Source organism: Pedobacter frigidisoli (assembly GCF_032678525.1).
Classification (GTDB): domain Bacteria; phylum Bacteroidota; class Bacteroidia; order Sphingobacteriales; family Sphingobacteriaceae; genus Pedobacter; species Pedobacter frigidisoli_A.
Map to the genome: position 1 here is coordinate 1 of NZ_JAVTSE010000009.1, position 57671 is coordinate 57671.

The 57671-nt window shown below is 42.9% G+C and carries 39 protein-coding genes (1 of these 39 running past the window's edge); 16 read left to right on the forward strand and 23 right to left on the reverse strand.

The window, feature by feature from the left end:
- Positions 1-120: 120 nt before the first annotated feature.
- Positions 121-699 carry a hypothetical protein gene (locus tag R2Q80_RS19600; RefSeq protein WP_316801231.1) on the forward strand — a complete coding sequence of 193 codons (579 nt, stop codon included), beginning with the start codon at positions 121-123 and terminating at the stop codon, positions 697-699.
- Positions 700-845: 146 nt separating this feature from the next.
- A complete protein-coding gene (locus tag R2Q80_RS19605; protein WP_316801232.1) occupies positions 846-1961 on the forward strand; it encodes an AI-2E family transporter in 1116 nt (371 codons plus the stop codon).
- Positions 1962-2111: 150 nt separating this feature from the next.
- Here the strand turns inward: R2Q80_RS19605 and R2Q80_RS19610 are convergent, their stop codons facing one another.
- Positions 2112-4316, reverse strand: a complete 2205-nt coding sequence (locus R2Q80_RS19610) for a TonB-dependent receptor (protein WP_316801233.1) — start codon at positions 4314-4316, stop codon at positions 2112-2114.
- Positions 4317-4438: 122 nt separating this feature from the next.
- Here R2Q80_RS19610 and R2Q80_RS19615 point away from each other — a divergent pair, with 122 nt between their 5' ends.
- Positions 4439-5371, forward strand: a complete 933-nt coding sequence (locus R2Q80_RS19615; RefSeq protein ID WP_316801234.1) for a polysaccharide lyase — start codon at positions 4439-4441, stop codon at positions 5369-5371.
- A gap of 146 nt (positions 5372-5517) precedes the next feature.
- Here the strand turns inward: R2Q80_RS19615 and R2Q80_RS19620 are convergent, their stop codons facing one another.
- From R2Q80_RS19620 to R2Q80_RS19645, 6 genes are all read right to left on the reverse strand, one after another.
- Positions 5518-6954, reverse strand: coding sequence for an efflux transporter outer membrane subunit (locus R2Q80_RS19620; RefSeq protein ID WP_316801235.1), 1437 nt, complete (start codon positions 6952-6954; stop codon positions 5518-5520).
- A 4-nt stretch (positions 6955-6958) separates the two neighbouring features.
- Positions 6959-10099 carry an efflux RND transporter permease subunit gene (locus R2Q80_RS19625; protein ID WP_316801236.1) on the reverse strand — a complete coding sequence of 1047 codons (3141 nt, stop codon included), beginning with the start codon at positions 10097-10099 and terminating at the stop codon, positions 6959-6961.
- 70 nt (positions 10100-10169) lie between these two features.
- Entirely contained in the window at positions 10170-11288 is a 1119-nt protein-coding gene (locus tag R2Q80_RS19630; protein WP_316801237.1) for an efflux RND transporter periplasmic adaptor subunit, read from the reverse strand.
- A gap of 108 nt (positions 11289-11396) precedes the next feature.
- Positions 11397-11789 (reverse strand): hypothetical protein, encoded by a 393-nt coding sequence (locus R2Q80_RS19635; RefSeq protein ID WP_316801238.1) that lies wholly within the window; start codon positions 11787-11789, stop codon positions 11397-11399.
- 131 nt (positions 11790-11920) lie between these two features.
- Complete coding sequence (gene nhaA / locus R2Q80_RS19640; protein WP_316801239.1) at positions 11921-13261, reverse strand: Na+/H+ antiporter NhaA; 1341 nt, start codon at positions 13259-13261, stop codon at positions 11921-11923.
- A gap of 90 nt (positions 13262-13351) precedes the next feature.
- Complete coding sequence (locus tag R2Q80_RS19645; RefSeq protein WP_316801240.1) at positions 13352-14437, reverse strand: glycoside hydrolase family 5 protein; 1086 nt, start codon at positions 14435-14437, stop codon at positions 13352-13354.
- A 46-nt stretch (positions 14438-14483) separates the two neighbouring features.
- Here R2Q80_RS19645 and R2Q80_RS19650 point away from each other — a divergent pair, with 46 nt between their 5' ends.
- From R2Q80_RS19650 to R2Q80_RS19680, 7 genes are all read left to right on the forward strand, one after another.
- Positions 14484-15851, forward strand: coding sequence for a hypothetical protein (locus R2Q80_RS19650; protein ID WP_316801241.1), 1368 nt, complete (start codon positions 14484-14486; stop codon positions 15849-15851).
- Between the two features lie 16 nt (positions 15852-15867).
- Positions 15868-17856, forward strand: coding sequence for a cellulose biosynthesis cyclic di-GMP-binding regulatory protein BcsB (locus R2Q80_RS19655; protein WP_316801242.1), 1989 nt, complete (start codon positions 15868-15870; stop codon positions 17854-17856).
- 10 nt (positions 17857-17866) lie between these two features.
- On the forward strand, positions 17867-18700 hold the full coding sequence (locus tag R2Q80_RS19660) for a hypothetical protein (RefSeq protein WP_316801243.1): 834 nt from the start codon (positions 17867-17869) through the stop codon (positions 18698-18700).
- A 1-nt stretch (position 18701) separates the two neighbouring features.
- The gene (locus tag R2Q80_RS19665) at positions 18702-20564 is read left to right on the forward strand and encodes a glycosyltransferase family 2 protein (RefSeq protein WP_316801244.1); all 1863 of its coding nucleotides are present in this window, start codon (positions 18702-18704) and stop codon (positions 20562-20564) included.
- Complete coding sequence (locus R2Q80_RS19670) at positions 20561-22165, forward strand: hypothetical protein (RefSeq protein WP_316801245.1); 1605 nt, start codon at positions 20561-20563, stop codon at positions 22163-22165. The genes R2Q80_RS19665 and R2Q80_RS19670 overlap by 4 nt, the downstream gene beginning before the upstream one ends.
- A gap of 208 nt (positions 22166-22373) precedes the next feature.
- The gene (locus R2Q80_RS19675) at positions 22374-23216 is read left to right on the forward strand and encodes an SDR family oxidoreductase (protein WP_316801246.1); all 843 of its coding nucleotides are present in this window, start codon (positions 22374-22376) and stop codon (positions 23214-23216) included.
- Positions 23217-23344: 128 nt separating this feature from the next.
- Positions 23345-24349, forward strand: a complete 1005-nt coding sequence (locus R2Q80_RS19680) for an SDR family oxidoreductase (protein WP_316801247.1) — start codon at positions 23345-23347, stop codon at positions 24347-24349.
- A 91-nt stretch (positions 24350-24440) separates the two neighbouring features.
- Here R2Q80_RS19680 and R2Q80_RS19685 read toward each other — a convergent pair whose 3' ends face one another.
- The 11 genes from R2Q80_RS19685 to R2Q80_RS19735 form a co-directional block, all read right to left on the reverse strand.
- Positions 24441-25592, reverse strand: coding sequence for a PAS domain S-box protein (locus R2Q80_RS19685; RefSeq protein WP_316801248.1), 1152 nt, complete (start codon positions 25590-25592; stop codon positions 24441-24443).
- A gap of 79 nt (positions 25593-25671) precedes the next feature.
- Entirely contained in the window at positions 25672-26319 is a 648-nt protein-coding gene (locus R2Q80_RS19690) for a hypothetical protein (RefSeq protein WP_316801249.1), read from the reverse strand.
- The gene (locus R2Q80_RS19695) at positions 26316-27146 is read right to left on the reverse strand and encodes an ABC transporter permease (protein ID WP_316801250.1); all 831 of its coding nucleotides are present in this window, start codon (positions 27144-27146) and stop codon (positions 26316-26318) included. The genes R2Q80_RS19690 and R2Q80_RS19695 overlap by 4 nt, the downstream gene beginning before the upstream one ends.
- Entirely contained in the window at positions 27130-27996 is an 867-nt protein-coding gene (locus R2Q80_RS19700) for an ABC transporter ATP-binding protein (protein ID WP_316801251.1), read from the reverse strand. Before R2Q80_RS19700 ends, R2Q80_RS19695 begins: the two co-directional genes overlap by 17 nt.
- Positions 27975-28601 carry a hypothetical protein gene (locus tag R2Q80_RS19705; RefSeq protein WP_316801252.1) on the reverse strand — a complete coding sequence of 209 codons (627 nt, stop codon included), beginning with the start codon at positions 28599-28601 and terminating at the stop codon, positions 27975-27977. The genes R2Q80_RS19700 and R2Q80_RS19705 overlap by 22 nt, the downstream gene beginning before the upstream one ends.
- 365 nt (positions 28602-28966) lie before the next feature.
- Positions 28967-30820, reverse strand: a complete 1854-nt coding sequence (locus R2Q80_RS19710) for a sugar-binding domain-containing protein (RefSeq protein WP_316801253.1) — start codon at positions 30818-30820, stop codon at positions 28967-28969.
- 65 nt (positions 30821-30885) lie between these two features.
- Positions 30886-31965, reverse strand: a complete 1080-nt coding sequence (locus R2Q80_RS19715) for a glycoside hydrolase family 2 TIM barrel-domain containing protein (protein ID WP_316801254.1) — start codon at positions 31963-31965, stop codon at positions 30886-30888.
- Between the two features lies 1 nt (position 31966).
- Positions 31967-33004 carry a glycoside hydrolase family 43 protein gene (locus R2Q80_RS19720; protein WP_316801255.1) on the reverse strand — a complete coding sequence of 346 codons (1038 nt, stop codon included), beginning with the start codon at positions 33002-33004 and terminating at the stop codon, positions 31967-31969.
- A 56-nt stretch (positions 33005-33060) separates the two neighbouring features.
- Positions 33061-33765, reverse strand: coding sequence for a DUF3823 domain-containing protein (locus R2Q80_RS19725; protein WP_316801256.1), 705 nt, complete (start codon positions 33763-33765; stop codon positions 33061-33063).
- A 13-nt stretch (positions 33766-33778) separates the two neighbouring features.
- The gene (locus R2Q80_RS19730) at positions 33779-35674 is read right to left on the reverse strand and encodes a RagB/SusD family nutrient uptake outer membrane protein (protein WP_316801257.1); all 1896 of its coding nucleotides are present in this window, start codon (positions 35672-35674) and stop codon (positions 33779-33781) included.
- A gap of 15 nt (positions 35675-35689) precedes the next feature.
- Entirely contained in the window at positions 35690-38896 is a 3207-nt protein-coding gene (locus tag R2Q80_RS19735; protein ID WP_316801258.1) for a TonB-dependent receptor, read from the reverse strand.
- A gap of 232 nt (positions 38897-39128) precedes the next feature.
- Between R2Q80_RS19735 and R2Q80_RS19740 the strand changes: the two genes are divergently transcribed.
- A complete protein-coding gene (locus R2Q80_RS19740; protein ID WP_316801259.1) occupies positions 39129-42302 on the forward strand; it encodes a two-component regulator propeller domain-containing protein in 3174 nt (1057 codons plus the stop codon).
- Positions 42287-43111 carry a response regulator gene (locus R2Q80_RS19745; RefSeq protein ID WP_316801260.1) on the forward strand — a complete coding sequence of 275 codons (825 nt, stop codon included), beginning with the start codon at positions 42287-42289 and terminating at the stop codon, positions 43109-43111. The genes R2Q80_RS19740 and R2Q80_RS19745 overlap by 16 nt, the downstream gene beginning before the upstream one ends.
- Positions 43112-43160: 49 nt before the next feature.
- On the opposite strand, the gene R2Q80_RS19750 is transcribed toward R2Q80_RS19745, so the two are convergent.
- From R2Q80_RS19750 to R2Q80_RS19770, 5 genes are all read right to left on the reverse strand, one after another.
- A complete protein-coding gene (locus R2Q80_RS19750) occupies positions 43161-45014 on the reverse strand; it encodes an alkaline phosphatase (protein ID WP_316801261.1) in 1854 nt (617 codons plus the stop codon).
- The gene (locus R2Q80_RS19755; RefSeq protein ID WP_316801262.1) at positions 45008-46531 is read right to left on the reverse strand and encodes a RagB/SusD family nutrient uptake outer membrane protein; all 1524 of its coding nucleotides are present in this window, start codon (positions 46529-46531) and stop codon (positions 45008-45010) included. The genes R2Q80_RS19750 and R2Q80_RS19755 overlap by 7 nt, the downstream gene beginning before the upstream one ends.
- A 14-nt stretch (positions 46532-46545) precedes the next feature.
- Positions 46546-49893, reverse strand: a complete 3348-nt coding sequence (locus R2Q80_RS19760; protein WP_316801263.1) for a TonB-dependent receptor — start codon at positions 49891-49893, stop codon at positions 46546-46548.
- Between the two features lie 61 nt (positions 49894-49954).
- Positions 49955-50890, reverse strand: a complete 936-nt coding sequence (locus R2Q80_RS19765) for a FecR family protein (RefSeq protein WP_316801264.1) — start codon at positions 50888-50890, stop codon at positions 49955-49957.
- A 68-nt stretch (positions 50891-50958) separates the two neighbouring features.
- The gene (locus R2Q80_RS19770; RefSeq protein ID WP_316801265.1) at positions 50959-51519 is read right to left on the reverse strand and encodes an RNA polymerase sigma-70 factor; all 561 of its coding nucleotides are present in this window, start codon (positions 51517-51519) and stop codon (positions 50959-50961) included.
- Between the two features lie 383 nt (positions 51520-51902).
- Here R2Q80_RS19770 and R2Q80_RS19775 point away from each other — a divergent pair, with 383 nt between their 5' ends.
- The 4 genes from R2Q80_RS19775 to R2Q80_RS19790 form a co-directional block, all read left to right on the forward strand.
- Positions 51903-52448 carry a sigma-70 family RNA polymerase sigma factor gene (locus R2Q80_RS19775; protein WP_316801266.1) on the forward strand — a complete coding sequence of 182 codons (546 nt, stop codon included), beginning with the start codon at positions 51903-51905 and terminating at the stop codon, positions 52446-52448.
- A gap of 76 nt (positions 52449-52524) precedes the next feature.
- On the forward strand, positions 52525-53517 hold the full coding sequence (locus R2Q80_RS19780) for a FecR family protein (RefSeq protein ID WP_316801267.1): 993 nt from the start codon (positions 52525-52527) through the stop codon (positions 53515-53517).
- Positions 53518-53630: 113 nt separating this feature from the next.
- On the forward strand, positions 53631-56690 hold the full coding sequence (locus R2Q80_RS19785) for a TonB-dependent receptor (RefSeq protein WP_316801268.1): 3060 nt from the start codon (positions 53631-53633) through the stop codon (positions 56688-56690).
- Between the two features lie 7 nt (positions 56691-56697).
- Positions 56698-57671 carry the 5' portion of a metallophosphoesterase family protein gene (locus R2Q80_RS19790; RefSeq protein ID WP_316801269.1) on the forward strand. Its footprint extends 304 nt past the window's final position, so only the first 974 of its 1278 coding nucleotides appear in the window; the start codon lies at positions 56698-56700; its stop codon lies beyond the right edge, outside the window.

The following is a 57671-nucleotide window of genomic DNA, read 5'->3' on the forward strand; positions in this document are numbered from 1 at the left end:
AAGAATTGAAGCTACAGGTTACGGACCTGATCAGCCAATTGCAACAAATAAAACTGCAGCCGGTCGCCAGGAAAACCGTCGTGTAGAATTTACTTTATACTAATTTAAATACATCAAATCATGAAAAAACTTTTAGCAACAGTAATTATTTCAGCAACCACGGTGCTTGCTGCAAACGCACAAATCCAGAAAGGTAATGTATTAGTAGGCGGAAACCTAACTAACATCAACCTTGGATTAGATGACCCTAAAATCTTCAGTGTGGATATCACACCAAAAGCTGCCTGGTTTATACAAGACAATGTAGCTGTGGGTGCTTATGTAAACTTTGGTTTGGAAACAGCGAAAAATTCAAATACCACAACCAGCTATGGCGTTGGGGCATTAGGACGTTACTATACAGGAAAAGATACCGAGGTACTTCGTCACGGGCGCTTCTTCGCTGAAGCAACAGCAGGCATAGGTGGGGTAAATGTGAGTAAAGGCGGTGGTAATACCAACGGTCTTAATTTAAGTGTGGGTCCTGGATTCGCCTATTTCGTTACGCCAAATATAGGTTTGGAAACCTTGTTAAAGTATAACGGCCTGGTAGGTTTCGGAAGTGCTACAACACAAAGCAACCTTAACCTATCTTTCGGCTTTCAGATCTATTTACCAGGTCAGCGAACTGCCAGCAAAGTTAAAGGCGATATTAAATAATAGGTTAGAAATTAAAATGCTGTTACTTTAAAGTAACAGCATTTTTCTTATCAGATCAGAATTACCACTGGCCAAATGGTTTAAAGCTTACCTGTTTCGCTTAGCATCAACAGCCACAAGTATCATTAATATAAAACGTCAAAAAAATGGATATTAAATTTGCGCAAAAACCATTCTACGTAAAAACCATGTGCGTACTGGTCAGTCTGATTGCTGTTGGGTATCTGGTTATTATAGCAAAAGAGATTCTATCACCCCTGATATTCTCCTGCTTGTTTTCCATCCTGCTGTTACCCATGGCATCGTTCTTCGAATATCGGTTAAAACTACCCAGGAGTGCTGCCTCGATGCTATCGGTTATCCTGATGCTGGGTGCAATAGGAATTGTGCTCTATATCATCGGCTCGCAGCTTACCGATCTGGCAAACGACTGGCCGCAATTCCGCGCCCAACTCAATCTTACCGGTCAAAATCTGCAAAAATGGATTGATAATCGTTTTCATATTGATGCGGCGAAACAGCTTAACTATGTGCATTCAGCAACCAGCAAAGCGCTGGCATCCAGCACCACGGTAGTGGGCGCAACTGTATTATCACTTTCTTCCATATTGCTGTTTCTGGTATTTACCTTCATTTATACTTTTTTCTTCCTGCTCTACCGCACGCTGATCATGAAATTTCTCGTATCTGTTTTTTTAGAGGAAAATAAGAAAATGGTGTATGACATCATTGAACAGGTGCAATACATTATCCGGAAATATATTATCGGATTGCTTATTGAAATGGCTATCGTAGCAGCAGTGGTGAGTATTGTATTCTGGTTTTTGGGAATTAAGTATGCCATATTGCTAGGGCTCATTACAGGTATACTCAACATCATACCCTATATCGGGATCTTCGTAGCACTTATACTGAGCACGCTTATAACTTTTGCTACGGCCACTATACTTACAAAAGTAATACTGGTAATCGTAACTCTGGTGATTGTCCATTTAATCGACAGCAATGTCATATTGCCACTGGTAGTAGGCTCAAAGGTTAGAATTAATGCACTTATCACAGTTTTGGGTGTAATTATTGGCGAGATGATCTGGGGGATATCCGGAATGTTTTTGTCTATTCCGGTAATTGCCGTGCTGAAAATAATCTTTGATCGTGTAGAAAGCATGAAGCCCTGGGGTATTATTCTAGGGGATGAGGAAAAGAAGCAGAACAGACTAGCCAAGAAACTTAACCCCAGGAAAAAACTAGTCACGGAATAAACTGAAACTAAGTATCAGCCCGACGCAATTCATATTGATCTATCATCAAAATATCCCGAAGCCGTTTACAACAATCTAAACGGCTTCGTTTGTTTATTCATCCCTTCAAAATATTAGGAACATTGATCAGGCATTGCATTAGTCCTTCAACTAAAACCTCACCGATACGGTAGCCCTGATATTGAAGGGCGTTCCAGGAGTGAAATGAATTTCTTCCACCGGCAATGCTTCATTTTGTAATCTCGATTCGGTCGCAAACTGCGTTTCGTTCCAGGCCCTGTTAAAAATGTTCTCGGTAATAAGCCCGAAGGTGAGACGTTTCCAGGTATAGTTTACATTGGCATCAGTAATAAAATAGCCTTTCGCCACAATTGAATTATCTTCATTTGCCGGCCGGGATGCCAGATAACGTGCCTTGATGCTTCCCGAAAAACCCTTCAAATCCTTCATACTTAAGCCACCGGCGAAGGTGAACGGAGGCGCAAGCGGAATATAATTCGCTCCTTCCGGCTCATCCAATGCCCGGCCATGGTTATAAGTTACATCTCCATTTAAAAACAACCAATTGTTGAGTTGGTAACGCAGTCCGAAGTCCATTCCCTTTCTGGCAGTTCTGCCCCCTGGCTCAATTACACCTTCATCACCCACGTATACAAATTCCTGCTGCAAATAAAGGTACCAAAGTGCCGCATTCAGAATCAGGCGTGGGGCAGGTTTCCAGGTAGTACCCAAATCTGCACCGTATGCTGCAGGAAGTATCTGTTGCGTAGTTTTTGCAATCACCACCCTTGAATCATTGCTATGAGAACCTTTGCCCATTTTCAGGAAGAACTGGAGGTCCTTACTTTGGTTATAAAGAAAATTTAGCTTTGGGCTTAGAGTACCTCTACCCGTACCTGAAACGATATTATTGTTTAAATGATCAGTATATTTAAAATCAAAATAATCAAGGCGTAGCGCCGGATTAATCAGCAGTTTTCCTAAGTCAATCTCTATATTCAAAAAAGCATAGGCATTAAGCTCAGCCACATTCCCAAACTGGATTTGCTCCAGTTCGATAGTACGGTTCAACGTATGTGAAAGTTCAATATCTTTTATTTCATCTGCCCTTAATCCTGCACTAAGCTGGAAGCCAAGATCGGCTCCTGAAGCACTGTATTTTTTGTTCAACACAGATTGAAGACCGAAAATATTTCTGCCCTCTTTTTGTTTGATCTGATCGCCATTTACAGGATCATTCAGAAAAAAAGTAAAGTTGCTGTAAAGCTCAAAATCATAGCGGCTGTAAAAAGCGCTTGACTTGAGCGAGGTGCTTTCATTGATGTATTTATCGTATTGCAGATTTAGGTTGGTACGACTGGTTTTGCCGCCCTCATTGGCATCGATGGCGCCGAATCGTGAAATTAGCCCTTCATCAACAGCGCGCTGGGGAATCTGTCCGGAAGCCAGCCAGGAGCTGCTAAAGTGCATGGCCGAGAAAGAAAACTTATCGAGATTATTGAACGACCGGTTGTACTTTCCCATCAGGTTCAATCGCTTGAAATCCTGACTTGACTCAAAAGGACCATCAGTTTTAATATAGCTACCGGCTAAATAAGCAGACTGTTTGGCATCATTAACCAGATTGATCATTCCGAGCCCCTTGAAGGTATTAAACCTTCCGCCTTCCAGGGTAAGTAAGTTACCCTCCAACCGATCTCTGGTCTGCAAGGCTACATAACCTGCCGTTGCCATATTCCCCTTATTAGCATGATAGGGTCCTTTGTCGAAATCAATCTTCTCCACCAGTTCCGGAATCAGGAAGTGCAGGTCGGCATAACCCTGCCCGTGTGCATGGCTCACCATGTTTACCGGCATGCCGTCCACAGATATATTGATGTCGGTTCCGTGATCAAGATCAAAACCGCGAAGAAACAACTGCTCAGCTTTTCCGCCACCCGCATGCTGCCCGATAAAAAGTCCGGGGACTTTTCTTAGAAGTTCCTGAGATGAGTTTACCGGTGTGGTTGCGATATCTACTGCCGCAACCGACGACAGGTGATTTACTCCTTCAGAAACAACCACGTCATCGAGCTGGAAATTTGAAGGCGATAAAATAATATTCATTTCTGTCCCTTTCACTACCATAACCGCAGGTTGATAGCCCAACAAGCTCACCCTTATCGTATCTCCTCTGTCCACCTTTTTCATCAGAAAAAAACCAGACTCATTGGTGTGAGCATGTTTTTTTGTACGCTGGTTCTGTAGGTAAACACCATCCAATGGGAGATTACCGGTTGATACGACCCCTTTTAAAGATTGGGCAAACAGACTTGTAGAAAAAAGACTTAGTAAGATGATGTAAAATATCTTCATGACGCGAAACTACAAAATGTTATAGGTAACTCTTACCGAAATTTCACCCTAAACACTTGGAATTTTCACCCATACAAACGTGGTCAGTTAGTTAATTTCAATTGAACATTAAAAAACTAATCATGAAAAAAACAACCCTAATTCTGTTAGTGGCAACGCTGGCAGCCGCATGCAAAAACGACGTAGAAAAATCCAGTTTCAATCAGGCAATCCCGCTCGAAGTTTCCGCAAAAGATAATGCAGTATCTGCTGCTGCCGCCGAAACCGTATATGATACCCGAACGATTGATTTTACACGACCGAATGGAGGATATCCGCTTAGTTACTGGACTGCAGATTTCGGAAATGACAATGCAGCCAATAGTGGATCATCATCCCTAAGCACTGCAGAGATCGGCAGGCTGTATACAGAATCCAATACACTGCGCGTAAAATTGCTTGCAGATAAAATTGGAGATGATGGAGGAATGTGGTCTAACGCCACCATTGGGCGAAGCACTACAAAAAAGGTATTACAATATGATGTAAAGTTCGGTTATGTGACGGTTCCATTTGTATGGAGCTGGGGTGGAAAAATTCCGGGTTTAGGTGGTGGAGCTACTTATACGGGTTGTGTAATTACAACAGATGGCAATGGGTGGACATCAAGAGTGATGTGGAAAACAGACGATGCCGGCAAACCCTATTTAATGCCCTATGTATATTATGTTGACAAGCCAAATACCTGTGGCGATGATTTTGGGGCAAAGTATTACGGAGGAGACGGGACAGGATTAAAGCCTGGAAAATGGTATCGGGTAAGAATGGAAGTTACGATAAATACTGCTACAAATACCAATGGCATTTTAAAAATTACCATTAGTGAGAACAATAGCGGTACATGGTCTACACCACAAACCTTGATTAATAAAACCAATATCCGTTATGCCACTACCACCGCAGGGCGTGAAATTGATGAGCTCATCACAGGCGTTTACCGTGGTGGATCAACAACAGATTGGGCGGCGCCTGTGGATGATTTTGTCTTTTTAGATAATATTTTACTGAGCAATTAATTTGAGTAACGAACTCTCAGGAATCTTCGCTATATAGCGAATGAGTAAGAAACTAGCTTTCATGGCAATCCTATGGAAGCTAGTTTCTTTTACAACTTTATTAATTATCATTCAAAATCTCATGTAAACTACCTATTCAACTTCGCTTATCCTCCCAACGCCCGGTACAGCCCAATCAAAGCAGCGTAGGAAGCCTGTTTAAGATCTACCTGCTCCATTTCCACGTTTAATACGCTACCTTGAGCCACGATAACATCAAGGTAACTGGCATAACCCGCCAGATATAAATCATTGGCAGTGGAAACCGCGTTTTTAAGTTCAGCAACCTCCGAGGTTTTATAGTCATATGCCTGTTTGTAATTCTCTAGGGCAGATAATTGCATGGTGACCTCCTGATATCCATTGATTAAACTTTGCTGATATTGGTAAAATGCATTCAGCTGGTGGGCATTGGCAACCAGATTAGCATTTTTCAAACCCGCCCGGTTTAAAACCGGAGCGGTTAAGCCACCCAAAAACCCAGCTGCTAATGAACCCGGCGAAAATAACAATGTAAGTTTAAATGCATTATAACCTGCATAGGCATCCAGAGTGAGGCTGGGTAAAAAGGCTTTTCTTGCTGCAGCAACATCGGCTTTTGCCGCTTTCAATTCTTCTTCTGCCTGCTGTACATCGGGCCGGTTTAACAAAATACCCGATGGCAAACCAGCGTAAACCTTTTTTGGAAGGGGTAAATTTATCGCTGAAGTATCCCGACGAATTTTTGCAGGATAACGGCCAAGCAACAAATTAAGTTGGTTTTCAACCCGGGTAATGGCCTGCCTGATCTCAAACTGCTTTCCTTGAGTGGCTGTACGTTGGGCCTTAAACTGACTAACCGCTAATGCAGTAGCACGTCCTCCGGTCATTTGTGCTTCTACAACTTCAAGCCCCTTATTCTGCAAGCTAATATTTTCTTTCAAAATCTTTAACCTTTTATCCAGCGCAACAAGCTCATAGTACAGAGAAGCCACCTGACAGGTTAGCTGCGTTTGATACCACTTCAGCCCTTTGGTACTGGAAAGATATCGATGGTAGGCCGCTTCTTTCCGCTTAGACAGTTTACCCCAGATATCAATTTCCCATGAACTTCTGAATCCGGCAAAATAGTCGGGCGTAGGGCCGGGAATCTTTTGATCGGCATTTATATTTTCCGAAAAGTTGGTATCATAATTACCAACGCCGTTCATCGTATACTTTCCAAACTGATCTAAACCTCCAGATACACTTGCCCGGAGTGCAGGGAAAAGTGCAGCCTTACTCAGTTTAAGATTTGCGCCCGCAATCAATACGCGTTGTATTCCCGATTTCATATCCAGGTTGTTTTTCAAAGCACCGGAGATAAGCGTATCAAGTTCTTTTTGAGTAAATATTGATTTCCAGCGCAGGGCTTCTTCCGGAACGGGAACCATTGTGTTGAATTTTTCCGGCAGTTTAACGGTTTCTGGTAGTGTAACCCGTTTTACCGGATTACAGGCCGCGAGCAATAGCAAAGCTGCAGAAAATAGATAATAATATATATTTTTAATTTGATTTAGTTTCATGAGATTAGTGATTTTCAGATGCAACATCAGCTTGAATTTGTTCACTTTTTTTAGGAGCAAGCAAAGCATATAAACCTGGGATGATTAAAACGCCGAAAAGCGTTCCGATAAGCATACCACCTACCGCGGTCATACCAATAGACCGGTTACCTATAGCGCCTGCACCGGAAGCAATACATAAAGGAATCAAACCGGCAACGAAGGCGAATGAAGTCATCAGGATTGGGCGCAGTCTCGATACGGCACCGATCTTCGCAGCCTCGATTACGTTTGCGCCTGCTTTTCTTTGCTGTTCAGCGAATTCTATGATCAGGATGGCATTTTTACCTAAAAGACCAATTAACATCACTAATGCCACCTGAGCATAAATATTATTCTCCAATCCGGCGAGTTTCAGGGTAAAAAATGCACCTGCAATTCCCGCCGGCAGCGATAAAAGCACTGGTAAAGGAAGCAGGAAACTTTCGTATTGCGCCGCGAGCAACAGATACACAAATATTAAACAGATGATAAAAATGTAGATGGCCTGGTTACCAGATAAAATCTGTTCACGCGTCATTCCCGACCATTCGATGGTATAGCCTCTGGGTAGCTTTTCTTTCGCCGTGGCTTCTACCCTGGCAATGGCTTCACTGCTGCTGTGCCCGGTAGCCGCTTCACCGGTAATCATCGCCGAAGGATACATATTATAGCGGTTGATCTGCTCAGGCCCATATACCCGTTCCAGGGAAATAAATGTGGAGTAGGGTACCATTTCTTCCCGGTCGTTTTTCACATAGAGCTTCAGCAAATCTTCAGGCTTACCGCGGTATTGCGGATAAGCCTGCACCATTACTTTATACATCTGCCCGAAACGAATAAAATTGGTGGCATAATAACTTCCAATAAGGGTTTGTAAGGTGTTCATGGCGTTATCAATGGTTACCCCTTTCTGAGCGGCCATATCCTGATCTACATGAATAAGATATTGCGGAAAATTAGGATCAAAACTGGTGAAGGCACCTGAAATACTTTCGCTCTCATTAAGTTCCTTCAAAAATGCCTGTGTAACCGATGCTGTTCTACCCATGTCTTCACCCTTGTTCTTATCGAGCATACGCAATTCAAATCCGCTGGCATTTCCAAAACCAGGCACAGTTGGAGGAGAGAAAAACTCAATCGATGCATCGGAGATATGCCGGGTTTTGGCCTTCAGTTGCGCAATCAGTTCATCTACACTTTCTGTTCTTTTATCCCAGGGAGAAAGATTAATCATGCCCATGCCGTATGAAGCACCTGTTATCTCACTCATCAGACTGTAACCCGCTAATGTGCTCACATTTTCAACCGCACCAAATGATTTAGTAACTTCCTGAACCTGATCCAACACCTTTTCAGTTCGCTCTACAGTAGACCCTGGAGGTGTAGTAACATTGATATAAATCATTCCCTGGTCTTCAGTTGGAATAAATCCTGATGGCAAAATACTGATGCCTAGCCAGGTAGCAAAAATAAAAAACACAAGCATGATCAGGGTTACAGGCTTTTTAGCAGTAATCCGACTGATTAAACGGCCAAATTTATGCTCGGTTTTATCATAGCCCTTATTAAACACGTTGAAAAATTTTTGCAAGGGATTTTTCTTTTTCTGGTGCTCGGGGTTGTGTTTCAACATAATAGCACACAGCGCCGGAGTAAGCGTGAGGGCGTTAATACCCGAGATCACAATGGATATGGCCAGCGTTAAAGAAAACTGTCTGTAAAATACCCCAACAGGGCCGGAGAGAAAGGCAACCGGTATAAATACCGCCGACATCACCATTGTAATTGCAACGATGGCACCACTGATTTCTTTCATGGCTGCAATAGTAGCATCCATAGGCGACAGATGCGCTTCAGACATCTTCACATGCACTGCCTCAACCACCACAATTGCATTATCGACCACAATTCCAATAGCAAGCACCAGTGCAAAAAGTGTCAGAATATTAATCGAGAAGCCCATGACCTGCAAAAAGGCTAAAGTGCTGATTAAGGCTACCGGAACGGCCAGAGCGGGTATTAACGTGCTGCGAAAATGCTGCAGGAAAATAAATACCACAATGAATACCAATACAAAAGCTTCAATAAGGGTTCGCAAAACCTCATGAATACTGGCATCCAGAAACCTTGAAACATCGTAAGCATAATTATATTGCATGCCAGGAGGAAAACTGGTTTCCTTCAGTTCCGCCATCTTTGCCTTGATGTTATCAATAACCTCACTGGCGTTTGAGCCAGGCCGCTGTTTAATCATGATCGATGCCGATGGGCTTCCGTCGGTTTTCGAAACCATGTCGTAACTAACTGTTCCAAACTCCAGATCGGCTACATCTTTCAGGCGAATCAATGCGCCGTTAGGCTCGGCCTTGATCACCATTCGTTCATAATCTTCCTTGCTGTTAAATTTGCCCCCGTACTTCAGCACATATTGTTTAACCTCACGCCCTGTACCCGAATTTTCACCTGCAACTCCCGGTGCAGCCTCAATATTTTGTTTGCGCATCATGCCTACAATATCATCAACCGATAAATTGTATGATTTCATCCGGTCAGGCTTGAGCCATACCCGCATGGAATAATCGCGGGCACCCATAATCTCCACGAAACCCACTCCATCGATACGCTTCAACTCCTGCAACACATTAATGTCTGCGAAGTTGTAAATGAATTCTTCATTCATTTCCTTATCCGTACTGGTTACATTCAGATAAAGCAGCATGCTGTTTACCTCTTTTTCGGTTGTTACACCAGCTTTAATCACCTCTTCAGGCAACTCATCCAAAACCGTGGTTACCCGGTTTTGAACATTAACCGCAGCCTGGTCGGGATCTGTACCTACATTAAAGAAAACTTGCACCAGCGTAACACCATTGTTGCTGCTAACCGAGTTCATATAAGTCATGCCTGGAACGCCGTTTATTGCCCGTTCCAAAGGGGTGGCTACTGCCTTGGCGCAAACCTCGGCATTGGCGCCATTATAACTCGCGGTTACCACCACGGAGGGTGGTACGATATCTGGAAACTGTGTAATGGGAAGCTTGAAAAGCGCAAGCACCCCCAACAGGATTAAAACGAGGGAAATGACCAGTGAAAGCACTGGCCGTCTGATAAATGTTTCTACCATTTGTTTTTATATTGCAATGCATTCGCCAGGCGCAAAGCACCGGCGGCATTCATCATGAAATATTGATTGATTATTTGCTGGCTAAAAGTTTTTTCATGGAGGTGTAAACCGGTTTTATAACCTTTCCGTCACGAAGTTCCTGTACACCTTCGTAAACAATTATCTCGCCGGGTTTTAAACCTGATCCTACGACATAATAGCCTGACAAGCTAAGCTTTGGAACAAAGCTCCTCATCTTAACAGTATTATTTTGATCAAGCACAAAAACATAACTCTTATCCTGAATTTCAAAAACCGATTTTTGAGGAACGAGAACACTGCCTCTCAATTGCGAATTTAAGCGGATCTTTCCTGAAACACCATGTTTAAGAATATGATTGGGATTATTGAACATGGCCCGGAAAGCAATGGATCCCGTATGATCAGAAAAAGAATTTTCATGGGTCTGAATTTTTCCTTTCACCGGATAAATGCTCCCATCTGATAGGATGAGTGTAGTCTCCTTATCATGATCAAAACGACCTTTACCGTTGCGCACAAACTGAAGGTATTCGTTTTCAGAAACATCAAAATAGGCATACATCTGCCTGGTATCCGAAACGGTAGTGAGCAGTGCCCCTTCTTCTACTAAACTACCGGCTTTTAATGGTAACAGATCTATCCTGCCCGAAAATGGCGCCCTAACCCTCGCATAAGTCAGCTTCTGGTTAGCATCATCGATCATCGCCTTGGCAGTTTTTATGCGCGATTCTGCTTCCGATAATTTGGCTTCCCCCAAAGATAATTCTGAAGGAGAAATTACCTTTTTATCTACCAGTGTTCTAATGCGCTCCAGCTCCACCCCGGCAATACTGGCCGAAGATAGTGCACTGGCCAGATTTGCCTTTGCCTTATTCAGCGCTATGGCATATTCCCGGTTGTTCAACTGAAATAAAAGCTGTCCCTGCTTTACCTCCTCCCCTTCATCTACTAAAACACGATCAATGAATCCACGCATCCTTGAACGCACTTCCACATTTTTTACCGCTTGTATATCGGCAACATAATCGTTCGTTAATGAAGTGTCCTGTGCTTCTAATTTAAGTACAGGTATTTCTACTATATCATTTGTTTTATTATTGGTATTGCCATTTTTGCAGGCTTGAAAAGCCAATACAAGCATAGGAATTACCATCCATCTTAGTTTCATTGTTGAATGTTATTTCTAAAAAAGAAGCATAGCAAAGCCGCTTCATCTGAAAATTATTTAAAGCACATGGTTACCTGCGAATGCAGGTGAAAAGAACAAAATAATACTTTAGAAATAGGTCAAACGGTAAAGAAACCCGTGTTGTGCACAAGAAATGTGTGGCTGCTGATAGCCCGTTAATGAATAAGGAACGGTATAATTTTGAGTAAGCCTTTTACCAAAAGGCTGTAAATCAAGACCGGAATCATTAAGATGTTTGTACTTCTTACGGTACTGGCTCGCCTTGGCCTTAACAAAGCTAAAATGGTTGTCAATCTGGTAATGATCCAAACCAACGAAATCACTAACCTGTTCGCCAAAATCTTCGAGATGAGAACCAACCTTCTCGCCTACACCAGGAAATGTAGAATTTAAAAGCCCAAATAACACGAACAAAAGCATCAATGCTGTGCAACGCAAAGCCTTTATAATACCGGACGTAGACGTGTGGTTTCTTGACATTTTCAAATTAGGGAACTGCACAAAGTTATAAAAACCAATAAAAAACAGTAAAGAATTAGTGTAACAGAGTTGAAACTAAGGTGATTTACGATATTTTGATCAGAGTAATTATTACTCTTCTTGCCCTTTTATTACTCCCTAAATTCAGTTTGTTTAGGTGCAGTTCCCCTTAACACCAGGGTACCCAGTATGCCCGCCAGAACCGAAGCAATCAGGATTCCATATTTGGCTTGTTCCACATATTCCGGACGCGAAAAGGCCAGTCCGCTGATAAAAAGCGACATGGTAAAGCCTATCCCTGCAAGCAGCGCAACCCCGGTCATGTGTTTCCAGGTTCCGCCCTCAGGCAGTTTGGCAATCCCCAGTTTCACCATAATAAAACAAAACAACAATATGCCGGTGAACTTGCCCAGTACCAAACCTGCTGTTACGCCAATGGAAACCGGGTTAACTATTGCTGAAAAGAAATCGGCACCGATCATGATGCCCGAATTGGCCAATGCAAAAAGGGGCATAATCAGAAAGGCCACATAGGGATGTAGCGCATGCTCAATTTTTTGGAGCGGCGTTTCCGCAGCCAGGCTAAGGTGCTTCACCTCCTGTATGGTGCGGTGCTGGTCGGGTGTGGTCAGGGTACTGTTACTGGGAATTTCGCGGTCGAAATCATCAGTCAGTTTACGAAGGCTATCGGAATATACCTGCTCATCAATTCTTGTCCTCGCCGGAATGGTAAAAGCCACCAGCACCCCCGCAAGCGTAGCATGAACACCTGATAACAGGAACCCAATCCAAACCGCAATACCTAAAATGAGATAAAAGGCACTGCTTCTGATGCCCATTGCGCTTCCGATAATCAGCACTAGTAAAAAAATCCCGGCAATGCCAAGCGCTACAAAGTTAACCTGTCCGGTGTAAAAGAAGGCAATTACCAATACGGCACCAAGGTCATCCGCCACGGCTAATGCCGATAGAAAAACCTTGATGCTACCCGGAATGTGCTTGCCTGCCATGGAAAGCAACGCCAGCGCGAAGGCAATATCGGTGGCCATTGGAATCCCCCAGCCATGCGAAGCACCTGTGCCGCGGTTAATCAAAAAGTAAATCCCCGCCGGAACAAGCATTCCTCCCAGCGCTGCTGTCATCGGTAGCAAGGCTTTCGAAAATGTGGAGAGTTCACCCTCCATAAATTCTCGTTTGAGCTCCAGGCCAATCACAAAAAAGAAAAGTGCCATTAGTCCGTCGTTGATCCAGATGTGCAGGGGCTTATCAAGCAGGTGCTCACCCAAGCCCACTTTAAAATGCGTATCCCACAAATGGTGATAAGATTCAGCAAGGCTGGAATTTGCCCATACTATTGCCACCAAAACACTGATCAGCAAAACAATACCACTGGTATATTCCAGATGAACAAAACGGTTCACCGGCGCAATAATTTTTTCTATTGGTGTTTTGGGTATATTTTTAATCATCATGTATGGCCGGGGCTAACGATCTCTTTCCCGATAATTGCAAATTAGGAAAAAGCCATTATTATTTTCACTATTTTAAAAAATGAAATCAGCTCAGGGAATATACCCAATAGCCTTCCTCATTCGTGGAGAAAGGTTATTAATATCGGCAGATTGCTTAAATATCGAAAAATCCTGATTGTAGTCCCAAATGATGCCTGGAATTTTGAGAACATCCAATTCACTTCTTACTGCTAACAGGTAATTCGCAAGATCATCATCGGTAATGTATTTTCGGTACGCTCCATATTCTCCGCAAAGTAAGGGTACATGGTTTTTCAATGCCCAGCCTGCCACAATCTGAAGTTTGTCGCTGATTGCCCCCTGCTTCCCCTCATTTTTATAATTATTATAATTTTTCTCGCCTGCGGTACCCATTGCAAGAGGACTAATCGGAGGCATCGAGCCGGCAGTGTATGGAAACGGAATTCCTTTGGTACTCACCTGCTTACCCACCCACTCTGCACCCTGATGAGTAAAAACAAAAGGTTCATAAAAATGGAAGGTATAAATAACGTTTTTGGCAGATAATGGTTTAACCCTGCTTAGCTCGTAAATACTGTTGAAATTAGATGCACCTATGATAATCGTTCGGTCAGGAGAATATTTCCTGATAGCAGCAATTACTTTCTCTGCCAATGGTAACCATAAGGCGTCATTGATGGTCGGTTCGTTGAGAATCTCAAAATAGAGGCTTTCAGTACTGATTTTTCTGTATTTCTTTTCTAAGATTCCCCATAACTGCAGAAGTCTGCCGCTGTCACGCTGATAAGTCTCTTTTCTCAAAGTACCATAATGATTCACCAAAATCAGATGGATTCCAAACTGCCTGCAATTCAAGATTACATTTTCAATATTGGTCATCAATGCGGTTTGCTCAGCTTCAGATCCATTTAGATAAAACCGCTCGAAATCTACGGGTAATCTGATAGTTGTAAAGCCAAGTTTACGGATAAGCTCAAAATCTTTATAACTAATTGGTTTTGATTGTAAAACTTTAGGATTCCAGTAATTTTCAAGCCAGGATATATTAATCCCTCTGGATAATTGCCTGTTTCTATCAAACGACCGGTCTTTCTGGGCAAAAGCATTAAATTGAACATATAATACAAGTAAAATCACTATAAGTATACGTTTCATAGTATAAATTTTGTTACTTTTAGGCAGTCTTCATCCTTAGTCGTTTATGATCCTGCATTCCAAAGATAGCATAATCCAGGCTATCCAAGTAAATGATAATGCACTGCACAAGCAGCTGGTAAAAAAATACCTGTACTACTCAAATATCATTATTTGGACGGTTATTTTCTTTTACCCGCTGTTGGGTATATTGGATTACATTTATGCCTACGAAATATATCAAACCCTCATTCTTATCAAGGTCATAACGGTGTTGGTCATTTATGCAGTTTATGATATCTGTTCGGTAAAACGGGCGTCGCCACTCATCCCGCTCCATATTACTTTTTTCACCATTGCATGTAATGCAGCTGTACTCTGTAATCTGGTGTCCTTTGAAGTTGCACCAATATTTTTTCTGGTTTATGCGAGTTTATTTATGCTCTTTAACCTGGCTGTATTCTGGCATCCATCTAATTCTTTTGGTCATTTTTTCGCTACATTGTTCATGATTGTGCTTTGTTTTCACACCATTAATAATGGAAGTCTGGCTTTATTTATTACTCAAGGGGCAGGATTGTTCATCATGACAGGGTTCTTTTCCTGCTTTATACCTGTCGCCCGGCATAACATTATCAAAAGAAATACACTTAACGACCTGAGAGTGAAATATTCAACTGCTCAACTTCAGGTCCTCCACGAAGAGTTGTTCAGGAAAAATATTGAAATCGAAGAATCTAACTCCAGACTAACAGAACTGGTGATGCAACAAGACACTTTTCTTTCGCTGGTAAAGCAGGATATTCATGTATTCATTGACGAAATTAATCGAACCTCTAAAGAGATGCGTCAAACAGACACTAATTTGAATGCCATTGCTGATATACAGCACAGTGTGGCCAGTTTGGAACAACTCGTACAGCTGTTACCCGAGGAAGATGATGCTCCTGCTAGCGATATCCTTTTGCAATACTCAGCGGTTGATGTATTGCAGTCTGTTACAGAAGTTGCCGCTTGTATGACCGCACAACTCGCAAGCCATGGGGTTTCTTTTCAGGAAGTTGCCAAACAACCGAAACACCTGTTACAGCTCGATCAGCTTTATTTCGATCAGCTTCTTTTTAATTTGTTTGCAAACAGTTTGAAATTTGCATTGCCGGGCACCACATTTTTAAGCAGCGCCAGGTCTGTTGAAGAAGAATATGTGCTTGTAATCGCTTGCATCAACACCAACGTAAACCTGGATCCTTTCCGTTCAGAAAACTGGATGCCTGAACACCCAACACCACAAAGCCTTCAGAAAGGCCTTGGCCCGGGATTTTATATCGCCAGGTTGCTGGCAAATAAAATGAATGCAAGTCTGCGCTATCATAGCAGCACTAACTATTCAGCATATGAAATCAGGTTTAACACCCAATCACCAGATGAATATTAATTAATACGAATCCAATATGAAAAAACTTTACCTTCTGGTCTTTTTTGCATTATTTGGTCTCCACCTTTTCGCGCAGCGCAGTTTAAGTTCTTACGGTATCCCTACCCAAATTCTTAAAGGCACTGGTGGCTCCTACAGCTATTACATCCGCTTATTACCCAATCAGCAGATAAATGGCAGCATGTTATCATTGCACTATGAAATCCCAGCTACGCTGAATTTCAACAAAAGTTATATACATGTTTCCGTAAATGACGAGCCAACCTTTAGTGGTGCCATCATTAAAGACTCCGTGAACAGAATATCAATCCCAATACAGTCAAACTCCGGACAGAAAGATGCTTTTCTAAAATTGACCATCCGTGCGCAGTTATTCGTAGGCGATGATCCCTGTCAGGATGAAAATAATCCCTCGCTTTGGCTTAAGGTCTTACCCTCTACTGCAATCAAATGGGCCTTAAACAAAAATTACGGCCTGGCAGCAATCAATCTTTCTAATACCTTATTTACGAAGAAAGCAATCGTGTACCCGAATAACATATCAGCGGGAGAGCTGCAAACCGTAGCCCTTACCTATGCCAGACTGCGAAAAGCAGGGATAAATGACATCAGATTGTATTCACAGGATGAAATGCCAGCACAGCTAAACGACTTTATATATATTGGCCTTTTACACAAAATAAAACCTGCTTTCCGATCAAAAATCAAGATAAATCCAAAAGCGGGCCAGGGCTTGGTTTACCTTTCTAAAACTACTGGCCTTGATCAGGTTGATCAGGTATTGTTTCTAACGGCCAACGACATTCCGGGCTTATCCAAATCCCTGGATGCGGTATTAACCAAAGGAATTTTTGAGGCCTGCTTTCAGGATTATTTGCTAATTAACAAATCGGCTTATAAACCTTATACGAAAACAAATCGGCTTTACCTTTCTGATCTGGAAGACAATAATATCCTGATGACCGGAAGTGGAAGTTTATATCATAATTTTGCTTTCAAAACTTCAGCCTTTGCCGACTTGCCGGCCGACCTTAATGCAGAATTCAGCATCAAATATACCGGCCTGGAGAAACAAGACAGGGGTTATTTCAACATTTACCTCAACAATGCACTCATCTCCAGTGCGCAATTAAATGAATCAGGATCCTTAAGGGTGAGCACAAGTGTCAACCGCTATCAATTGAAAAAGTTCAACACTTTGAGAACAGAATTTATATTTCATGCTGCTGATGGAATTTGCGCCGGAAACTTCCGCAACTTTATCGGACAGGTCGACGCAAAAAACTCTTATCTCACTGTTCAATCAAAACTTAGTGAGAAAAACCTCACTTTTTTTAGTTATCCGGATGCCTTCCAGCAGGAGGCTGCAATACTTGTATCTAAGAATGTCTTGTCATCATCAGTGCAGGCAATAGCCAAACTGGTAAGTGAAATCAACGATCATTATAGTAATGAAATCAGATACCGCCCGGTGGTCGACTTTGCAGACCATGCAGAACAATACGCAGGAAAAAACATCATTCTCATTTCCGGCAGAAAAGATGCCTTATTAGGGAAGTTTAAGCAAATACCGCTTAAGTATAACCAGGCTTTTGCCATATACGATAACGCCAGCAATGAGGTGATTTACCAGCTGTCGGCCCCAGATCGTTCTGCTATAGCACAGATTTTCGAAGATGAACAGTTCCCAACAGTGCTGTCCATCACCATTCCAGATGAAGGCTTCTCGTCTGCTGCATTACAACAAACAGTTAGCAACTTGAATGAACAACTGAACCAATTTTCAGGAAATACACTCATCAGCAATAAAAACAATCACCTCATTTTTAATCTGGCGCAAAACAGCAATAATGTACGATATGCCGATAATGGAAACACGGTGTTCAGCTTGTTTTGGGAGAAATATAAACTTCTCTTGCTGGCAGGCACTTTGTTTCTGATCTTCCTGAGCTACCTGTATGTCCGTAAAAAAGTTAAACAATCTCAAAATATTGTAACCGCTTAACCCTTGAATAATGAAATTTAAACCTAAAGCAACAATGCTCATACTATTGGTTTGCGCCTGCTTTACACAGCAGAGCTCCGCTAGCGGATTCCCAACAGGAAAAAGAAAAACACTCCTTTCTCCTTATCTGAGTTACTTTAAGGCGGTAGCTTACCGGGATGCAGATGGGAACAAATTTGATTACGGCAACAATGGAAAATATACCTCACTTACGGCACAACTGTACCTTGAACACGGTATAACAGACCGGCTGGATCTTGTCGCCAAAATACCTTTAAATGCTGCCAGATTTGCAAACGACTATCAAAGCAATACCAATACTACATTAACCGACCTTGAGGTAGGCCTGAAATACAATTTCGTGAGGTTCAATAAAAATCAGTATTATCTGTCGGGGCAGGCGCTCGCCAGTGTTCCGCTATATGGAACGAATAAAAACCCGGTAGCAGGGTATGGCCAGTTCGGAACAGAATTGAAGCTGATGTTTAGTGGAAATGCTTCTGAACGCACTTACTTTAACGTAGAAGCCGGATACCGGCAATACCTGGGAAATAAGGTCGGTAACGTTGGGCAATTTACCTACCTGGCCACTTCGGGACTAAAAATCGGAAAAAACAATCAGCTTACAGGCGAATTCAGTGGCGTTAGCTCCTATAAGTCCAATTTATTTGACCCTCAGAATTTAGCATCAAATACCGCCTTTACTTATGTAAAGGCAACTTTGGGTGTTGGCCAGCGGATTACAGGGGACAACTGGATTTTCGCAGGGGTTTTCCATGATGTATTCAACCGAAACTCGGGAATAGGCGAAGGTGGGATGTTAACCGGAATTATCCGCTTTTAGCATGCCAGACATAGCAACAGATCAATTGGGAAAGTTATTGCTCGATGAGGGATTGATTAACCCCCCGCAACTGAAGCGTATGATTGATTTTGAGCAATCCAGCGGGCTATCCCTGATTAAGATTGCGCTTAACTTTGGTTATATCAGCCGCAAGCGCTATATGCAATTTCTTGAAGGTTACGGTTATGTCTTTCATAATTTAAGACAGGAAACTGTTGACGAACTCGTAATGATCAAAAACGATCTCAAAGAAGTAGACCGGAATCTAATTCTACCCCTTAGGATTGAAGATAACAGACTCATCATTGCTGTGGCCAATCCTTATGCATGGTTTGATATCAGATCGGTATCGCGAAACTGGGATATGGAAACAGAAGTAATCGTATGCTCAGATCTGGACATCTTGTGGTTAGCGCACAAATTATTAGGCGGCGAATATGTAAAGTCTGCTGTGTTTGATTTGCTTAACCGCGATCCGGATAGTTCCGCGTTGGTTACCTTTACCCCCAAACAGCTTATCGTACTGTTCAGCTTGTGCGCGCTGGTTACAGTCGCTTTATTTCTGAATTTCATCAACACCACCATCATTATTAACATCATAATGAGTACTTTTTTCCTGGTGGCGATTGTTTTTAAACTTTACCTTGCTTTAACGGGGTCCAAATTTGAACTATATCAGGCAGTAAGCAAGAAAGAACTGAAACAAATGAACAGTGAGGAATTACCTGTTTTCACAATTCAATTACCGGTTTACAAAGAAGATAAACTGATTCGAAAACTTATCTGGAATTTACAGTCACTTGATTACCCCAGAGAAAAGCTGGATATTAAATTGCTGATTGAAGAGGATGACGAGAAGACCCTCAATGCGGTGAGGGATCTTGATTTCCCGGCCATATTCGAAGTTATAGTGGTGCCTTTTCACATGCCCAAAACCAAGCCGAAGGCTTGTAACTATGGCTTACATTTCTCCAGGGGGGAATACCTCACCATCTATGATGCGGAAGACGTACCCGACCAGGACCAGCTAAAAAAGGTAGTACTATTATTTAAAAAACTACCCTCCAATTTTATATGTATCCAGTGTGCGTTGAATTATTTTAACAGGAACGAAAATTTCCTGACCAAAATGTTCACGCTGGAATATTCTTACTGGTTTGATTATATGCTGCCAGGTTTGGGCACTTTGGACATTCCCATTCCACTTGGCGGCACGAGCAATCATTTTAAAATGGAGAAGCTGATGGAGCTGGGGGGCTGGGATCCTTTTAATGTTACAGAAGACGCTGATCTGGGAATCCGTGCTTTCGCTAAGGGTTACAAGGTAGCGCTCGTCAATTCCACCACCTATGAAGAAGCTAATAACGAACCTTTCAACTGGATCAGACAAAGGTCGCGTTGGATTAAGGGCTATATGCAAACCTATCTGGTACATATGCGCAACCCTGCACAACTCATCAGTAAAATTGGCTGGAAAGGTTTTTGGGGCTTTAATTTTTTTATTGGCGCTACCCCACTTACATTCCTTGTATATCCTGTACTGCTGGTGCTTTTTTTATGCTATATTATTTTAGACCTTAAAAATATCAAAACCATCTTTCCAGACTGGGTGCTTTATATCTCCACCTTTAACCTGGTTGTTGGCAACATATTAATGATTTATGTAAATATGATTGCCGTTTTTAAGCGGCGTTTTTATGAGCTGATTTTATTTGCAATTGTCAACCCCGTCTACTGGCTAATGCATTCCATTTCAGCATATAAAGGACTATGGCAGTTAATTACCAAGCCATTTTATTGGGAAAAAACAAATCATGGCCTGAGTAAAGTAAGTGCCCAGCAGGGAAAAAAGACCGAACCATGAAAGCTTTAATTCAATCGAAATACCGTTTATACCCCATTTCTTTCCTGCTGTTCGGCTATTACCTTGCCCTGGCTTATTTGTTATTCTATAAAGGTATTTACAGCAACGAAGCCTTGTTTTTTGCAGAGAAATCTATTTTATTCAGGGGTGGTGAGGTAGATAAAATTACCTTGGTTGGTTTAACTTTCCCCCAGCTTTCTTTTCTTTCCACCTGGTTATTTTCCATTTTTGATATTGCTTTCGCACCCTACATCACTTCGGCAGTTGGCACTACAGTTTTATTTTTTGTAATTGCTAATTCTATTGAAACGCACCAGCACAGACACTGGCTTTTTGCAGGTATTCTGATTACCTTTTTGTTTCACCCGGCTTTCTTATTCATTGCCGTATCAGGTAAAAGCGATTACATGACACTAATTTTCTTCTATCTTTTCATTTCTGCCTTCTATAAATATTTCAAGTATAACACCTCTTACCACATATCGGTGGCCAGTATATACTTCACCATGTTGGTTTTCTCGAATTTTAAGTTTATATGGCTAGCCCTATTTATCCTGCCGGTTATTTTTGTTGCAGCGCTGCAGTCTATGCAGATTGCCAAAACAGACCCGCTTGAGCGTATTGCCTTTGCATTTAACAGCCTCTCGATCAGAAGAAAGCTCACCAATAAAACCATTGCCGTTTATTTGATTGTATTTGCTTTGCCATTAACAGGTGTCTTTGTTTTCAGGCTTTTGAACCAGGTTTACACTGGCGATCCCAACTATTTTTTAGATAGCCCTTATGCCAATTACCTGGCAATAGTGAACCAAACAGAAAACTTTAACAGTTTTAGCACTGGCGAGCACACGTTTTTCTTTCCGGAAATTAGTTTTTTGACCACAGTACGCATTTTACTGTATGCACCCATGATTTTACTTTGCCTGTCTATTTTCAAAAGCAATATGCGAAATACCTTCATCGTATTTGCAATGTTCCTTTTTATGGAATTCCTTAAAATCAAATATCCCGACGTTTTTCTACAGGTCGGATTTTATGCCACCTTCATCTGCATGTGCTGGGGAATTATTTTAAATGCCAGGCATTTAGAAAACTTACGTTTTACCGGTCAGTTCTATCTGGCAGTAACTTTCCTTCAATTGGTAAGTGGATATCTGATGATGAAAAATTCCAATATTCCTGAAGAGCGGAATTATATCGCTCAATTTGCAAAAATGGTTTCTCAACCAAACGCAATAGTTGCAGATGAAGATAAGTTGTTTGCTGAGAAAATTGCTCAGATTCAGGAGATGGACAAAATACTGACTGATGATGCTACCTCCTATCGCATCATTGCGCTGTCGCGTTCTGCAAAACAATTCCTGGTACCGTCCCAAAAAACCTTTCTGGCCGCACTTGAAGTTCCAAAAAAACATGTTGAATATATTCTCATACCCAGCGACGCAAATCCAGGTAGATATTTTAGCCTTTTAAACAGCGGTGTACTGGAAAGACTGACGAGGAACGGCCTTGTCTTGAAAAAAGCCTTTTCCAATAAAAACTGGGTTTTATATAGCCTGAATGGTATATCCCCGTCTGATCGACATCATTCACAGCCATGATCACTCCATTTCTCCATTTGCAATCCCCTCTGAAAACCGGCCAAACTCATACTTGAAAGGCCAACCCAACTTCAAATTCGTCTCTGAACCGCATCTGACCCATTCGATACTTACATCTTGTTTGCCGGTTGAAATTTAGTCAATAGCCATCTCTTTCTTCCTTATCCGAAAACCATTCACAATGGAAAATGTTAATAAATAATCCATTATGAAAACACCTGAAAAACAACATAGACAGCCTGGCATCGAATCCAGAATGGATCCAAGACCTGAAGTAATTAAAAAAACCTATCAGGGAAGTGGTAAACTTGCCGGAAAGGTGGCGCTGATTACGGGGGGCGACAGTGGTATAGGACGCGCAGTTGCCGTACATTTTGCACGGGAAGGTGCCCATGTTGCCATCGTTTATCTTAGCGAAGATGGCGATGCGAAAGAAACGCAAACAATGGTTGAGGCTGAAGACAAATCCTGTCTTTTAATTAAAGGAGATGTTAAAAAACCTGCCTTTTGCAGTAAAGCAGTTGAAAAGGTTGTTCAGCATTTCGGCAAATTAAATATTCTGGTGAACAACGCCGGTATGCAGATACCGCAGAAAGATCCGAAAAAAATAGATCATAAACAGCTTGAGGATACTTTCAGGACGAACATTTTTGGCTACTTCTATTTTGCTGATGAAGTATTGCCGCACCTCGTGCCGGGCGATTGCATCATCAATACCACTTCAGTGACTGCCTATCGCTCTTCACCAAACCTGATTGATTATTCTTCAACGAAAGGCGCAATTACCTCCTTCACGCGGTCGCTGGCAACGAACCTGGCTAAAACGGGGATTCGGGTAAATGCGGTGGCGCCAGGCCCGGTTTGGACACCACTGATTGTTTCTACCTTTGACGAAGAAAAAATTAAGTCTTTTGGTTCTGAAACTGCCATGGAACGTGCCGGACAACCCTCAGAAGTTGCCCCCGCTTATGTTTTTCTGGCCAGCGAAGATGCTTCTTTTATTACCGGACAGGTGATCCATGTTAATGGCGGGGAAGTGGTGAATGGCTAGCGGCACATTTTTACATTATAATTTTAGTCAGCCACCAAAAAAACAACCAGGTTTTAGCTTTTTTGAAAAATATCAAACCAAAAAAAAAGCGGAGGGTTCTTTAATAGAACAGATAAAGAATCAACCCAATGGATGACAACAAAATTACCAGAAGAAAAGCGCTGGGCGGCCTAAGCCTGGCGATGGCGGCAGTAGCAGCCTCACCTATATTAGCAAATGCCGCAGTGCCAGGTGGCCTCCATTTGGGCGATGCAGATTTACAGGATCCGACTACAAAATATCCGAGACCACCTTTTATCCATCAAAATCAGCCTTGGCCTGCCCTGGCAAGCAAAATGGACCCCCGGCCAGATCATGGAGAAACAACTTACAAGGGCTCAGGTCGCTTATCAGGCAGAAAAGCTTTAATCACTGGTGGAGACTCAGGGATGGGCAGAGCAGCAGCAATCGCTTACGCCCGCGAAGGCGCAGATGTAGCCATCAATTACCTTCCTCAGGAAGAGCCCGATGCAAAGGAAGTGATTGAACTTATAAAAAAAGCCGGAAGAAAAGCAATCGCAATCCCAGGCGATATCCGCGACGAAAGCTTTTGTAAAAAACTCGTGGATGAAGCAGCCAAACAGCTTGGTGGATTGGATATCTTAGTCAGCAATGCAGCACGACAACAATCTAACCCTTCCATTCTCGACATTACCAGCGATCAGTTTGACTGGACAATCAAAACCAACATTTACGCCCCGTTCTGGATCATTAAGGCCGCATTACCTTATCTGAAACCGGGCTCATCGATCATCGGTACCACTTCAGTCCAGGCTACCGATCCCTCCCCGGATCTTTATGATTATGCACAAACAAAAGCTGCGACCACAAATTTCGTGAAGTCACTGGCCAAGCAATTAGGTCCGAAAGGCATACGCGTAAATGGGGTGGCACCCGGTCCAATATGGACACCACTCCAAATGGGCGGTGGCTCGACACCTGAAAAACTTAACGCATTTGGTAAAGACACCCCTTTAGGCCGGCCTGGACAACCTGCTGAACTGGCATCTATATATGTACAACTCGCTTCCAATGATGCGAGCTTTTCAACAGGCCAGATTTATGGGGCAGCTGGTGGAAACGGCCAGCCATAGTCTTCCTCAAACTCATCAGTCCAGTACCGCATTATGCGGTGTTGGGCTGATCAATATTATAAAACGAACATTACGATTACTTCGACGACGTTTAACCGGCAGGCAGTTCAAACGAAAACTCCGATCCGCTTCCCAGTTCGCTCTTAAGCACAATCTGAGAACCATGAAGCGTTAAAACGGTAGATACCAGGTAAAGCCCAATTCCGAATCCGGGAATAAGTTCGGTTTTTTCGGTTTCCACTCTATGAAATTTCTGGAACAAAAGTTTTTGATTTTCTGTAGAAATGCCCAGCCCTTTATCAGCTACCTTAATGTTTACCATCTGGTGGTGACGTTCGCAACTCACCGTGATGTCACCCCCCTCTGGAGAATATTTCTGAGCATTACTGATCAGGTTGGTGATCACCATGGCAATTTTTTCCTGATCCGCATTTACCTTACAGGAAGCTAGTCCCTGATATTTGATCGCATGTTTATGACTGATGACCAATGCATCAGCTATACAGTCATCAAGGGTATTTACCACGTCGAATACTGCATTCTCAATGCTGATTTTGCCTTCTTCAAAGCGGGATAGGTTTAAAAAGTCCCTGATCATGTTCTCCATTTTTTTGGCCTGAACTTCTGCCCTGCCCAGGGCTTTCAACAGGAAAATCTCATCAGAAGTTTTTTTAGCAGCAACCTGAATATACGATTTAAGCGAGGTGAGCGGTGTTTTAAGTTCGTGACTCACAAAACTTACAAACTCATCCTTCTTCTGCTGCATTAATTTTTTATCGGTAATGTCGCGTGCTATTTTAGATAAACCAACCACATTGCCGTAATTATCTTTTATGGGTGAAATGGTTAGCGATACGTGAATCAGCGTACCATCTTTTCTGAGTCTTTGCGTTTCGAAATGATCCACCCGTAAACCCTGCCGTAGTTGAGAAAGAATTTTAGGCTCTTCATCATGACGCTCAAGGGGAATAAGTTTAAGAATTGATTCTCCAATCATTTCATCTGGCAAATACCCGAATATCCGCGTTGCAGATGCATTCCAGCTGGTAATGATACTGTTTAAATCTTTACTGATGATGGCATCGTCTGAAGATTCAATAATGGAATTGAGTACCGCACTTTTCTCCTCTACCAGTGTGAGCGCACGGATCAGTTGCCTCAGTTCCGCATTGTCGAGCTTTAATTCGGTTTCCCGCTTTTCGTACCCTTTAATCTTCTCTATGATATCCTTAGTTTCGCTCATGGTTTAATTTGCAAACAATATAGGAATAATCACCTGATTTGCGCAATACGGCACGCATTAGCTACAATGATATTTGGGGTTAATTGATAACATAATCCCTGATCTGCATCTTAATCTTACCGGTTTTTGTTTCCATACTTTTCATTTTCTTGCGATCGATGGTCGTCCCCTTCCCCATGAAATTAAGCGGGATCTTCAGTTTTTCTATGGCAAAACTGGCTTCAACATAATTTGGAAGCACATCTTTTGGCGTAATATACCTCATCAAAAGACTGTATGAGCCTTCCTTCTTCGTATTGATATCAAGCGCAGCAATCTGCAAAGCCTTGCTGTCCATATAAATGGTTGCCAGCGCCATTTCCGATGCAGGTGTAGTCGGGATCACATTGATCACTTTTAAACGCTGTCCGTTTCTTTGCTCCACTCCCCTGTCTACCGTAATAAAAGGATATTTAAAAATCTCAGCCAGCGAAAAATCAAGTCCCCTTTTAGGTAGCATCACAAAATCTTTCGAAGTAAATTCCATCCTCTTGCCCACAGCATATACTACTCTTGCTTTTTTTGTCGGCATATTGATAAAAGGAACATCAAGATCCAGAATAATATTCGCAGAGAACCTCTTCACCGCGTCCATCTTTTTTTTAATCGCCAGAAGATCACCGTCAATCTGTTGTGCAGCAACCAGCTGAGGAAGCACTAAAATGAATAATATAATCTTTCTGATCATCCGATATCGTTTTTATGGAATATATAAATCCCCAGACCGCCGAAGCCCAGGGTGTATAGCAGCAGCATCAGGTTATTCACAAACACCTGAAACCAGTCAGGCTCGTAAGCAAAAAGCTGTTGCCAGCTGTCTATGAGCTTTGGAAAAAAAAATTGATTGATCACCTCAGCACCAAAGTCTACCTTCAGCAACAAAGTAGTGATGATTAAAAAAAGCGCCGAAGCAATCCAGGTTTTCGACGCTTCCTTAATCATTACCGCGAGCGACAAACTGATTACAGCATAAAAAATCATAGATACCGCGCCGGAAGCAAAGGCCCAGCAAATCCGGTTGAAAGCATCTGCAGCCGTAAAAAAATTCAAGGTGCCCAGATATACCACCAGGTCGCCATTGCCGAATATGGAATAGGCCAGCACAAAAGTACTCAGCATCATAAATACAATCACAAAAACTGTAAATACGATAGCCGTGATATATTTCGCAGCCATAAATTTCCATTTATCAACAGCCTGCAACATCACCGTTTGTATCGTACCGTCTTTGTATTCATCGGTAACCAGACCCGATGTTACGATCATCAGAATCAGCGGCAAGTTGAACCACAACGAATTCAATACAATGTACATCATCAGGTTTCCGTTCAGTAAGCTGCCTTCAAAATAAAATGACTGCTTCAGGTTATCAAGCAACAAATCAAGAATGGTACTACCCTGGTAATAAGCAGTGAATAAAATCAATGATTCGATAACGAGAATGGCACCGAATGCATAATAGGTTTTGCTCTGCCTGATGAGCTTCGTCCATTCGGCTTTAAGCAGTAATCGCATCTTTTTTGGTTTTGTTAAGTTCTTCAAGCGTAATCACCGGCAGGCAGGCCGTAACCTGTATGCCTTCATCTAAAAGGTTTCTAAGCAGCCCGGGAACCTCTTCCGCCCGGCAGCTGACCTTTGCATCATTGGGGCCAAATTCAACAACAAAATCTTGCAGCGTCTTCGACGAAGCGATATTCCTGGCCGAAATACTATAACTGGTGATATGAGCTTCAATAAGGCTTTGCGTCTGACCGTGATTGACAATCCTCCCCTGCTCAATGATATAAAGCGTGTCGCAGCACCTTGTAATTTCACCCATCATGTGCGAGGAAAGTAAAACGGCTATGCGTTCTTCCCTGGCCAGCTTCACAATCAGACTGATTAAATCGGTTACACCAACAGGATCAAGCCCGGAGAAGGGCTCATCCAGTACCAGACATTCAGGATGATTGATCAAAGCGATGGCGATACCCAACCGCTGTTTCATACCCAGCGAGAAATTTCTCACCGGATCTTTCCGGTCAACCGGTAAACCTACTTTCAATAATATTTCGTTAACGGCTTCAGCCGAAGTAGAAGCACCCTGAATACCAGCGAAAATGCGGATATTATCCTGCGCATTCAGGTAAGGATACAACCCTGGTCGCTCAATAATCCCACCCACAGGCTTTCTTCGGTTGGAATCAATGCTTAAAGTGCCGCTATCAGGTTTAATAAGCCCGCACAGAATTCTGAAAAGGGTCGTTTTACCGGCACCATTCCTACCTAGTAAACCACAAATCTGCCCCGCAGCGATATCTATAGATACCTCTTCAAGCGCTACCGCTGAAGGATAGCGTTTACTTAATTTTTTTCCGCTAAGCATGTAGGTGTAGATTGATGACGTTGATACAGCTGATGGAAATCAAACTTCGGTGCATAATACTTCTCTAAAAAGGTACGGGAAAGAAAAGACCGCTTGAAAAGAAACAAGGGATCCTGTACCATAAACCTGGGGACAAAATGATACCACCTGATCCCCATTCTTTCATAAAAAGAGCTCACCTGCTGCTGAAGCCCCAGTTCGGCAGCAGCAACCAGAAAGGCCGAACGCTGACATTTCGACCCCATATACGGATAGGCCATCCGGGGATTAAAGCCGTGAAGGAAAAGATTATCTTTGATACGTTTATAATTCTGAAACCGCGACCAGCCATCCATCACCACCAGAAAGATGTGACTAAAGGCAAAAAGAACCGATCCTGCCCAGAAGATAGTAAGAAAGAAGTTCCCCTCCTGATAAGAACTACTCAGGCTGGTATAGTAGAGCCAGGATTCGAAAACAAAAATGATAAGCGAAAGGTGTAATAGCAATCCAACATTCCAGTAGGAACGTAAAATATGTGGCTGTTTGGGTAATGCTGAAAAATCTATAGCTGAATGCTCAAAAGCAGCTGGTATAGGGTGCTGAAAATAATGTTGTTCTATCACTAATCAATTAAAAATAGGCCGGCATATTTCATGGGGATGAAGCAAAAACCCATGAGCAAAGCTGACTAAGGGCCAATATAGCGATTAAGGAGATTTATTGCAGAATCATCTTCATCATGTTACATTTTACCGGTGCTTAACGACCTTCGTCGTCACATAACAGCCGTTTGTCGATGAATGATGCACAAATGATTGGTTCTGAATTTTATAATACTATATTTACGGAAGTAAGGGGTGAGAGCCTTACATCAACAAAAGTTGAGAGCGTTAATTTAGATTTGGGTAGCTACTATGTAGCTGCCCATTTTTTTTCAACAAAAAACCGCTACACCAAAAGTGTAACGGCCCTAACAACTAAACCAAAATTACTTCCTCAGTTCCACAGGAACCTCATAAAGTTTGCTGTGGATTTCCTTCATTTTCGCTTCCGGAAACTTAATTACTTTTCTGTCGTAAGTCATAAACCCATTGGTTTCCACTTCAACATCAGTCGTTTGCGTGTAAACCCCTGCCGACAATCCCACTTTAATTAAATCCTGTAAACGGTTTACAAATTCCGAATACTTATTAAAAAGATCGGTGGTATTCTGAAAACTCTGGTAGCCCCAGTTATTCTTCTGCTGCCATACATGACCGTCAACAGGAAGCCCCAATCCCCCAAATTCACCCAATACCAAGGCATAGTCTTTTCCAAAATATTCCGGACTTGGCATGGCAGGATGAGGATAATTATGCAAATCGATGATATCGCCAACCGGAAAAAAGTTACCACCGCTGGCGGTATTCACCAATCGGGAAGGATCTTTTTGTTTTGTCCACTTCGCAATTTCTACCGTTTTAAACTGCCCCCAGGCCTCATTAAAAGGTGTCCAGACCACTATGGATGGCACATTATGCAGCTTCTCCATAATCTCGTTCCACTCTTTTCTGTAGTAACCTTCAGATTCAGGGCTTCTGTCTTGCTCCGTCTGATGGTCAAGTACCCCCGGACGGTTTTCCCAGCGATTTCCCAGATCGCCACTTGGCATATCCTGCCACACCAGCATACCCGCCACATCACAGTAGTAATACCATCGTGCAGGCTCTACCTTAATGTGCTTTCGGATCATATTAAAACCCATTTCTTTCGTTTTATCAATATCAAATTTCAAGGCTTGATCTGTTGGAGCAGTATATAAACCATCCGGCCACCAACCCTGATCCAAAGGGCCGTACTGGAAAACAAATTTGTTGTTAAGCAACATTCTTTCAATGCCCTGAGCATCTTTCCCCATGGAGATCTTACGCATGGCAAAATAACTTTTCACCTCATCAACTTTTTTATTTCTGGAGAGCAGCTCAACTTTAAGATCATATAAGAAAGGTGATGAAGGACTCCATAATTTGGGATTGCTGATCGTTAATTTAACAGGCGACTTACCATCACCGCTTTGTTCAGCAACTTTGGTAGTACCATCCCAGGCCGATATTTTCACCTGGTCGGCAGCAGTTCCGTTTTCTACAAATGGAATGACCTCCACCGCTTGCTGATCAAGATCAGGAGTAATCTTAATGTGATCCACATGTGCCTTGTTCACCGCCTCAATCCATACCGTTTGCCAGATACCGGTTACCGGAGTATACCAGATGCCTTCAGGCTTTTTCACCTGCTTGCCACGGGGTTGCGGGCCGTCGTCAGTAGGATCCCAAACTTCAACGGTTAAAGTCTGCGCGCCACTCCCTTTCAAAAACGGGGTAATATTGAAATAAAAGGGGTCAAAGCCCCCTTCATGTTTTCCGGCCTCCTTACCATTAATGGTTACTGTGGTACGCCAGTCTACCGCACCAAAATGCAATACAATATCCTTACCCTTCATATTCGAAGGCACGGTGAAGGTAGTTTTATACCAGAGTAAACTGTCTTTTCCAACGGTTTTACCCACACCAGAAAGTGAAGATTCCACTGCGAAGGGCACCAGAATTTTCCCCTGATTGATAGCTGGCTTCTGCGATTTTCCTGCAATGGCATAATCCCATAATCCGTTCAGGCTTTTCCAGTTGCCGCTACGTTCGAATTGCGGGCGCGGATATTCAGGCAACACGCTTTTCGGATTTACTTCAGCTGCCCAGGTGGAAGAGATTTTCCCTTCTACCGGACTCCAGGACGCCGGACTTTTTTGCTGTGCATAAAGGGACAGAGTAAGCCCGATCAGCGATAAAAATAAGGCTGTTTTTTTCATATATAGTTTCATTTGTGTGTTTTGTACTGGGATTGCCTGGCCCATTGAAATCAGCAGGCAAGCGATTATTTACTGTTCATCTTTTTAATCAGGTTTACCTCATCTAAACGATAGGGCGTACCATCGGCCTGGAAAATTTCATGAAACCATTCGATTGGATCCGAACCATCTGCCAGTGGGGTATCCCAGGCATATTTGGTATTGGTTTTACCTGCAGCAAAACCCCAGTTAATCGCACCAACATTTTCTTTTTTAAGCAAGGGCATCACGTTGGCAAAACGACTGTTTCTCGATCTGGCCATGTATTCGGTACAAATTAATGGGCGTCCACTTGCTTTCAGCAGGTCAATGGTTCTCTGGTGCCATTCCGGCGCTTCGTAATTATGGTAAGTAATGATATCTGAGTTCAGCAACTGCAAAGCATTAAGCTTATTGAAGCCCCAGTCCCATAAACCAATAGAAATCGGCTGATCAGGATTCACGGCTCTCGCCCACTCGATCACTTTAGTCAGCAATGGAATAGTCGCCTCTTTCTTACCGCTGTTACCCGGCTCATTGTATAAATCCCAAAGCAAAATACGCTTATCACTTTTAAAAGTGGTCAGCACATCCTTAACATACTTTTCATATTCCGGAAATTTCGCCTCTTCTTTAAAATCAGGATCTCCCGGGTCCTGGAGCCAGCCTGAATTATGGATGCCCGTTTTCGGTTCCGGCTGCTTGCCTATCGTTGAGCTCTTGTTCCAGCAATCATCAAAAAACACAAACATCGGGCTGATCCCGTGCTTCGCAGAGATGCTCAAAAACTGATCTACCCGTTTTTTAAAACCTGCCGGATCCTGACTCCAGGCCTTGCTATACAAAAACACTCTCATGGTATTGAAACCAATACCTTCTGCCCAGCCCAGTTCCTTGTCAATTAAGCCGGGAGAAAAGGTATCAGACTGCCACATCTCCAGTTGATTAATGGCATTTGAAGGAATATAATTTGAACCTGAGAGCCACCTGTGCTGCGCGTACCAGGCATTTGCCTTCTCAACCGACCATACTTTCCCCGGCTCTCCCACCTTTTTGTTCTTTTGCGCAAAGCTTGTACTAAAAGCCAGTGCAAGGCATAAAATAATCGCGTAGTTTTTTAATTTCATATCACTTATCTGTTTTTAATTTTGTTGATGGCGAGCTGATGGCTTCACCTTTTTTTACCGGGATACCAAAGTTCGGTGTTCCATCAGCGTTCCACGTAAATTTCTGTGCTCTTGGAGATCGAAAACCACCGCAGCCCTGGCCCGGCTGATCATTGGCATGGTATAAAATCCAGTCCTCCTTGCCGTCTGGCGACTTAAAGAAAGAGTTATGCCCGGGTGCATACACACTGTTTGCTACCGATCGCTGAAATACGGGCTGGCTAGATTTTGTCCACGAAGCGGGGTCGAGCAGACTGCCGGATAACGAAGCAGTCAGCGTACCCAGTGCATAAAAATCAGTCCAGCAGCCACTTGCCGAGTACACAATAAAAATCTTATCCCCATGGATCAAAAACTGTGGGCCCTCGTTTACATCAACGTGTTCCCCATGTCCCAGGTCGCCATTTTTTTCCCATTCATATTTTGGGCTTGAAATCTTCACCCGCTTCCCATCCACCGTCCAGGGGTTTTTGAGTTTTGCAATAAAAATCTCCTGTTTCCCGTTAACATCGCCTTCCCATCCCGACCAGATCATGTATAGCTGCCCTTTAATGTCAACCACATCGCCATCAATGGCCCATTTATCTGCCGGATCGGATACCTTGCCCTTAAACAACCATTCACCTTCCATCGGGTCTGCGGAACTGTTCTCCAATACATACAGGCGGTGGTTTTCATTCTTCCCGTCATCGGCAGCAAAATAAGCATACCATTTGCCACGGATAAACATCACCTCTGGCGCCCAGATTTCCTTCGAGTACGGGCTATTGGCAGGTGCTTTCCAGATGGTTTTATGTGCAGCTGTTTTCAAACCCTCAATGGTTTTACTCTTCCAGAGGTCGATCCTGTTTCCCGTAGTATGGGTATAGTAATAAAAACCACCTTTATAAAAACTGTAAGGATCAGCTCCCGAGGGCAGCAATGGGTTGGTAAAGGTTTGAGCCCATGATAAGTGGGAACCAATGGCCAGTAACAAAATCAGGATATACTTCATCCTCATAATAATAATAATAATGTATTAAATTTGAGCGTAGCAGGCTACGCTCAAAAGTTCGATTAGAACGATAATTTGTTTACCTGCGTGAATAACAGATCATCCACCCCAGCTATTTTGACGCCTATTCTCGCAAAAAGATAGTTTTGTGTAGGAACCATTGTTGGAATGTTAACCGACATGCTTAAATTATTCAGGTCTGCAATTGCGGCACCTGATAACTCCTGTATACCATTATTATTACTACCATCTACAAACTGTGTTTTATTGGTATAAAGTATTACTTTTTCAATACTCTTCCCGTTAGCGGCATCTGTAATGATCTTTTCCAGTTTACAGCTTGCATTGACTTTGCCTGCTGCAACAGCAAACACCGGCGTACGGATCATATAATATGGCGTAACTTCAATATCCAGAACCTTACTGCCACTGATGTTTACCGCAATACTATCCTGCCTGCCGGCAGCGTTTTTCTTCCATAAAAACGGACCCTGGTTTTCAGAAAATACCAAACGGTAATTGCCGTCGAATAATTTAGCGGAAAAGCTACCATCCTGAGCCACAGAAACGCGGATAGCAGAGTTATTTCCAAATCCTGATTGCCAGAGTTCAAAGGGTACCTGATTAAATTCTACTGGAATGGCTTCACCGCGGTAAACAATTCGCCCGGTAAAGTCTGCTGCCGGCGCATCAAAATTATCTTTCTTACATGCAGAAAGAAAAAGTACAACAAACGCAGCTATGATGAAATATTTACTATTTTTCATGTTTAATATCTGATTACTGATTAGGATTTCTGACAATTTTTGGATTACCGTTTAGTACTCCCTGAGGAATCATAGAGTAGTAATTACCCAGGCGGAAACGATGCGCCGCAGTTACCCTACTGGGTTTGATTACCTTAAAAATATATTTACCGTTGTTTACATTTCCAGGGTTATAATATTTGTATGGCCACAAACCGAAAACCTGTGTACTGGTTCTGGTAGCGCTTCCGATATTTGTAGCATTAATAAAATCTGTAGTCGACATGTTGCTTCCATTCCACACTTTATCAGCAATTCTCCAGCGTTTCATGTCCCAAAGTTCATGCCCTTCAAAAGCCAGTTCTACTTTGCGTTCATGCACAATTCGGTCGAAACTGATATTGGCAGCCGTCAAAGCTGTTGTTAAACCGGCACGATCGCGAACAGGTTTCATGTATTGAGCAGCCGTTGCCGCATCACCCAACTCGAAGGCTGCTTCTGCTGCATTCAGTAAAACTTCTGCATAACGGTAACGAACCCACCATACTTCACTCCTTGTACCAATCTGGCCGGAACCGGGTGCCGGATCAAGATATTTACGTACATAAAACCCCGATTGGGCACTGAACTCCAGTCCATCTACCGGGCCATCCCCTCCTACTACCTGAACTGAACCAGTAATGCCAGGCAAAACATTATCCCTGGTTTGTGCAAACGCATTACCGGTAACAATAGAACCGTCTCCGAGTTGATAGCCTGCCCATATATCCACAGTTTTACTTTTAAACTGACTGCCGGGAAGAATTACCGTACCTGCTAAACGGGCATCCCTGCCTGCAAAAATATCACCAATATTAGTATAGTAAATCGCGTTACCCGAACCATCAACTGATGCCAGTGAGGCGTAGGTATTGTCCAGTTTCTCGAACGACTGTACCAGGTTGAGTGAAGGATTTAAACGTCCGCCCTGAGCCTCTTCCGCTGAAGAACGGGGCTGATTGTCGATGGTGAAACCATGGGTTCTATTGGTTTTAAGCTTATAATCTTTTACAAAAATCACTTCCGGATTATTGGCTTTATCTGTAAATAACGAAGCAAAGTTTTCTGATAAATTCGGGTTTTTGGTATACAATGAATATTTACCGCCGTTAATCAGCTCCTTCGCCGCGTTAAGCGCTTTTGTATAATAGCCGCTGGCAGCAGATGCAGGAATCCCTACTTCTCCTCCAGGCAAGCTCAGCTGTGAATAGCCATATTTCGCAGACGACGCGGCATATAGCGCTGCTCTTGCTTTCATAGCCAACGCTGCACCTTTTGTAGCTCTGGCTTTCTGACCACCATCATCTGGCAGAATAGACTTGATCGCCTCCAGCTCGGCAATTACGAAATCGTAAACTTCCGATTCTTTAGCCCTTGGAAACTGCAGGTACTCAGGATTACCACTATAGTCATACTCCAAAGGCACAGTGATAATGGGCACTCCCCCCATTCTTTTCACCATTTCAAAGTATACCCCTGCCCTGATAAACCTCGCCTCAGCAATGAGTCTCGCTTTATCTGCCGCAGCCAGCTCGGTAGCTTCTTCTCCACGTTTCAGAAACAAATTTAGCTGACGGATATATCCGTAATCCCAGTAATTCCAGCTGTCGTAATTGTAATCGATGTTCTGGTGACGGAAATAATCGCCGCCTGCAGAGGCAAAACCTTCATCGAAATCGGCAAACAACCACCATGATTCGGTGCGCTGGAAATCAGGAAAAGTGTCATAAAGGTCACCAAGTACCGACAATACCAGATTTGGATCCTTCCAAACGGCATCAACGGCCAGGGTACTCGTGGGTTTTTTGTCCAGAAAATCTGAATCTTTTTTACATGACTGGGCAAAGCTTAATACCGCTACTGCCGCTAATGTATATATGTATTTTTTCATGTGATTAACGTTTTATTACAGCGTAATTTTCGCTCCGATGTTTACAAATTTGTTCTGAGGGTACTGCAGTCCGTTATCATCTGCAATTTCAGGATCAACACCATATTCCTTTAAGTTATCGATAGAAAACAGATTGTATCCGTTAACATAAATCCTGGCGTTTTGTATTTTAACCTTCTCTAACCATTTCTTTGGCAAGGTGTAGCCAATTTCCAGGGTACGGGCACGTAAGTATTTTACGTTGTGCAACCAGAAGGTTGAATTTTTATTATAGTTACTGTGTGTGCCATCATTGAAACGCAACGCAGGGTACTTTCCGGCAACCCAGGGGCTGTTCAAATTAAACGGATCTGTACGGTGCCAGCTGTCATCAGCAAAGTTTTGCAATAAAGCACCGTTATTCTGGAAAGCCCAGCGCTGCTCCCAGTTCTGGTTCCAGGAATACATTGAACCTCCTGAAAAGTCGGCTGTAAAATCGAAGTTTTTATAAGATCCCCCAAGGGTAAATCCAAAGCCCATATTCGGCTGACCGGTTGTGGTATAACCAATAGGGCGTTGATCTAAGTCGTCAATTACACCATCGCTATTCTGATCTTTGTATATCAAATCTCCTGGTAAAAGGGTACGGTTACCTTTCCCATCAATATTCACTTTATAGTTATTGATTTCATCGATATTCTGAAACTGACCGGTTACTTCATATCCCCAGAAAATATCTGTAAAGCGGTTGGTCATGCTGTTCCGGTACTGATCCCATGAGTTTCCAAAACGAGGTTTGTATTGCTCCAGGTATTTTCTTCTGCTGATGGAAATATTTCCGCCTACATTGTAATTGAATTCACCAATCTTATCCCGATAGTTTAAAGAGAACTCCGCACCATACTGTGCGTCGCTTTCCAGATTTTCACGACTCAGATCATACCCCAATTCAGCAGGAACAGCTACATCGTTCTTTAATGCCGGAAGTCCTGTTCTTTTTCTGTAGAAATAATCTGCTGTACCCGAAAGTTTACTGTTGAACATACTGAAATCAAGCCCTATATCTGTAATGCGGCTTTCAAACCAGGATAGATTATTAATGATAGGTCCCTTATCACGTGAGGTGGTGATGTTACGCCCATCCAGAATTACACTCCCCTGATTATAGCGATATCCTGGTAAATAAGCAAAAGGATCAAGTCCGTCAATATTATCATCTCCCAAAACGCCGTAAGATGCACGGAGTTTCAAATCATTTAAAACAGTAGATTCGCCTAACAGGTTCTTCACGAATTTCTCCTGAGTAATTCTCCAACCTATTGATGCAGATGGGAAATAACCTACACGTCTGTCTGGCGCAAATTTCCAGGATGCATCTCTACGACCAGATAGTTCTAAATAATACCGGTTGTCGTAGTTGTAATTTAGTCTGGCCACATAACCTAAGCGGGCTTCTTCATCTTGTATATCTGCATAATCCTGTCCGTCAAGATCGGCAAACTGCAATACCGGCAATACATTGGTTTGGGGTACCGCATGCTGGAAAGTATAAGTCCTGAACCTGTCCAAACGTTCTGCTACCAATACACCGCCTACGGTATGTTTACCGAAAGTGCGGTTATAATTGGCCTGTATCTGGTAGGTATTGGTATAAATCTTTTCTGTTCTCCGCTCACGGTAAGGATTTGAACTCCCTACCCGTTTTTCATAAATACCGGTTGTCGAGTTGTAATGGTACACATCGTAAGTGTATTCATGGCCATTAATCAGGTTATCGGCAATGTAGTAGGAGTATAATCCTTTTATTTCCAGTCCTTTTATCGGGGTATCATAAGAAGCGGTAAGATTAGTTTGTAATACCCTCCAGTCAGACCTCCAGTAGCCACTCAAAGCCTTGCTTTGTACAGCAAACTGTTCTGTATTGTGCCCGATATCATTAGGGTAATTGGGGTTTCCATTGGCATAAGCCTGTTCAAGCGGCGTATTCCTGAATAGGGCAAATCTCGCAGCGAAGTAATCGTCACCTCCAGGTACACCAGGCTGGTCGCGGGTTTCTATCCTGCCATTAATCAGCATCCCTACTTTGAACCGGTCGGTAATTTTGGCCTCAATGTTACTTTGAATATTCGTTCTGTTGAAATCAAATTCCCGCGACGTTCCAAAAACCCCTTTTTGGTCAAGGCGCGTGGCAGAGAAATAATAGTTCAGCTTATCTGTACCTCCCGATGCATTCAGATTAACAGAGTACTGAGGGGCATTTGGCGCAATAATAATATCTTTCCAATTCTGGCTCTGAAAGCCCGGATCGGTACCCACACGCCATTGCTCAATTTCTTTCTGGGTTACGCCTGTTGTTCCACTCTGATTAAGCTCTGCAATGGCCTTACCCAAAATCCATTGATAAGCATCAGAGGTTTCCGGAAAGCGTGACCAGTTCTGCCATCCCGTATAGGCATCCACAACAAAAGTGTTGCGGCTGTTGGTCTTTCCTCTTTTTGTAGTCACTAAAACTACCCCATTTGAAGCCCGGCTGCCATAAATCGCGGCCGAAGCATCTTTAAGTACACTGATACTTTCGATATCATTCGGCGAAATGTTGTTGAACTGACCGGCATCCTGCTGAATCCCGTCAATTACATATAATGGATTCCCCATGTTACGGATCTGGATATTTGCCGATGCACCGGGCCTGCCATCAGGCATTCTAAATGACACACCAGGCAGTTTACCTGCTAAACCGGTACTTACGGTAGAACCGCCATGTACTTTCTCGAAATCTTTGCTGGTAATGGTTGCAATTGATCCGGTAATGGCTTCTTTCTTTTGGGTGTTGTAGCCCACCACCACTACTTCAGTTAAATCATTTTTGGTAGGTACCAGTTTTACATTCAGGGTAGAGCGGCCATTCAGCAATACTTCCTGACTGTCATAGCCTACATAAATAAATACCAGTGTGGCATTTTTGTCGGCTACCTGAATCCTGAACTTTCCGTTTCCATCGGTAGTTGTGCCAACGGTAGTGCCTTTCACCTTGATGCTGGCGCCAACCACTGTGGCGCCCGTCTCATCGGTAATCGTACCGGTAACCGTTCCAGGTTCTTGTGCACTCAGCTGAAGCGACAACAGCGCTAAAGCAAATGAGCTTAAAATAAAAGGGAGTAATCTGCGCTTCAGAAAGAATTTCACAAAGAAACTTCTAAAGCAGCCTGAGTCTACGCCATAGGAGTATACACTTCTTTTCATATAGGTTAGTGATTTGGTTAGTTTTAAGAGTTAAATGGTTTTAGTTCATTCAAATCATATTCAAAGATTGTGTTTTTAGACGCTAGGGTGATTGCTGTTTTGTATCATAATTTCTCCAATTTGTCTCGTTTTAAAAATAACCTTACCTCATTCATATTGGCACAATAAAAACGTTTTAGGTTGTACGCTAAAGAGATGTTTAATATATTTGATGTACTGACCAAAGCACTCATTGAAAAGACTAATCATCATCATCCTTATTGTATGTTTCACCAGAATATTGGTGGCACAGCCCTATTACTTCAGGCGCTATCAGGTCGAAAATGGCTTATCCAACAATACCGTTTTCTGCACTGCACAGGATGACAAGGGCTTTATGTGGTTTGGAACAAAAGACGGACTTAACCGCTTTGATGGTTATTCCTTTAAAACCTACCGACATGATCCGGAACGCAAGGGCAGTTTAGGAAATGATTTGATTTACGCCGTTCACGTTGATCAGCAAAATACTTTGTGGACAGGCACCAATGACGGTATATTTGAATATAAGCCTTCAACGGAAAGTTTCCTCCCTTTGGCAGAAACAAAAGGAATGCGGATTATCGACATGATTAGTGACCACACCGGCAACCTGTGGTTTACGTCGTCATTTAAGCTGTATCGCTATAATAAATTGGCCCGAAAATTATATAGTTTCAGCAAGGAAGTAAATTTTGATGCGTCGGCCCTGATGCTTTCAGCAAGCGGACAGGTATGGGTAAGTACCGGGAGGGGAACCGTAGAATGCTATGATGTCAAAACCAATAGTTTTAAAAGCTACAGCGTTAATGGAAACAATCAAAAACCCGAGTATGGCTGGGTATCCAAAATGGTTGAAACTAAAAGGGGATTGCTCTTAATTGGCACAACCAACCAGGGGCTCAAATTACTCAATCCCGTTACGCATCAATCGCAAAGCATCATCACCCTCAACGACGATAAAACTCCGGTTTTTGTTCGGGATATTAAACAAACCGCAGCAAATGAATTCTGGATCGGAACGGAATCAGGAATTTATATTTATAATGACCAGACTGGTAAAATTATCAACCTCAGGAAGCAGTATAACAACGATTACTCATTAAGCGATAATGCCATTTATACGATTTTCAAAGATCGGGATGGTGGCGTGTGGACAGGCTCCTACTTTGGCGGCGTGAATTATTACTCTACCCACACCTCCTTATTTACCAAATATTTTCCACAAAAGGCCAGTAACTCCATCAGTGGAAATGATGTCAGGGAAATTACGAAAGACGATAAGGGAAACTTCTGGATCGGAACGGAAGATGCCGGATTGAACAAACTCAATCCTAAAACCGGTATATTCAAACATTTCCTGCCAGATGGCAAAAAAGGAAGCATCTCCTATGCCAATATTCATGGCTTGCTGGTGGATGAGGATAAGCTTTGGGTAGGAACCTTCGAACATGGCCTTGACCTCTTCGACCTTAAAACCGAGCAGGTAATCAAACACTATCAGGCTGGTGTGGGCAATAGGTTGCGGACCAACTTTATCGTAACCTTTTGCAAAACCAGAAAGGGCCAAATTATTGTGGCCACTATCAATGGTATTTATGAATATAACCGGAAAACCGATGACTTTGAACCCATCCCCGGTTTGCCTTTTCTCTTCTATGATTCCTTAATTGAAGATCCTGCGGGGAACATCTGGGCGGGAAGCTTTAATGATGGGGTTTTCAGGTTCAATCTGAATCAAACAGGTTTCACAAACTTTAGAAACGATCCGGACAATCCAGTCTCCATCAGCCACAATACCATAAACAGCATTTTTGTGGATAGCCAGAACAATATCTGGGTAACCACTGATGGCGGCGGCTTGTGCCGCTATTATCCAAAAACAAACCGTTTCAGCCGCTATGGCCTCAAAAACGGTTTCCCGAGTAATTACCTCTTCAGAATTCAAGAAGATTACACACATAAATTCTGGATCAGCAGCACACGCGGACTCATCCATTTCGATCCGCAATCAGGCATGAGCAAAACTTATTCTAAAACCAACGGGCTACTTACCGACCAGTTTAATTATAGCTCGGCTTACAAAGACATTAACGGCCAGATGTATTTTGGAAGTGTAAAAGGACTGATCAGTTTTGATCCCCACGCCTTCACACCTAACACCATCGAAACACGGGTATTTTTAACAGGTTTTCAGGTCAACGGCCCGGAAAACAGCGCCAGCTCAAAAGATCCGGTTTTTCAAAAGTCGATTATAGATACCGACACCATTACCCTCAACTTCGACCAGTCCTCTTTCAGCATCGACTTTGCGGCCTTGAGTTACCAGTCGCCCGAAATGACGGAATACGCCTATAAAATGACAGGTTTGTACAAAGATTGGGAATACCTTAAAACCAACAGAAAGGTGTACTTCACCAAACTGGCCCCGGGAAGCTACACACTCGAAGTGAAAGCACTTTTAGAAGGTAGCAGCACCTGGAGCACAAAAAACGTAAAACTGCTGATCAGGGTGTTGCCCCCTTTTTACCTGAATACCTGGGCCTACCTGATTTATATCGCCCTGAGCGCCGCAGTCATTCTCATCTTAGTGAGAAGGTACCATAGGAAAATACAGCTGAAGAACAGCATGCGGATGGAAGCATTCGAACATGAGAAACAGAAAGAAGTTTACCAGGCCAAGATTGAGTTTTTCACCAATGTTGCCCATGAAATCAGAACGCCGTTAACCCTCATCATTGGTCCGATGGAAAAACTGATTAAACAGGCAAAAGATGTGCCCGCCATTGAAAAAAACCTGCGGATTATGGACAGAAACACCGACCGGCTGCTCAAACTGACCAATCAGTTGCTCGACTTCAGAAAAACGGAAACCAGCGGCTTTTCTTTGAATTTCGTACAGTCGAACATCACAGAAATTTTAAAAGATGTAGCGTTACAATTTCAGCCTGCTGCAGAACAAAACCAGATGAGCTGCAACCTACAGCTTCCAGAACAGCGATTAATGGCTTATATTGATGTTGAGGCCTTCTACAAAATCATGAGTAACCTCTTTGATAATGCCATAAAATATGGGAAGAGCCATGTTCAGATCGCACTTGAAACAGACGACAAAAACGGGAAATTTTATGTATGGGTTCAAAGCGACGGAAATAAAATCCCCGTAGAACTGGAAAACAAAATTTTCGAACCTTTCTTCAGGGCCAGGGAAACAGCTATCAAAACGGGTACTGGAATCGGATTGTCGATTTCACGATCGCTTGCACAGTTGCACAACGGAAAGCTCTACCTTCATCAGAATCCCGAAGGCGTTAATATCTTTGTACTGGAATTACCTGTACACCAGCTTATTGAATTCAATTTAAACGGACAATGGGAGAAACTTTAAATAAAACGGAAATACATGGGCATACCACAGCACAGCAATCTGTGATTCTGCTGGTCGATGATCATCAGGATATTCTGGATTTTATTACCGACGACCTCGAAGAAAAATACAAAGTGCTTCAGGCCAGAAACGGCATTGAGGCACTTGCCCTACTCGAAAACGAGATCGTCCACCTGATCATCAGCGATGTGATGATGCCGGAAATGAACGGCTTCGACTTCTGTGCCAAGGTAAAATCGACCCTCGAATTCAGCCACATTCCGGTGATCTTGTTAACTGCTAAAAACACCCTGCAATCAAAAATAGAAGGCCTGGAACTTGGTGCTGACGCCTATGTAGAAAAACCCTTCTCGCCAGAGTTTCTACAGGTCCAGGTATCCAGTCTGATAAAAAACAGAAATAAAATAAAGGCCTATTTATCCAGTTCACCCTTGCTCCACCTCAAAACCATGGGTTCATCCAAAGCCGACGAACTGTTTCTGGAAAAGCTGCATGAAACCATTAACAAGAACATCAGTAACCTGAATCTGGACGTGGAATTACTGGCGGAGAAGATGAACATGAGCCGCCCCACCTTGTACAGAAAAATTAAATCCATATCCGATCTGAGTCCCAACGAACTCATCAACCTCGCACGGTTAAAGAAAGCAGCAGAACTGTTAAGCGAAGGGATGATGAAGATTTACGAGATCTCTGAAGTGGTAGGATATAGTTCTCAATCGCACTTCGGCCGTAATTTCTCTAAGCAATTTGGAATGTCGCCAACCGATTACGTGCTCAGCATCAACCAGGATAAACGAAAGCTATAATTTGTTCCCGCAGATTCAAAAACTTGTCTGATCTGCGGGAAACAAACAATTACTTCAGTCCGTATGCACGGATTATTTTTTTAAAAATATGTGTATTCGGATAAACGCCGATAAAGGCATCCGAACCTGGTCCATATGCAAATACGGGAACCATGATATTAGTGTGGTCATCTGTACTGAAATTCCCGCGTACTGTTCCTTTTTTGTAGGATGCATCCAAAAGCGACAAGCCACCGGTTTCATGATCAGCCGTTACGATAACCAACGTTTCTCCATTTTCATCTGCAAACCTCAAGGCCTCGCCAACCAGGCGGTCGAAATCATGCTGCTCCGTTACGGCAAAGGGAAGATCATTTGCGTGTCCCCCATGGTCGATTTGTGCGCCTTCTGCCATAATAAAAAAGCCATTCTTATTTTTAGAAAGTAAATCAATTGTTTTCAAAAGGGATGTTTTGAGCATCTCTCCCCTGCCATCCAGTACCCTTCTCGTCACCGAATCATCCAATAGCACCACCTGCTTACCAGCATCGGATGCCACAAAGCTTTTTAAGTCCTTTTGATACACATAACCTTTCCCGTTCAGCTTTGCGATGAGTTGCTGATCCGGATTGTCAGAAAAGCTGCTGCGCCTGGAGCCTACCAGTACATCAACATGCCCGTTTATAAAGTCGGCGGCAATTTCCTTGCTCATCGACCGCTCAGTCTGATGTGCATAAAATGCCGCTGGTGTAGCATCGGTAATGTCGCCACTGCTGATAATCCCGCTCTTCACGCCATACGGAGCTAGCAGATCCGGGATGGCCTGAAGCGGTTTACCTGCCGGATCCATACTAATGTAGCGGTTATTGGTTTTACTGCCGGTGGCCATTGCTGTAGCGCCAGCAGCAGAATCTGTAAAGTCAGAGTTCGAAGCTTCGGTACGTGAAAAACCAATGCGCTTCATCTGAATCATATTCAACTGCCCAAAGTTAGCACTCAGCCCAGCCTGGATTTGCGCCAGCCCCATTCCATCGCCAATCAGCAAAATCACGTTCTTCACCTTTTTATCAATTCCATCACTTTTATAGGTGGGCTGATAGGGAATATGTCCTTTTGGATTGCTATAATCCAGCTTCGTTCTGTTCTGATAAAAATCTTTCAGCAACGCGGGATGATCTGTGCCAATCCAGTCTACGCCCATATGCTCCAGCTCTTTCCAGCTATTGGGGTTATCTTTAGTCCCCCAGAAACGGAAAGGCTTACCCAAAGCATGAACTTTTGAAATCACTGACCTCATTTTTTGGAGGTCGCCTGGTGTTGGTGTTCCCTTTCCGTTCCATACCGAATAATGCGCAATATCGTCGCTGATCATCGCCACGCGTTTAAGTTGTTCAGCATTATAATTTATTGCCGGCCTGCCGTCGAAACTAATCAGTTGCGGGTAATCTCTGAACTTTTCTGCCGGCGGCACATTTCCACTCAATACAATCCGTATGTCAGAAGGGTTTAACGCGGCATCGAAAACGGATTCGTTACCTTTCAAATCTGCCAGTAACTTCGGGATCACATGTTCATAATCTTCTTTGATATCCACCACCAGTTGTAATTTTAAACTGGCATCCGGATAAGGATGCTGGCCATTTTCCTTAAAAAAAGCCACCAGGGGGTCTATGTATAATTTCTTCAGTGTTTTCCCCGGTCTGATTTCAGTACTGTCGTGCGCCACATACAATTCACCTTTACGGTAAAAAACGTCTGCTTCTATAGATCCCATCCCCGCATAATAAGCACCAAGCAACGGGATTTGCTGCTTGTAATCGTTGTGGCTATGTCCGTTAATTACATTCAGTTTCTGCTGCGCAGAAACTGAATGTATGCCAAAACCGAATAATAAGAGACAAAGAAGTTTTTTAGTCCTTACCATCCTGCGTTTTGTTTAATTAAGCCCGAACTGTTATCTATTTCCCTTTGCGGAACTGCCCAAACATCATGTACCTGAGGATTGAAAGCCCTTGCAGGCCAGATTACTGCACCATCGAAATCATGTAACGGCTGTGCATAAACCGCTTGTGCGTCACCCCATCTCACTAAATCACGGTGGCGATCGGCCCACTCACCTGCCAGCTCATTTCTACGTTCGCGTTTTAAATCCGCCAGCGTCATTCCTGTTTTAGCTTGCAAACCTGCTCTCAGCCTGATTTTATTTAACTCAGCATCTCCAGCGCCTGCACCACTTACATTGATAGCGGCCTCTGCCTTGATCAAAAGTACTTCCGCATAGCGCATCAACGGTACATTTAAATCGGTAGTGCCATTGTCTCCGTTAGGATTAACGTGTGTCGGAATCGGATTTGCATAGGTAAAAGGCTCCATATATTTCTTAAACTGATAATTTGAAGTGGCTCCGGCATCTTTGGTAAAACTACGCTCCGCACCGAAAAACCTAAATTTATCGCCTGGTTTTAATATGGTGGCCTCACGACGCTGGTCGCCTGCCTCATAGGAATCATAAAGCTCTTTGGTTGGCAAATAATAACCCCAGCCATTATAAATGCCCCAGGCTTTATTCGTTAGCATAACACCCGGCAATTTACTTCCCCAACCGGTACCACCACCGTTAGGTGTACATACTACCGACCAGATGTATTCTTTAGACCAGTTATTTGAGGCCTTGAAAACATCGGCAAAACTAGTGGTAATTAAATCATGCTGACCGGAGTTAATCACCATATCTGCATATTTTGCTGCATTTGCATAGTCTTTCTTATAAAGATAAACTTTAGAAAGATAGGCCCATGCTGCAGTTTTGTGCGCCTTACCATAATCTGTTGCTTTCATGGTAGTGAACAAAGGAAGATTATCGGCTGCCTTAAGCAATAAGGAAATGATATAATCGTAGTTTTCGTTCACATTTTTAGCACGCCCAACCGGTATAGCCGGGTCAGCTTCAGGGGTAACAATGGGTACACCGGCCTTATCATTGCCATAATTCGCTGCAAGCTGAAAATAAACCAGCCCCGCATTGAAATAAGCATCGCCAATAATCTGCTTCTTTAAACTTTCGTCCATATTAATGGCAGGAACATTGATGATAATATCATTTGCCCGTTTAATAATGGCATAACGCATGCTCCATTGCGTCTCAGTATATCCGCCACCTATGTAGCTGCGGTTAAAATTCTTAATGTTATCGCCCTCAGGTTTGTTCCGGCCGGTAACCATATCGTCACTCGCATTGATAAACCAGAACATCCCACGCCCGTAGAAATCTTCGGCATTGTAATTTTCATACATACCCGCCTCTGCCTTGATCGCGTCTTCTTTTGTTTTCCAGAAATTCTGTGCCGATGGGGCACCTTCAGGTGCAATATCAAGTTGTTTTGTACAAGCCGTGAATACGGTTACCGCCAGTACTGCTATATATTTTAAAGATGTTTTCATTTGTTTTGAATCGATTAAAGGTTAACACTTAAACCAAGTATGAAACTTCTGGCTTGCGGATATTTGCCCACATCAAGCCCGTTGTTTGAAAGACCAATCTCCGGATCGAAGCCCGAATAATCGGTAATGGTAAACAGGTTGTTCGCCGTAGCGTATATCCTCACCGCACCGGTTCTGATTTTACTGGTTAATGATTTGGGTAAGCTGTAACCCAGCGTTACGTTGCGGATACGCAGGTAAGAACCGTCCTCAATGTAAAAATCTGAGGCATTGAAGTTTCCATTGGCATCGCTGGTAGAAATAATTGGAACTTTACCGTTTGGATTCTCCGGGCTCCAGGCGTCTAAAATACCCACCAGCTTGTTGTAAGATGGACCACTTGCACTATAAGTTGTCCTTTTTACCGCATTGAACAATTTATTGCCCTGTACACCCTGGGCCATAATGTTGAAATCGAAGTTTTTATAGTTTGCGTTAAAGCTTAATCCATATGAGAAATCAGGGTAAGCACTTCCTGCAAAATAACGGTCTTTTCCATCAATAGATCCGTCACCGTTCATATCTACGAACTTAAAATCACCCGCCTTAGCATTAGGCTGAATCTTTTGTCCGTTTGCACCTTTGTAATTATCTGCTTCAGCCTGGCTCTGAAATATACCGTCGGTTTTCAATACATAGTAGCTATACAACGGCTGGCCGACTTTATGCATTAACGGCGTCAGTTCGTTTCTGAAAGTAGTGGAAAGCGCGATGGTTTCTAAACCAGATGTCAGTTCAACCAGCTTGTTGTTCACTTTAGTTAGAGTAGCATTAACAGAGTAATTGAACGCAGCGTTTTTATTGCTGTTGTAGGTTAAACCGAGCTCAAAGCCTTTGTCTCTCGATAAACCTGCATTGATGGTTTGCGTATTCAAACCTGCAGTTCCCGGAAGCGTCCGCGTTAAAATCATCTTGTCAATATCCTTCACGAAATAATCTGCTACCAGACTTAACCTGTTGAAAACCGTCACGTCGATACCGATATTGGTTTGTTTACTCTGTGCCCACTCCTGGTTTTTATTGGCCAGAATAGTCTGGATGTAACCATTTTGCAAAGTTGGCGTTTGTCCGAAATAAGCTTGTGTACTGCTTAATAGGGGATTTACCGCCGATGGTGACAATCCAGCCAGATTACCCAGCAAGCCGTAACTGGCCCTTAGTTTTAATTCAGATAACCAGGTAGCAGATTGCAGGAAATTTTCTTTGCTTACGGCCCAGCCTGCGGATATCGATCCGTAGTTCCTAAACCTGTTTTCTTTTGGCAACAATGATGAACCATCCCGGCGTCCAATCAAGGATATCAGGTATTTTTCCTTGTAATTATAATTGGCTCTGGCAAATAAGGAAAGTAAAGATGTGGCCTCAAAAGCACTGTAAGATGGCTGAATGACAGTTGCATTCACCAGATATCTGTATTGTGCCGATTCATTATCAAATCCTGATCCGCTTGCCGATAAGCTGCTGCTTTTTGTTTTCTGGAACGAATATCCCGCCGTGAAATCAAGATGATGTGCAGCAAGATCAGTTTTATAATTTAATACCTGTTCGGTTAAGAAATCGTTAGACTGGCCTGAACTTTCTGAAAGGCTGTTGCTGAGCACAGGCTTACCCACTTCCGGGCGTTTTGGTGTAAAGCTTTTATACTGGGAAAAGGTTTTGGTGATACTCAGGTTCGACCTGAAGCTTAATCCTTTTGCCAGCTGAAGGGTTGCATAAGGGTTTACCATCAATACATTTACCGGGTTATTGATGTCGATACGCTGTAATTCAGCAACAGGATTCACAATATCGCCATAGTCACCGGCATACTGTCCGCCTGGCAATCCGGCAAAGCTTCCATCCGCATTGTAAGGGGTACCATTGGTAGGATAATAAATTGCTGATAGCAGTGCTCCTGTATAATCGCTGCTTGTATTTGCTCCGTTGCCGTTTGTACTGCTGTAAGAAAGGTTTTCACCCACTTTCAGCCATGAGGCAAGTTCGTGCTCCGAATTGATCCGGAAGTTATAGCGTTTGGTTTGGGTATTCAGCACAATGCCTTCCGCATCTCGGTAGTTGAAGCTCATGTAAAAGTTCGACTTCTCATTTCCGCCATTGATGGCAGCACTATAATCCTGCAACAATGCGTCCCTGAACACTTCGTCCATCCAGTTGGTTCTGGTTACCTGTCCATCAGGATATTTAGCAGGATCAAATGCCGGAAGTATAGCTGTTCCGCCATTTTTAGCAGCCGTTGCCGCCACCTGCGCACGTTGTGTGGCATTTAGAGGTTCCAGCTTGCGCCAGGCACTCTGCTGACCAACTTTTGCATCAAAGCTGATCTGCATTTTGCCTCTTTTGCCTTTTTTGGTTGTAATCAAAATTACCCCGCCCGATGCCCTGGCACCGTATATTGCACTCGCTCCATCTTTCAATACCGAGATAGACTCAATATCATTCGGATTAAGTTGCGGTGTACCCAGAAAGATGGATCCGTCGATAACATACAATACACTTTCGCCATTGATGCCACCACCACCTCTGATGTTGATCCGTGGGGCTGATGTTGGGTCGCCCCCTTCATTGGTTACAATTACCCCGGGTGCTTTACCAGCCAAAACCTCGGCAACACTGTTCAACGATCGCGAAGAGAGTTTATCCAGCGAAGCGATGCTTACGGCTCCTGTAAGGGTTTCTTTCTTTTGTGTACCGTAACCAACAACAACAAGGTCGGCTAAACGCGAACGTTCCTCGCTCAGCGTTACATTAATGCTCTGGTTATCTCCTACCGTTACTTCTTTGGTGGTATAACCAATCATGGAGAAAGAAAGTACCGTTCCGGCACCAACTTCTATGCGGTAAGCCCCGTTGGCATCCGTAATGGTTCCGGCCTGCGTGCCCAAAACCTTTACAGTTACGCCCGGGAGCGCCAGGCCTGTAGAATCTTTTACTGTTCCACTTACAATACGATCGGGTTTGTTAAAGGTGACATTGTTTAGAATCACATATTCGCCACGTTCTGTTACACTTAATTCGAGTTTATCCAGTAAAGACCTTACCGGCTCCATTCTAAATTCACCGCTTACAGCAGTATTTTTCTCCTGAAGTAAATCCGGATTATACACAAAGCTCAAACCGGATGCAGATTCTATCTGACGGATGATTTCGATCAACCGGCGACCCCTGTTGATTTGAATATTGATCTTGCTTTTCTCCAACCGCTGCGCCATGCCGGCAGATGCAAAAAGTGAGCTGCAGAAGATGCAGAGAATGCTAAAGGTTATGCATGAGTATTTCATGATGTGATCGAGAGATTCTGTCCTCTTGACTGAGGTTGTTTTCATTTGTTTGATTATTGTTTGGATAAATAAATTTGTTAGCATACTACTATGGTTGTCTGTTCATTTATTTATGAATTTTAAATGTTCTATGATTGTTGGATGTATTCAGTTTGAGGTGATGCAGGCTACAGAGAATTTCCAGGATCTCATCTGCAGTTTGCGAACTGTTGAAGTGAGCAGTAGATTTTAACTTCAGTAACTTCGGATCACTCACCTGGATGCTGATGCTATACACGTATTCCAGCTTCCGGATGACTTCCTGAAGCGAGCTGCCGTTGAAAGACAGTTCTACAATGTTCGGTGCGTTTGAGGGATAAACTGATGCCTGGCCAAGTTTTTTATGAAAAGCCATTTCTTCCCCTTTAATTAAGGTATCTATCGCAAGTGCATCTTTACAAATCTCCACCTTGCCCGTGGCCACCGTGATCTTTAATAAATCGTCTTGTTTTACATCCCTGATTCTGAAGGAGGTTCCCAATACCCTGATCTCCATTTTCGATTGCAGCTGAACCCGAAATGGCCTTTTTTCATCATGCTGAATAGCAAAAAATGCATCACCCTTCATCAGCTTCATCACCCTTGTTGCTGAAGAAAAATGAACGGGATAGCTGATTTCAGACAGAGCCTCCATGGTTACTTTCGAGCCATCAGGAAGGGTAACTTCTTTACGTTCGTTGGCTTTCGTGGTAACGGTCAGTTCAGATGAGGCTGAATGGTGAAGGTTCAGGAAGATTAATCCTACAGATACCAAAACCAGCAACATAGCAGCCAGCCTGAACCAGATATTGTACAATAATGCAGGATTTCGTCTCCAGTGAACCTGAATAGCATCCCTGATATGCGAACGCATATTTTCAGCAACTATTGATTTACGTTCTTGGGAAATGTTCTGGTTTGAAGAAAGCATTCCGTACCACTCCTCTACAAGAGCGGTTTCTTCTTCACTGGTATTTCCGTCTAAATATTTTTGCAACAATAGGGCTGCTTCGTCTGGTGTCATTTGAATAGATGTCAGTTCAAATGCAGAATGGTACTAACCAAACTTGTTATCGATAAGTTAAGTTTCGGTTAAGAAAGCAGGAAGGCTATAAACAGGATATAAGAAAGATTTTCGCGCAAGATTTTCATGGCAGCGGTGATCTGGTTTTTTACCGTTTGCGCCGAAACGCCAAGTTCGAGCGCAATTTCTTTTACAGAACGATCCTGCTTTCTGCTCATGGAAACCACCAGGCGCATCCGTTCGGGTAAACGGTCCAATACCTGCTCAACATCGTGATTTAAGTCTTTTAAAATAAGTCTGGCATCAGTACCGGGCATTTGCTGCTGATTTAACAGGTAGCTTAGCTCTGCCTGATGCCCGTTTTTAATCGCCTGAGACCTGAAATAATTGATGACCCTGTATTTTACTGCCCCGTATAAATATCCCTGCAAACTACCAGCAATATCGAGGGAAGACCTGTTTTCACAGAGGGAGATGAAAATCTCCTGAGTGATATCCTGTGCAACCTCCTCATCACCCGTTTTCTTAAAGGCAGCATCAAATACAAACTCCCAGTAAAGGTTGAATAACTGATCCATTGCTTTATGATCGTGATTACGAAGTGAAGATATGAGTGTTTCGTTCAACATGATTAGCTTACTGCCGGCAAAACTAGTTTGCCTATATTCAGTTATCATTAACTAATCGTGAAGCTTAAAATGGAAATGAATAGAACCGGAACTGACACTAAATATAAAAAGGTCACAACATCCATTGCGACCTTTTCTTATCAACTAACCTAAACTTTTAAAATACTAACCAAATATTTTATGCCACAAAAGTAATGGCGTTATATAAAGCCTGTATTAAGAAAATATTAAAAATAATATTCTTAACTTCAATGGTTGTCTATTGGGTCAAAATGCCTTTCACACCCTGCAAAATGCGTTTTCAAACAAGAATTTCGATAGGATAACCTGCAGTTAACATCTGATTAACATTTTCTTTCATTCTTTGAAAAGAATATCACAAGGTGGAAACGCTAATAAAAACCGAACCCCAAAAAAGTCAGGAAGATCTGTCCCGGCAAATTGAGTTGCTCTATAAAAGGTGGGCCTCTATATTGAAAAACTATGCCAACTACTACCTCAATGATAACGAAGCATCTTCCAGTATAGTTAATGATATTTTTATTAAACTATGGAATACCGACCAGGAGATATTGAATCCAAAAGCCTATCTTTTCCGCTCTGTAAAAAATGCTTCTTTCAACCATCTCGGCGGACAGCATAAAAAAACAGTCAGTTACCTGGATACCGAAGAATTGACACTGCTTTCTGATGAGCTTCAGCCTCCCGGGTTTGCGACAGAAGATCATCCGCAACAGCTCTTCCTCCAAAACCTGATTCAGAAACTCCCCGAAAAGCGCCGGCTGGTGTTTAAAATGCATCGCATTGAAGGTTTAAACTATGCCGAAATTGCCGAGCTGCTTCAAATTTCAACGCGTACTGTTGAAGATCATCTGGCTAAAAGCATGAAATTTATCCACGAAAACTGCCAACATTTTTTTAATGGTTAGTTAACCGAAACTTAACCTGACCAGCCCGTATTTTCCTGAACGAGATCTGTCTTTAACCCTGAAGACCCATCTACAAATGAAAGACGAAATCTGGCATCACATCATTAAACGGCTCACCGGCCAGGAAAGCCACCATTCTAAACGAGAGCTGGATGCCTGGCTAGCCGAAGGCGCCGAACATCAAAAAAAATACGAAGAAGTAGCGATACTCTGGGAAATGACCGGTAAGCTCCAACCTCAGGAAACATTTTCTGTTCCTGTGCAGGAAAATAAGCAGGTAAAGCCCCTGAGAAAAGTGAAAGCATTATGGGGATATGGAATTGCGGCCGCGTGTGCTGCCGCATTACTGGTATTCGGAATCTACTCCATCAATAAAAAAACAACCGGAGAATCCCCGGCCTGGGTTAGCGTAGTTACCCCTAAAGGTAAAATCATTTCTTTCACCCTGCCCGATAGCTCCGTAGTGGTGCTAAATGCAGGGAGCCAGATCAGCTATAGCAGGGAATTTAACCAGCAGAAAAACAGGTTGATCAAACTCTCGGGAGAAGCTTTTTTTGATGTTCAACATCAGGAAAAACATCCCTTTGTAGTTGAATCCGGAAAAATTAAAACGGTTGTTTACGGCACCAGCTTTAACATCCGGGCCTATCATAACGAGAAGGAAATCAAAGTAAGTGTGAAATCTGGTAAAGTAGGTGTATTAAAAAATGCTGTTGAGGCAACCGAACCTGTATTGCTAACCAGGAACCAGCGCCTGACTTTCGATACCCTTTCTCAGCACTTTCAGGCTGTAACGCCAATCAGGGAGCGTGCTGATGAGTGGACAAACGGTACGTTAACCTTTGAACAAACACCTGTTAAAGAGGTATTCGCTTCATTATCCAGAAGATTCAATGTAGCATTTAACCTGAAGGCACTTGAAGTTTCAAACTGTAAGCTTACCGCCCGTTTCGAAAATAAAGACCTTCAGTCTATCCTAAAAACGATTCATACCGTGATGAACATTCAGATAAAACAAACCAATCAAACTATTTATCTTAAAGGAGGAAACACATGTAACGAAAACTAAAAAGCCGGTCCCGCGGCAAACGGAAACGGCCTTAAAAAGATTGATCACCAGCTACCAAACCAGGATCAATCAGAAATATGAATAAATACGAACATTTAAACACACCCAAATTTATGAAAAATTTTAATGGGGCTAGCCGCCCTGTGAAAATAATTATGCGAATAAGCCTGATTTACATCATCACATCTATCCTCTTTATTAATCTCTTACAGGCAACGGAAGCCAGTGGGCAAACCGGTCTGGATACCAAAATCAGCCTGAATGCCAGTAACATACCTCTTAAAGATGTGCTTAAACAAATAGAGCGGAAAACAGGCGTTAATTTCATCTATACCAATACGGAGAATACCAGTCAGAAAGTTTCAGTCAATAATCATCAGCAATCGGCGCGACCTATTTTAGCCACATTGCTACAGCAAAGCCATTTGATGATGATCGAAGAAAGCGGCATGCTGATCCTTAAAAACAAACCTGTGGCAGCGAAAATTGCCAAACCGGGTAGCATTGTAGGCTACATCAAGGATAAGGAGAATGACAAAACCCTGCCCTATGCCAATGTAATTTTAAAAGGCGCCAACCGGAAATTTACAACCGATGTGAATGGCTACTTCATTATTGACAACGTTACTGCCGGAAAGGCTACCCTTGTTGTTACCTATATCGGATACAATACAACCGAATACAGCATCAGCATTGAAGAGAATAAAACCACTTCAGTTGAAATTAAACTATCTGGTTTAAGCAATGAAATGAAGGGGATTACAATCAATGGGATCAGACGTGGTGAGGCTGTTGCGCTCAGCAATATGCGCAATGCCGATAACATTAAGTATGTACTTTCAGAAGAGCAGATTGAGCGTTTTCCTGATGCCACGGTAGGTGAAGCCGTGCAGCGGGTTCCGGGGATAGCCATGGATTACAGTTATGGTTTACCCAGAAACATCATCATCAGAGGACTCGATCAGTCGATGGGTTCGGTAACCCTGAACGGAAACAGATTGCCATCAACCTCCACCAGTTCAAGAGAAATTGACCTGAATGGTATATTATCTTCCACGGTAGAAGCCATAGAGGTAAACAAAACCTTAACACCTGATATGGATGCAGATGGAACATCTGGGTCTGTAAACATCATTTCCAAAACACCTAAACAAGGGCAGGAACAACTTCAGCTCAAAGGTTCATTCGGGCATAACTTCCTCGTGGATAAGCAAAATATAGATGGTTCATTAACTTATGGCAAACGCCATAATAAATGGGCTTACCTGGCTGGAGTCAATTACAGTAAAAGTTTCAGGGGCGAAGACCGCGTGCAGAAAGATTACGATACCTATGAAATAAACGGTGAAGAAAAAGTATTGCTCTCGAACCTGGAACTGGAAGGAACTGACCTGAGACGGGAAAACCTGGGCTTACAGGCAGAACTTGATTTCTTCCCTACAGAAAAAAGCCAGATTTACTTAAGGGCATCTTATAATAAATTCTATGAGTTGCAAACCAGGGGAACAAAAAGCTACAGCATTGGCGATTATACTGATTTTAAACACGTTACAGGTGTAAGCATTGGTTCAAGCGGTACGCCCAGAAATTACAACCGCGATTTAACCACCTTTTCCCTGGGCTATAAAACAGATTTCAATAACTGGAAAGCCAACGTCGATTTTACCTATTCGGAAGGGCTATACGATCAGCCACTTTATTTTGATGGTTATTTTAACTACTCCGGTTTATCAGCAGCATTAGACGTTTCCAATCCAAGGGCGCCACAATTCGATTTTGGAAACGTAAATCCAAACGACGCATCAAAGTATACCACAAATTACTATACCAACCGCCATCAGATTGCGCACGACAAAGACGGACAGGCCTCTGCAAATATTGAACGCACCTTCGATTTAAGTCCGAAAAACAAGCTAAACATTAAGTTCGGCGGACGCTATAAATATAAAGAAGATGATCACACCCGCAGCTATTACCAGTACACCTTAAAAAGCGGAACCTTATCCCTCTCCAATTTCCTGGGTAACTACGAACGTGAGCAGTATTTCGACGGAAACTATAACCTGTCGGGAGCAATTTCAGACGGTTATCTGATGGAGCAATATTACCAGAATAACAAATCGCTTTTCGTTGAAAACGTGACTTACATCCGCCAGAATACCGATCCGGATTCATACAGCGGAAGTGAAAACCTGGCAGCCGGCTACGGTATGGGAAAACTTACGCTCGATAAACTGGATATCATTACTGGTATAAGGTATGAACGCACCGGGTTTAACTACAATGGTAACATTGTAAATTTTGATAATACCGGAAATTACGTAAGCACAAACAAAGTGAATACGGCATCATCATTTGCCGGCTTTTTCCCAAGTTTAAATTTAAAATATGCGCTCAGTCAGCGCACCAACCTTCGTGCAGCCGTAACAAGATCGCTATCACGCCCGGGCTATTATGATTTAGTGCCATGGCAGGAAGTGGAGCCACGCCGTAAAAGAATGAAAATTGGTAATCCTGACCTGGATCAGGCTACCTCAACCAACGTCGACTTTTTATTTGAACACTATCTTAAATCTCTTGGTTTAATTTCGGGCGGTGTGTTTTATAAAAACATAGAAAACTACATTTACGAAAGTATTTATACCAAGGTTGATGGTACCTTTAACGGCTATCAGGTTACCCAAACGGTAAATGGAGCCAACGCCCATGTATATGGATACGAGATTGCATGGCAACAACAACTTACCTTTCTTCCTGGTTTCTTAAACGGATTCGGGGTTTATGGAAACTTCACCCAGATCCAGTCGAAGTTTAAGGTGCCTGGTGTGGTGAGTGAACGTACCGTAAGGTTGCCATCTATGCGCCCTAAAGTTGGAAACGCTTCCCTGTCTTACGAGAAATATGGTTTCTCAGGTCGTTTGTCACTTAATTTCTATGATACATTTATCTCCGAGCTTGCCGAAACTGAAGCCAACGATTTAATGGAAAAAGGAAGGGTTCAGTTAGATTTCTCCGCATCGCAAAAGATCAGCAAACACTTTTCAATCTTTATGGGTATCAGCAACATCAACAATGCCCAGATTATACTTGATTATGGCGACGGAAGGCCAAATGATCATAAATATTACTCGTCATGGGCGAACATAGGCTTTAAATATACCCCGTTTTATTAAACTACAAATGAGAAGAATTATCTTAAAAATAAGCCTGCTGGCTATACTGGGCATCAGTTATCAGCATGCTGCGGCACAGTCGTTCAAAGCTACAGCAATACCCGACCGGATGATCTTAACCTGGTCTGGCGATCCGGCAACCACACAGTCGGTAACCTGGAGAACCGATTCAACTGTTAAAACCAGCTTTGCACAAATCCAGGCCGAAAACAGTTCGCCAAAGCTCGAAAAACCTGAATCAAAAGAATATACAGCCAGCAGTACCATGCTGAAAGGCAAAGAATACGAAGCCGCAAATTACCACAGTGTAACCTTCGATCAGTTACAGCCCGATCAGGTATACACCTACCGGGTGGGCGACGGACAAAACTGGAGCGAATGGTTCCAGTTTAAAACCGGACCGGCAAAGGTTCAGCCTTTTTCATTCATCTATCTCGGTGATGCGCAGAACGACATCAGATCCAAATGGTCGAGGGTAATCAGAAAAGCATTTGCTACCCACGGCGATGCCCGCTTCATTGTACATGCCGGAGATTTAATCAACCATTCTAACAATGACAACGAATGGGGCGAATGGCACTTTGGAGGCGGATTTATCAACGGGATGATCCCCAGTATTCCTTCATCAGGCAATCATGAATATTTTCGCGACGAACAAAAAGCACTTACCCTTGATCCACACTGGCAGGCGCAATATACCCTGCCGCAAAACGGTCCGGAAGGCTTGAAAGAATCGGTTTATTATACCGATTATTCCAATGTACGCATCATTTCCCTCAACTCTCAAATGATTGTACTGGATTCCAACTCCATGAAAATACAGGCAAAATGGCTGGAAGAGGTATTGAAGAACAATCCGCAAAGATGGACCATGATCACCTATCACCATCCCATTTATTCAACGGCAAAAGGGCGTGATAACAAAGAATTCAGGGAGCTGTTTAAACCCTTATTCGATAGATATCATGTTGACCTGCTGTT

Bases quoted from the DNA above. Each gene is read 5' to 3' on its own strand.
- R2Q80_RS19600 (WP_316801231.1), top strand. From the start codon at position 121: ATGAAAAAACTTTTAGCAACAGTAATTATTTCAGCAACCACGGTGCTT.
- R2Q80_RS19605 (WP_316801232.1), top strand. From the start codon at position 846: ATGGATATTAAATTTGCGCAAAAACCATTCTACGTAAAAACCATGTGC.
- R2Q80_RS19610 (WP_316801233.1), bottom strand. From the start codon at position 4,316: ATGAAGATATTTTACATCATCTTACTAAGTCTTTTTTCTACAAGTCTG.
- R2Q80_RS19615 (WP_316801234.1), top strand. From the start codon at position 4,439: ATGAAAAAAACAACCCTAATTCTGTTAGTGGCAACGCTGGCAGCCGCA.
- R2Q80_RS19620 (WP_316801235.1), bottom strand. From the start codon at position 6,954: ATGAAACTAAATCAAATTAAAAATATATATTATTATCTATTTTCTGCA.
- R2Q80_RS19625 (WP_316801236.1), bottom strand. From the start codon at position 10,099: ATGGTAGAAACATTTATCAGACGGCCAGTGCTTTCACTGGTCATTTCC.
- R2Q80_RS19630 (WP_316801237.1), bottom strand. From the start codon at position 11,288: ATGAAACTAAGATGGATGGTAATTCCTATGCTTGTATTGGCTTTTCAA.
- R2Q80_RS19635 (WP_316801238.1), bottom strand. From the start codon at position 11,789: ATGTCAAGAAACCACACGTCTACGTCCGGTATTATAAAGGCTTTGCGT.
- nhaA (WP_316801239.1), bottom strand. From the start codon at position 13,261: ATGATGATTAAAAATATACCCAAAACACCAATAGAAAAAATTATTGCG.
- R2Q80_RS19645 (WP_316801240.1), bottom strand. From the start codon at position 14,437: ATGAAACGTATACTTATAGTGATTTTACTTGTATTATATGTTCAATTT.
- R2Q80_RS19650 (WP_316801241.1), top strand. From the start codon at position 14,484: ATGATCCTGCATTCCAAAGATAGCATAATCCAGGCTATCCAAGTAAAT.
- R2Q80_RS19655 (WP_316801242.1), top strand. From the start codon at position 15,868: ATGAAAAAACTTTACCTTCTGGTCTTTTTTGCATTATTTGGTCTCCAC.
- R2Q80_RS19660 (WP_316801243.1), top strand. From the start codon at position 17,867: ATGAAATTTAAACCTAAAGCAACAATGCTCATACTATTGGTTTGCGCC.
- R2Q80_RS19665 (WP_316801244.1), top strand. From the start codon at position 18,702: ATGCCAGACATAGCAACAGATCAATTGGGAAAGTTATTGCTCGATGAG.
- R2Q80_RS19670 (WP_316801245.1), top strand. From the start codon at position 20,561: ATGAAAGCTTTAATTCAATCGAAATACCGTTTATACCCCATTTCTTTC.
- R2Q80_RS19675 (WP_316801246.1), top strand. From the start codon at position 22,374: ATGAAAACACCTGAAAAACAACATAGACAGCCTGGCATCGAATCCAGA.
- R2Q80_RS19680 (WP_316801247.1), top strand. From the start codon at position 23,345: ATGGATGACAACAAAATTACCAGAAGAAAAGCGCTGGGCGGCCTAAGC.
- R2Q80_RS19685 (WP_316801248.1), bottom strand. From the start codon at position 25,592: ATGAGCGAAACTAAGGATATCATAGAGAAGATTAAAGGGTACGAAAAG.
- R2Q80_RS19690 (WP_316801249.1), bottom strand. From the start codon at position 26,319: ATGATCAGAAAGATTATATTATTCATTTTAGTGCTTCCTCAGCTGGTT.
- R2Q80_RS19695 (WP_316801250.1), bottom strand. From the start codon at position 27,146: ATGCGATTACTGCTTAAAGCCGAATGGACGAAGCTCATCAGGCAGAGC.
- R2Q80_RS19700 (WP_316801251.1), bottom strand. From the start codon at position 27,996: ATGCTTAGCGGAAAAAAATTAAGTAAACGCTATCCTTCAGCGGTAGCG.
- R2Q80_RS19710 (WP_316801253.1), bottom strand. From the start codon at position 30,820: ATGAAAAAAACAGCCTTATTTTTATCGCTGATCGGGCTTACTCTGTCC.
- R2Q80_RS19715 (WP_316801254.1), bottom strand. From the start codon at position 31,965: ATGAAATTAAAAAACTACGCGATTATTTTATGCCTTGCACTGGCTTTT.
- R2Q80_RS19720 (WP_316801255.1), bottom strand. From the start codon at position 33,004: ATGAGGATGAAGTATATCCTGATTTTGTTACTGGCCATTGGTTCCCAC.
- R2Q80_RS19725 (WP_316801256.1), bottom strand. From the start codon at position 33,765: ATGAAAAATAGTAAATATTTCATCATAGCTGCGTTTGTTGTACTTTTT.
- R2Q80_RS19730 (WP_316801257.1), bottom strand. From the start codon at position 35,674: ATGAAAAAATACATATATACATTAGCGGCAGTAGCGGTATTAAGCTTT.
- R2Q80_RS19735 (WP_316801258.1), bottom strand. From the start codon at position 38,896: ATGAAAAGAAGTGTATACTCCTATGGCGTAGACTCAGGCTGCTTTAGA.
- R2Q80_RS19745 (WP_316801260.1), top strand. From the start codon at position 42,287: ATGGGAGAAACTTTAAATAAAACGGAAATACATGGGCATACCACAGCA.
- R2Q80_RS19750 (WP_316801261.1), bottom strand. From the start codon at position 45,014: ATGGTAAGGACTAAAAAACTTCTTTGTCTCTTATTATTCGGTTTTGGC.
- R2Q80_RS19755 (WP_316801262.1), bottom strand. From the start codon at position 46,531: ATGAAAACATCTTTAAAATATATAGCAGTACTGGCGGTAACCGTATTC.
- R2Q80_RS19760 (WP_316801263.1), bottom strand. From the start codon at position 49,893: ATGAAAACAACCTCAGTCAAGAGGACAGAATCTCTCGATCACATCATG.
- R2Q80_RS19765 (WP_316801264.1), bottom strand. From the start codon at position 50,890: ATGACACCAGACGAAGCAGCCCTATTGTTGCAAAAATATTTAGACGGA.
- R2Q80_RS19770 (WP_316801265.1), bottom strand. From the start codon at position 51,519: ATGTTGAACGAAACACTCATATCTTCACTTCGTAATCACGATCATAAA.
- R2Q80_RS19780 (WP_316801267.1), top strand. From the start codon at position 52,525: ATGAAAGACGAAATCTGGCATCACATCATTAAACGGCTCACCGGCCAG.
- R2Q80_RS19785 (WP_316801268.1), top strand. From the start codon at position 53,631: ATGAAAAATTTTAATGGGGCTAGCCGCCCTGTGAAAATAATTATGCGA.